The 56,232-nt window shown below is 70.3% G+C and carries 54 protein-coding genes, 1 tRNA gene, 1 other RNA gene and 2 pseudogenes (1 of these 58 only partly in view); 21 read left to right on the top strand and 37 right to left on the bottom strand.

Features of this window, described 5'->3' with window-relative positions; translation table 11 throughout:
- A protein-coding gene (locus ACIBEF_RS16305; RefSeq protein WP_396794099.1) for an SDR family oxidoreductase crosses the window boundary here: on the bottom strand, positions 1-65 show its 5' end (the start). It extends 772 nt beyond the left edge of the window; 65 of the gene's 837 nt are visible here — the first part of the coding sequence; its start codon is at positions 63-65; its stop codon lies off the left edge, out of view.
- Positions 66-182: 117 nt separating this feature from the next.
- Here ACIBEF_RS16305 and ACIBEF_RS16300 point away from each other — a divergent pair, with 117 nt between their 5' ends.
- On the top strand, positions 183-785 hold the full coding sequence (locus ACIBEF_RS16300) for a TetR/AcrR family transcriptional regulator (protein WP_396794097.1): 603 nt from the start codon (positions 183-185) through the stop codon (positions 783-785).
- On the opposite strand, the gene ACIBEF_RS16295 is transcribed toward ACIBEF_RS16300, so the two are convergent.
- Positions 786-1,685: a class I SAM-dependent methyltransferase gene (locus tag ACIBEF_RS16295; RefSeq protein WP_396794096.1), complete on the bottom strand. Its 900-nt coding sequence runs from the start codon at positions 1,683-1,685 to the stop codon at positions 786-788. It lies immediately after the preceding gene.
- A gap of 174 nt (positions 1,686-1,859) precedes the next feature.
- Between ACIBEF_RS16295 and ACIBEF_RS16290 the strand changes: the two genes are divergently transcribed.
- The 3 genes from ACIBEF_RS16290 (at position 1,860) to ACIBEF_RS16280 (ending at position 5,475) form a co-directional block, all read left to right on the top strand.
- Positions 1,860-2,087, top strand: a complete 228-nt coding sequence (locus tag ACIBEF_RS16290) for a hypothetical protein (RefSeq protein ID WP_396794095.1) — start codon at positions 1,860-1,862, stop codon at positions 2,085-2,087.
- A 47-nt stretch (positions 2,088-2,134) separates the two neighbouring features.
- Entirely contained in the window at positions 2,135-2,506 is a 372-nt protein-coding gene (locus ACIBEF_RS16285; protein ID WP_396794094.1) for a hypothetical protein, read from the top strand.
- 173 nt (positions 2,507-2,679) lie between these two features.
- The gene (locus ACIBEF_RS16280; protein ID WP_396794093.1) at positions 2,680-5,475 is read left to right on the top strand and encodes a TIM-barrel domain-containing protein; all 2,796 of its coding nucleotides are present in this window, start codon (positions 2,680-2,682) and stop codon (positions 5,473-5,475) included.
- A gap of 61 nt (positions 5,476-5,536) precedes the next feature.
- Here the strand turns inward: ACIBEF_RS16280 and ACIBEF_RS16275 are convergent, their stop codons facing one another.
- On the bottom strand, positions 5,537-5,791 hold the full coding sequence (locus tag ACIBEF_RS16275; RefSeq protein WP_396794092.1) for a hypothetical protein: 255 nt from the start codon (positions 5,789-5,791) through the stop codon (positions 5,537-5,539).
- The gene (locus tag ACIBEF_RS16270) at positions 5,788-6,060 is read right to left on the bottom strand and encodes a hypothetical protein (RefSeq protein WP_396794091.1); all 273 of its coding nucleotides are present in this window, start codon (positions 6,058-6,060) and stop codon (positions 5,788-5,790) included. The genes ACIBEF_RS16275 and ACIBEF_RS16270 overlap by 4 nt, the downstream gene beginning before the upstream one ends.
- A 241-nt stretch (positions 6,061-6,301) precedes the next feature.
- On the opposite strand from ACIBEF_RS16270, the gene ACIBEF_RS16265 reads away from it, so the two are divergent.
- Positions 6,302-7,108 carry a Scr1 family TA system antitoxin-like transcriptional regulator gene (locus ACIBEF_RS16265; protein WP_396794090.1) on the top strand — a complete coding sequence of 269 codons (807 nt, stop codon included), beginning with the start codon at positions 6,302-6,304 and terminating at the stop codon, positions 7,106-7,108.
- Complete coding sequence (locus ACIBEF_RS16260) at positions 7,095-7,286, top strand: DUF397 domain-containing protein (protein WP_396794089.1); 192 nt, start codon at positions 7,095-7,097, stop codon at positions 7,284-7,286. The genes ACIBEF_RS16265 and ACIBEF_RS16260 overlap by 14 nt, the downstream gene beginning before the upstream one ends.
- Positions 7,287-7,617: 331 nt before the next feature.
- On the opposite strand, the gene ACIBEF_RS16255 is transcribed toward ACIBEF_RS16260, so the two are convergent.
- From ACIBEF_RS16255 to ACIBEF_RS16245, 3 genes are all read right to left on the bottom strand, one after another.
- On the bottom strand, positions 7,618-8,850 hold the full coding sequence (locus ACIBEF_RS16255; protein WP_396794088.1) for a hypothetical protein: 1,233 nt from the start codon (positions 8,848-8,850) through the stop codon (positions 7,618-7,620).
- Positions 8,851-9,556: 706 nt separating this feature from the next.
- Positions 9,557-10,477 carry a DUF5677 domain-containing protein gene (locus ACIBEF_RS16250; protein ID WP_396794087.1) on the bottom strand — a complete coding sequence of 307 codons (921 nt, stop codon included), beginning with the start codon at positions 10,475-10,477 and terminating at the stop codon, positions 9,557-9,559.
- A 255-nt stretch (positions 10,478-10,732) separates the two neighbouring features.
- On the bottom strand, positions 10,733-11,104 hold the full coding sequence (locus ACIBEF_RS16245) for a hypothetical protein (protein ID WP_396794086.1): 372 nt from the start codon (positions 11,102-11,104) through the stop codon (positions 10,733-10,735).
- A gap of 246 nt (positions 11,105-11,350) precedes the next feature.
- On the opposite strand from ACIBEF_RS16245, the gene ACIBEF_RS16240 reads away from it, so the two are divergent.
- Entirely contained in the window at positions 11,351-11,698 is a 348-nt protein-coding gene (locus ACIBEF_RS16240; RefSeq protein ID WP_396794085.1) for an immunity 8 family protein, read from the top strand.
- A gap of 186 nt (positions 11,699-11,884) precedes the next feature.
- Here the strand turns inward: ACIBEF_RS16240 and ACIBEF_RS16235 are convergent, their stop codons facing one another.
- Together ACIBEF_RS16235 and rnpB are read right to left on the bottom strand one after the other, a co-directional pair.
- The gene (locus tag ACIBEF_RS16235) at positions 11,885-12,271 is read right to left on the bottom strand and encodes a hypothetical protein (protein WP_396794084.1); all 387 of its coding nucleotides are present in this window, start codon (positions 12,269-12,271) and stop codon (positions 11,885-11,887) included.
- Positions 12,272-12,491: 220 nt separating this feature from the next.
- Positions 12,492-12,907, bottom strand: an RNA gene (gene rnpB / locus ACIBEF_RS16230) — RNase P RNA component class A.
- Positions 12,908-13,034: 127 nt separating this feature from the next.
- Between rnpB and ACIBEF_RS16225 the strand changes: the two genes are divergently transcribed.
- Entirely contained in the window at positions 13,035-13,796 is a 762-nt protein-coding gene (locus tag ACIBEF_RS16225; protein ID WP_396794083.1) for a sulfite exporter TauE/SafE family protein, read from the top strand.
- A 148-nt stretch (positions 13,797-13,944) separates the two neighbouring features.
- Here ACIBEF_RS16225 and ACIBEF_RS16220 read toward each other — a convergent pair whose 3' ends face one another.
- A complete protein-coding gene (locus ACIBEF_RS16220) occupies positions 13,945-15,168 on the bottom strand; it encodes an MFS transporter (protein WP_396794082.1) in 1,224 nt (407 codons plus the stop codon).
- Between the two features lie 54 nt (positions 15,169-15,222).
- On the opposite strand from ACIBEF_RS16220, the gene ACIBEF_RS16215 reads away from it, so the two are divergent.
- On the top strand, positions 15,223-15,684 hold the full coding sequence (locus ACIBEF_RS16215) for a MarR family winged helix-turn-helix transcriptional regulator (protein ID WP_396794081.1): 462 nt from the start codon (positions 15,223-15,225) through the stop codon (positions 15,682-15,684).
- 239 nt (positions 15,685-15,923) lie between these two features.
- On the opposite strand, the gene ACIBEF_RS16210 is transcribed toward ACIBEF_RS16215, so the two are convergent.
- Entirely contained in the window at positions 15,924-16,814 is an 891-nt protein-coding gene (locus ACIBEF_RS16210) for an NmrA/HSCARG family protein (RefSeq protein WP_396794080.1), read from the bottom strand.
- A gap of 86 nt (positions 16,815-16,900) precedes the next feature.
- Between ACIBEF_RS16210 and ACIBEF_RS16205 the strand changes: the two genes are divergently transcribed.
- Positions 16,901-17,446: a TetR/AcrR family transcriptional regulator gene (locus ACIBEF_RS16205; RefSeq protein ID WP_396794079.1), complete on the top strand. Its 546-nt coding sequence runs from the start codon at positions 16,901-16,903 to the stop codon at positions 17,444-17,446.
- A gap of 154 nt (positions 17,447-17,600) precedes the next feature.
- On the opposite strand, the gene mctP is transcribed toward ACIBEF_RS16205, so the two are convergent.
- The 7 genes from mctP to ACIBEF_RS16170 all read right to left on the bottom strand — a co-directional run bounded on the left by mctP (position 17,601) and on the right by ACIBEF_RS16170 (position 24,325).
- A complete protein-coding gene (gene mctP, locus ACIBEF_RS16200) occupies positions 17,601-19,250 on the bottom strand; it encodes a monocarboxylate uptake permease MctP (RefSeq protein ID WP_396794078.1) in 1,650 nt (549 codons plus the stop codon).
- Positions 19,250-19,492 carry a DUF3311 domain-containing protein gene (locus ACIBEF_RS16195; RefSeq protein ID WP_091409411.1) on the bottom strand — a complete coding sequence of 81 codons (243 nt, stop codon included), beginning with the start codon at positions 19,490-19,492 and terminating at the stop codon, positions 19,250-19,252. Before ACIBEF_RS16195 ends, mctP begins: the two co-directional genes overlap by 1 nt.
- 153 nt (positions 19,493-19,645) lie before the next feature.
- On the bottom strand, positions 19,646-20,821 hold the full coding sequence (locus ACIBEF_RS16190) for a bifunctional RNase H/acid phosphatase (protein WP_396794077.1): 1,176 nt from the start codon (positions 20,819-20,821) through the stop codon (positions 19,646-19,648).
- Positions 20,822-20,824: 3 nt separating this feature from the next.
- Positions 20,825-21,562 carry a zinc ribbon domain-containing protein gene (locus ACIBEF_RS16185; protein ID WP_396794076.1) on the bottom strand — a complete coding sequence of 246 codons (738 nt, stop codon included), beginning with the start codon at positions 21,560-21,562 and terminating at the stop codon, positions 20,825-20,827.
- Positions 21,552-22,388 carry a Nif3-like dinuclear metal center hexameric protein gene (locus ACIBEF_RS16180; RefSeq protein WP_396794167.1) on the bottom strand — a complete coding sequence of 279 codons (837 nt, stop codon included), beginning with the start codon at positions 22,386-22,388 and terminating at the stop codon, positions 21,552-21,554. Before ACIBEF_RS16180 ends, ACIBEF_RS16185 begins: the two co-directional genes overlap by 11 nt.
- A gap of 118 nt (positions 22,389-22,506) precedes the next feature.
- Positions 22,507-23,079, bottom strand: a complete 573-nt coding sequence (locus ACIBEF_RS16175) for a flavoprotein (RefSeq protein WP_238690551.1) — start codon at positions 23,077-23,079, stop codon at positions 22,507-22,509.
- A gap of 16 nt (positions 23,080-23,095) precedes the next feature.
- Positions 23,096-24,325 carry a helix-turn-helix domain-containing protein gene (locus ACIBEF_RS16170; RefSeq protein WP_396794075.1) on the bottom strand — a complete coding sequence of 410 codons (1,230 nt, stop codon included), beginning with the start codon at positions 24,323-24,325 and terminating at the stop codon, positions 23,096-23,098.
- Positions 24,326-24,573: 248 nt separating this feature from the next.
- Here ACIBEF_RS16170 and ACIBEF_RS16165 point away from each other — a divergent pair, with 248 nt between their 5' ends.
- Complete coding sequence (locus ACIBEF_RS16165; RefSeq protein ID WP_396794165.1) at positions 24,574-25,245, top strand: bifunctional DNA primase/polymerase; 672 nt, start codon at positions 24,574-24,576, stop codon at positions 25,243-25,245.
- A 428-nt stretch (positions 25,246-25,673) separates the two neighbouring features.
- Here ACIBEF_RS16165 and ACIBEF_RS16160 read toward each other — a convergent pair whose 3' ends face one another.
- Genes ACIBEF_RS16160 through ACIBEF_RS16140 form a run of 5 tightly spaced genes read right to left on the bottom strand, consistent with a single transcriptional unit; the run spans position 25,674 to position 31,936 of the window.
- Positions 25,674-26,396 (bottom strand): FAD:protein FMN transferase, encoded by a 723-nt coding sequence (locus tag ACIBEF_RS16160; protein ID WP_396794163.1) that lies wholly within the window; start codon positions 26,394-26,396, stop codon positions 25,674-25,676.
- 49 nt (positions 26,397-26,445) lie between these two features.
- Positions 26,446-27,036 (bottom strand): FMN-binding protein, encoded by a 591-nt coding sequence (locus ACIBEF_RS16155; protein ID WP_396794074.1) that lies wholly within the window; start codon positions 27,034-27,036, stop codon positions 26,446-26,448.
- A 12-nt stretch (positions 27,037-27,048) separates the two neighbouring features.
- Positions 27,049-28,467 carry a ferric reductase-like transmembrane domain-containing protein gene (locus ACIBEF_RS16150; protein WP_396794072.1) on the bottom strand — a complete coding sequence of 473 codons (1,419 nt, stop codon included), beginning with the start codon at positions 28,465-28,467 and terminating at the stop codon, positions 27,049-27,051.
- The gene (locus tag ACIBEF_RS16145; protein WP_396794071.1) at positions 28,464-29,846 is read right to left on the bottom strand and encodes a DUF1501 domain-containing protein; all 1,383 of its coding nucleotides are present in this window, start codon (positions 29,844-29,846) and stop codon (positions 28,464-28,466) included. Before ACIBEF_RS16145 ends, ACIBEF_RS16150 begins: the two co-directional genes overlap by 4 nt.
- 8 nt (positions 29,847-29,854) lie before the next feature.
- Complete coding sequence (locus tag ACIBEF_RS16140) at positions 29,855-31,936, bottom strand: DUF1800 family protein (protein ID WP_396794070.1); 2,082 nt, start codon at positions 31,934-31,936, stop codon at positions 29,855-29,857.
- A gap of 431 nt (positions 31,937-32,367) precedes the next feature.
- On the opposite strand from ACIBEF_RS16140, the gene ACIBEF_RS16135 reads away from it, so the two are divergent.
- Positions 32,368-32,625: a DUF3040 domain-containing protein gene (locus ACIBEF_RS16135; protein ID WP_355008840.1), complete on the top strand. Its 258-nt coding sequence runs from the start codon at positions 32,368-32,370 to the stop codon at positions 32,623-32,625.
- A 46-nt stretch (positions 32,626-32,671) separates the two neighbouring features.
- Here the strand turns inward: ACIBEF_RS16135 and ACIBEF_RS16130 are convergent, their stop codons facing one another.
- Both ACIBEF_RS16130 and ACIBEF_RS16125 read right to left on the bottom strand, forming a co-directional pair.
- Positions 32,672-33,574, bottom strand: coding sequence for an SWIM zinc finger family protein (locus tag ACIBEF_RS16130; RefSeq protein ID WP_396794069.1), 903 nt, complete (start codon positions 33,572-33,574; stop codon positions 32,672-32,674).
- Between the two features lie 76 nt (positions 33,575-33,650).
- Positions 33,651-37,001, bottom strand: a complete 3,351-nt coding sequence (locus tag ACIBEF_RS16125) for an SNF2-related protein (RefSeq protein ID WP_396794068.1) — start codon at positions 36,999-37,001, stop codon at positions 33,651-33,653.
- 243 nt (positions 37,002-37,244) lie between these two features.
- Here ACIBEF_RS16125 and ACIBEF_RS16120 point away from each other — a divergent pair, with 243 nt between their 5' ends.
- Positions 37,245-38,117, top strand: coding sequence for a carbohydrate kinase family protein (locus ACIBEF_RS16120; protein ID WP_396794066.1), 873 nt, complete (start codon positions 37,245-37,247; stop codon positions 38,115-38,117).
- A gap of 29 nt (positions 38,118-38,146) precedes the next feature.
- On the opposite strand, the pseudogene ACIBEF_RS16115 reads toward ACIBEF_RS16120, so the two are convergent.
- Positions 38,147-38,443, bottom strand: a pseudogene (locus ACIBEF_RS16115) (DUF664 domain-containing protein); the annotation flags it as partial.
- A 63-nt stretch (positions 38,444-38,506) separates the two neighbouring features.
- Between ACIBEF_RS16115 and ACIBEF_RS16110 the strand changes: the two are divergent.
- Positions 38,507-38,713: a hypothetical protein gene (locus ACIBEF_RS16110; RefSeq protein ID WP_355008835.1), complete on the top strand. Its 207-nt coding sequence runs from the start codon at positions 38,507-38,509 to the stop codon at positions 38,711-38,713.
- A gap of 12 nt (positions 38,714-38,725) precedes the next feature.
- On the opposite strand, the gene ACIBEF_RS16105 is transcribed toward ACIBEF_RS16110, so the two are convergent.
- The gene (locus tag ACIBEF_RS16105; RefSeq protein WP_396794065.1) at positions 38,726-39,868 is read right to left on the bottom strand and encodes a polysaccharide pyruvyl transferase family protein; all 1,143 of its coding nucleotides are present in this window, start codon (positions 39,866-39,868) and stop codon (positions 38,726-38,728) included.
- A gap of 90 nt (positions 39,869-39,958) precedes the next feature.
- Positions 39,959-40,438, bottom strand: a complete 480-nt coding sequence (locus ACIBEF_RS16100) for a GNAT family N-acetyltransferase (RefSeq protein ID WP_396794064.1) — start codon at positions 40,436-40,438, stop codon at positions 39,959-39,961.
- A gap of 31 nt (positions 40,439-40,469) precedes the next feature.
- Between ACIBEF_RS16100 and ACIBEF_RS16095 the strand changes: the two genes are divergently transcribed.
- Complete coding sequence (locus ACIBEF_RS16095) at positions 40,470-40,835, top strand: hypothetical protein (RefSeq protein WP_396794063.1); 366 nt, start codon at positions 40,470-40,472, stop codon at positions 40,833-40,835.
- Between the two features lie 6 nt (positions 40,836-40,841).
- On the opposite strand, the gene ACIBEF_RS16090 is transcribed toward ACIBEF_RS16095, so the two are convergent.
- From ACIBEF_RS16090 to ACIBEF_RS16065, 6 genes are all read right to left on the bottom strand, one after another.
- Entirely contained in the window at positions 40,842-41,462 is a 621-nt protein-coding gene (locus ACIBEF_RS16090; protein WP_396794062.1) for an HAD-IA family hydrolase, read from the bottom strand.
- 252 nt (positions 41,463-41,714) lie between these two features.
- Positions 41,715-41,789 (bottom strand) — tRNA-Val (locus ACIBEF_RS16085).
- Between the two features lie 76 nt (positions 41,790-41,865).
- A complete protein-coding gene (locus ACIBEF_RS16080; protein ID WP_387354464.1) occupies positions 41,866-42,330 on the bottom strand; it encodes a peroxiredoxin in 465 nt (154 codons plus the stop codon).
- 105 nt (positions 42,331-42,435) lie between these two features.
- A complete protein-coding gene (locus ACIBEF_RS16075; RefSeq protein ID WP_030330240.1) occupies positions 42,436-42,873 on the bottom strand; it encodes a DUF3052 domain-containing protein in 438 nt (145 codons plus the stop codon).
- A gap of 112 nt (positions 42,874-42,985) precedes the next feature.
- Entirely contained in the window at positions 42,986-45,556 is a 2,571-nt protein-coding gene (locus tag ACIBEF_RS16070) for a thiamine pyrophosphate-dependent enzyme (protein ID WP_396794061.1), read from the bottom strand.
- Between the two features lie 51 nt (positions 45,557-45,607).
- A complete protein-coding gene (locus ACIBEF_RS16065; protein ID WP_355008892.1) occupies positions 45,608-46,012 on the bottom strand; it encodes a MarR family winged helix-turn-helix transcriptional regulator in 405 nt (134 codons plus the stop codon).
- Positions 46,013-46,294: 282 nt separating this feature from the next.
- On the opposite strand from ACIBEF_RS16065, the gene ACIBEF_RS16060 reads away from it, so the two are divergent.
- Positions 46,295-46,819: a hypothetical protein gene (locus ACIBEF_RS16060; protein WP_396794060.1), complete on the top strand. Its 525-nt coding sequence runs from the start codon at positions 46,295-46,297 to the stop codon at positions 46,817-46,819.
- 136 nt (positions 46,820-46,955) lie between these two features.
- On the opposite strand, the gene ACIBEF_RS16055 is transcribed toward ACIBEF_RS16060, so the two are convergent.
- Both ACIBEF_RS16055 and ACIBEF_RS16050 read right to left on the bottom strand, forming a co-directional pair.
- A complete protein-coding gene (locus tag ACIBEF_RS16055) occupies positions 46,956-47,360 on the bottom strand; it encodes a YjbQ family protein (protein WP_396794059.1) in 405 nt (134 codons plus the stop codon).
- 26 nt (positions 47,361-47,386) lie between these two features.
- Entirely contained in the window at positions 47,387-47,860 is a 474-nt protein-coding gene (locus ACIBEF_RS16050) for a hypothetical protein (RefSeq protein ID WP_396794058.1), read from the bottom strand.
- A gap of 178 nt (positions 47,861-48,038) precedes the next feature.
- Between ACIBEF_RS16050 and aceE the strand changes: the two genes are divergently transcribed.
- The gene (aceE, locus tag ACIBEF_RS16045) at positions 48,039-50,777 is read left to right on the top strand and encodes a pyruvate dehydrogenase (acetyl-transferring), homodimeric type (protein WP_396794057.1); all 2,739 of its coding nucleotides are present in this window, start codon (positions 48,039-48,041) and stop codon (positions 50,775-50,777) included.
- 166 nt (positions 50,778-50,943) lie between these two features.
- On the opposite strand, the gene ACIBEF_RS16040 is transcribed toward aceE, so the two are convergent.
- Positions 50,944-51,390 (bottom strand): SRPBCC domain-containing protein, encoded by a 447-nt coding sequence (locus tag ACIBEF_RS16040; RefSeq protein WP_210783445.1) that lies wholly within the window; start codon positions 51,388-51,390, stop codon positions 50,944-50,946.
- Positions 51,391-51,578: 188 nt separating this feature from the next.
- On the opposite strand from ACIBEF_RS16040, the pseudogene ACIBEF_RS16035 reads away from it, so the two are divergent.
- From ACIBEF_RS16035 to ACIBEF_RS16020, 4 genes and pseudogenes are all read left to right on the top strand, one after another.
- Positions 51,579-52,932, top strand: a pseudogene (locus ACIBEF_RS16035) (GH1 family beta-glucosidase).
- Positions 52,929-54,206: an MFS transporter gene (locus tag ACIBEF_RS16030; protein WP_396794055.1), complete on the top strand. Its 1,278-nt coding sequence runs from the start codon at positions 52,929-52,931 to the stop codon at positions 54,204-54,206. Before ACIBEF_RS16035 ends, ACIBEF_RS16030 begins: the two are co-directional and overlap by 4 nt.
- A gap of 54 nt (positions 54,207-54,260) precedes the next feature.
- Complete coding sequence (gene gltX, locus ACIBEF_RS16025) at positions 54,261-55,670, top strand: glutamate--tRNA ligase (RefSeq protein WP_396794054.1); 1,410 nt, start codon at positions 54,261-54,263, stop codon at positions 55,668-55,670.
- A gap of 223 nt (positions 55,671-55,893) precedes the next feature.
- A partial coding sequence (locus ACIBEF_RS16020) for an IS110 family transposase (protein WP_396794053.1) occupies positions 55,894-56,232 on the top strand: 339 nt, incomplete at its 3' end.

Raw genomic sequence — 56,232 nt, 5'->3', positions numbered from 1 at the left:
AGCGCGGCGTCGGCGAAGGCGCGGCCCAGGCCGCGACTGGCACCGGTGATGAACCAGGTACGCATGCGCTTCTCCCCCTTTCAAGACGAGACGGTTCGTCTCGCATGGGCTGAGGCTAGGCGCGTGACACCACCGCCGTCAAGACGAGACGGTTCGTCTCGTGGAGTGATATCGTCCGGCCCATGACGCCCAACACGGCCCGCCGGCGGGAGACCTCCCGCCGCGCCATCCTCACCGCGGCCTTCGACCTGCTCCAGGAGACGGGGTACGCGAAGCTCAGCATCGAGGGCATCGCCGCGCGGGCCGGCGTCGGCAAACAGACCATCTACCGCTGGTGGCCGTCGAAGGGCGCTGTCATCTTCGACGCCTTCCTCATGCTCAGCGAGGCCACCGAGGGTGGGCCACCGACGCTGCCGGACACCGGCGACCTGGCGGCGGACCTGACAGTGGTGCTGCGCGCCACGGTCGAGGAGATGAACGACCCCCGCTACGAGCAACCGATGCGCGCGCTGGCCACCGAGATCGCGCTCGACCCCGAGCTGGCCGCCGCGTACGCCGAACGGTTGGACGGGCCGCTGAAGGAGGCCAAACGGCAACGCCTGCGCAGCGCCCAACAGGCCGGTCAGATCGCCGACGACGTCGACCTCGACGTGGCGGTCGACATCATCTGGGGGCCCGTGCTCACCCGCTGGCTGCACCGCAGCGGGCCGCTCACCGTCGAGTACGCCGACCTCGTCGTCAGCACCGCCCTCAACGGACTGCGCCCCCGCCGATCCGGCGAGTGATCAGCTCTGCCGCGCCGTGCAGATCACGTAGCCCTTGGGGTCGCGCCACGGCCCTACCTCGGAGGCGAACCAGGCGCGTACCTTCTCGTCGATGGCTCGCGTCAACTCCGGGCGCAGGGCCGAGTCGGGCTCGACGCCATAGAACGACAGATTGGCCGCCGCGAACGCGATGACCGGCTCCGGGCGGTCGAAAACGAGAGCGTTGTCGTATCGGTGTATCGCGACCGCGCCGAAAACCGACTCCATCATCTCGGGCAGATTGTCGCCGTGGACCCGCGAGGTGGGCAGGAACGGGATGTCGATCCCCGCCGACGAAACCACCTCGGCGACGAGCGCTGACACACGAGGTGTCGAGCCGGGACGGTTGACGACGGCCGCGAAGACGCCCTCCGACCTGAGCACCCGCTGGCACTCAGCCAACGCCCGCCGCACATCCGGAACGTGATAGAGCATGTGGCGCGCGGTGACGACATCGAAGACCCCCGTGCCGTACGGCAGGTCCATCGCGTTGCCGAGTTGCGCCGACACGCCTGCCACGTCATGGAGCGCGTGCACAGCCGCTGGTGAAAGGTCCAGCCCCACGAGCCGGCCGCGATGGCCCCGCTCTGCGAGGTTGCGGAGAAAGGCCCCGGTGCCGCAGCCGACATCGAGCAGATCCGCGTCCCTGGACAGCGACACCGCCTGCCGGACCGCGCCTTCGATGTCGTCCGGGACTTCGGTGTAGCGCTGATGTGTCTCGATCCGTGTGGTCAGCGGCTCCAGTGAGAGGTATTCCTGCACATCGGAGATGGACGGCTTCACGTCGTGCCCCCTTTCCTCGGCGATGACCTGGTTCGGCTCTTCAGCAGTAGTACCCGGTTGCACCATCAACCTCAACGGACCGCGTCCCCGCCGATCCATCCAGTGACGATCGGTGGGACGGCTTTGCGCTGCCACAGCGGGGTGCGGCAACATCAGGCGCCGTGACGGCAAAGTCGGCCCTTCCCCAGCCGTCGGACACCCCGATTTCAGGAAAGCCGAGTGGCAGGGCGAATCTGGGTTGCGTCAGAACCTCTAGCGACCAAGCATCGCCGTGTGGATGCCGTGGTGCAGTGGGTTCGCCGTCACCGCCGGCCGCCTGCGGTGCGCCTCGCCGAGGGCGAATGGCTGCGTTGGCAGATCAACTACCGGTTCGTCGGGCTGAGTGGTGGTGCGTGGCTGTACCGCTTGGACACGCTCAACCTGGCCCATGGCGCGGTTCCGGCCGACACCTTCCTCGGCGAACCGACCCGGTTCATCGACGAACGCGCGCACATCTGGTAGCTGCCACCGTCGGGTCCTAGACCTCATGCCCGCCGTACCATCCAGCGATGATTTCGGAGACCTTCGATGCGCGCGGCGGGCTCACCTACGTTGACCGCCTCGACTTCACCCGGGGCGACACGCCCAGGGCTGTCCGACGAATGGTCTGGCCGACGGTGCGGCTGCACGCCGACGACAGCACGGTGACCTTCACGTCGCGTACCGGGTCGGACACCCTGGAGCACTTCTCCGTCGCCGCGGTGGCGCACCATCCGTTTCACCGGCGGTTCCCGCTGCCGGCGACCGCCGTCGCCTTCGAGGTCGAGGAGCGCGACCAGGTCCTGCTCTTCTGGACCCCCCGCGTCGGCGCGGTCCTGCGGGCACTCGAGAAGCTGGGCTGGGACGCCGAACAGCCCGAGCCCTGGACTCCGTACGCCTGAACTGGTGGTCGCGCGGGTCTTCGTCACCGTGCGCAGCGGACGCCTGCCGGATGAGTACGGCCGGTGAGGAAAGAGAGAAGGGACACCCTCCGAGGCCCGTTGACATGCGTTTCGAGCGAGTGACAGCGTTGTCATCGACTCATTTCCTCCATATGAGACACGAGGAGCGCATCTTGCTCTATCGGAACTCACACCGTCGCCGCGCGACAGCAGCCGCCGCAGCCGGAATCCTCATCACGGGGCTGGCGCTCGCCCCGTCCGCGCCGGCCCAGGCGAGCCGGCACCGGGCCCAGGACGACGCCGTACGCTCGGGTGACGCCCGTTTCGAGGTGCTGTCCCCGACGCTGATCCGCACCGAGTACCAGAAGGACGGCAGGTTCACCGACGCCGCCACCTTCAACGCCGTCGGGCGCGATGATTTCCCCCGGACGCGTTTCACGAAGCGCGTCGACCACGGTTGGCTCACCATCGACACCGGCGCGATGACATTGCGGTACCGGGTCGGCTCGGGCGCGTTCACCGCCGACAACCTGACCGTGCAGCTCAAGGCCGGCAAGCAGACCGTGCAGGGCCAGCCGTGGTCCGGCCACACCGCCCCGGCCTGCGCGTTCGGCGCGCTCTGCGAGGCCGAGTCGCTACAGCTCAACGGCCCCGGCGTGGCCACCGACCACCAGGGGCACACGGGGCGCGGCTTCGCGGCCGGTTTCGCCGCGGCCGGCGACTCGATCACCTTCGCGCTCGACGCCCCGGCGGCCGGCACGAAGCAGCTCACCGTCCGCTACGCCAACAGCACCGGCGGCGACGGCCAGAACGTGGACCGCACCCTGACTGTTCGAGTCGACGGCGACGCCGGCCACACGCTGACGCTGCCGCCCACCGCCAACTGGGACACCTGGGGCCTGGCCAACGTGCCGGTCGACCTCACCGCCGGGCGGCACGAGATCAGCGTCGTGCGGGGTCCCGACGACTCCGGCAACGTGAACGTCGACAGCCTCGCGGTGGTCAACCCCGGTGATGCGTTCCCGGCACCGACCCCGCCACAGCCACAGCCCCTGCGGTTCGGCACGCTCGGAGAGGCCGAGACCGGCGCGCTGACCGGCGGCGCGAGGCCCGCGAACGACCACAACGGCGCATCCGGTACGGGATTCCTGGCCGGCCTGGAGAGCACCACGTCGGCCGCCGCGCTCACCGTGACGGATGTTCCGTCCGCCGGTGACTACCAGATGCAGATCCGCTACGCCAACGGTCAGGCCGGCACCCAACCGAGCCAGACGCGCACCATGTCGGTCACCGCGGGAACGGCGGCACCGGTCACGGCGACCCTTCCGCCGACCAGCGGGTGGGACTACTGGAACACCGTCTCCGTGCCGGTCCACCTCGACCGGGGCACCAACACCGTGACGCTCGGCTGCCCCACGGACGCCAGCTGCAACGTCAACGTCGACACGGTCGCCGTCGCCAGCAAGGGCTCCCCACTGCTCGCCCCGCACGCACCGCTCGGCGGCTACCGCCGGGGCCTGGACGGCGTGACCGGCTCCGCGCTCACCGCCCCGGGCCTGCTCTACCAGGACGGCTGGTACCTGCTCGACGACTCGGCCTCGGCCCTGAGCACCACCAAGCCCCGGCCGGCGCCCGAGCAGGACGGCTACGTCTTCGCGTACGGGCAGGACTTCACCCGTGGACTGAAGGACCTGTCGACCCTGACCGGGCCCACGAAACTGCTGCCCAAGTGGGCGTACGGGGTGTGGTACTCCGAGTACTACGACCGCACCGCCGCCGAATTCCAGGAGCTGGTGGCCCGGGCGAAGGCCGAAGGCGTACCCCTGGATGTTCTTGTTCTCGACACGGACGTCAAGGCGCCGGACAAGTGGAACGGCTGGAGCATCGACCCCACCCGGATCCCCGACCCGAAGGCGTTCTTCGACTGGGCGAAGAAGCAGGGCCTGCACACCGGCATCAACATCCACCCCAGCATCCTCGGCTCGGACCCGAAGTTCGCGCAGGCGCAGGCCACCGCGAAGGGCAAGCTCCAGCGCGTCGGCTGCAACGGAGGCCCCGACTGCTACACGTTCGACTTCGGCGACCCGGACCAGCTCACTGCGTACATGCAGCTTCACGACGGAATGATTCCGAAGGGCAGCAAGGGCCCGGACCTGTGGTGGCTGGACTGGTGCTGCGACAACACGACGTCGTCGCTCGCCGGCGTGACCGGTGACGCGTGGATCAACCAGCAGTACGCCGACAAGACCGGCTTCGCCTTCTCCCGGGCGTACGGCTCGTTGCAGGCCGGCGGCTACAGCAGCCCGACCCCGGTGTCGACCGGCCCGTGGGCCGACAAGCGCACCACCCTGCACTTCACCGGCGACACCACCTCCGACTGGTCAACGCTTCAGATGGAGGTCGGCTACACGCCGGGCGAGTCGGCCGCAACCGGGCTCGCCGCGGTCAGCCACGACATCGGCGGGCACACCGGCGGCCTCCAGGAGCCGGGCACCGAACCGGGCAGCACCAAGCTGCCCGACGACCTCTACGCCCGGTGGGTCCAGTTCGGCACGTTCCAGCCCATCGACCGGCTGCACTCCAACCACAGCGACCGGCTGCCCTGGCAGTACGGCCCGGAAGCCAACACGTCGGCCAAGAAGTTCCTCAACCTGCGTAAGGAACTGCAGCCGTACACGTACGCCTCCGCCAAGGAGGCCACCCGCACGGGTACGCCCATCGTCCGCTCGATGTACCTCGCGTACCCGAACGAACAGGCCGCGTACGCCACCGCCGGGTCCCAGTACCTCTACGGCCCGGACTACCTGGTGGCACCCGTGACGACGCCCGGCACCACCGCCACCACGTCGGTGTGGTTCCCGCCGGGCAACAACTGGACCGACATCTTCACCGGGAAGACGTACCGGGGCGGCACCACGCAGAACATCACCACCACGCTGGACACCATGCCGGTGTTCAAGAAGCACTGACGTTCCAGCGATCCGAACGCCGGCCGGGTGGGGGCAACCCACCCGGCCGGCGTCCTCTGGTTCACCGTCGGTGGGACCGATGGGCCCGCGACAACCAGCCGAGGAACCTGGCGTGCAGCGCGGCCAGGTCCGGGCGCAACCCCAGGCCGTACATGTCGTCGGCTGCCTCCTGCATCGACGCGGCCAGGTAGAACGCCAGCGCGATGGAATGACCGTAGAACTCGGTCACGAGCGCGAGCTGAGCCGGGCCACACGGCCAGGGCGCGGCGCAGTTGCGGCACAGCCAGGCTGGGCGCATCGGCAGGTGCGGAGTCATCCGACCCGCACCGGACGTCGCGGACGCCTGGTCGGCAGGGCCTGCATCCGCACGCCTGCGCGCCGCACGTACAACTCGCGGTGCGCGACCGCGTCGCCCGCCGCGTTCAGCTGGTAACCCTCAATCCAGACCCAACCGTGGTACGTGTGCCGCTCGGGCAACTCGCGAATGACGCGCACGAAGATCGGGCGCAGAAACTGCACGCTCGCCGCGGTGGTCAGGTGGATGACGTCGCCGCCTTTCATCTTCTCGGGCTTGTCGTCGGGCACGGTCTTCCCCTTGGTGCCGTTGGGAAGGGGCCGCTCCCGTGAGTGCTCGCCCGCCGGGAGCGGCCCCGCTGCGAACGCGACCACCGGATCTCGTGGGCCTGCCAGCCGCGCCGCCTGGTGACACTCTGCTGTGGAGACCACTACGCTCGGAAGGTGCTTCCGGCGTCCGGGGTGACCTGGCCCAACAGGGCCCCGACGTGTGGCACCTCGGGTAGTCGATCTTTGAGTTGAGGGGCGTTGAATGGCTGACGTACCAGGTCCGTTATCAGCGTTCATCGTTGGCGAGATCCGCCGGGCCCGAGGGGCTTCCGGCATGACGCAAGAGTCGTTCGGCCGCGCTGCTGGCTTCAGCGCCTCACACGTCAGCGCCGTGGAGAGCGGCACGAGAGCGCTGACAATCGACTTCATCAAGGGTGCTGACCGGGCGCTGAACAACGGCGGACTCTTCGAGCGCCTGGCGACGAAGTTCGGCGCACCGTCATGGTTCCTGCCCTGGCTGGACGCTGAGCGCCAAGCGACACAGCTCCGCTACTTCGAGCCCAACCTCATCCCCGGCCTGCTCCAGGTGGAGCACTACGCCCGCACCGTCCTGCGAACAGTCGAAAGCCTCACCGACGACGAGGTTGAACAGCGGGTGCAGGCGCGCATGAACCGGCAGGCGATCTTTACCGGCGAGCGGCGGCCACAGTTCGTCGCCGTACTGGACGAAGCCGCGATCCGGCGCACGGGCGATGGGCTGGGCGGCATCATGGCCCAGCAGGTTGCTCACCTGGTCGCGATGGCCGAGCTTCCGCACGTTCACGTCCACGTCATTCCGATCGGCAGCGGCCTGCACATCGGACTGTCCGGACCGTTCGCCCTGGCCCGGTCCAGCGAGGGCGTGTGGGTTGGCCACCTCGAAAACCAGCTTGGCGGGGACGTCATCGACAAGGACGATGAGGTAGCTACGCTTCAGGCAAGGTGGGAGAGCGTCCGAAACGAGGCTCTACCGCGCCGGCAGTCCATCGACCTGCTGAAGGAAGTTGAGAGCCATCATGGACCTCAGTAACGCCCGGTGGCGCAAGTCCACCCGCAGCGGCGCGAGCGGTGGCAACTGCGTCGAGGTGGCAAGCGACTTGCCCGGTGTCGTGGCCGTGCGCGATTCGAAGGACGCCGCCGGACCGGCATTGACCTTCGCCCCCGCCGCCTGGGCCGCGTTCGTCGCCCAGATCGCCGAGCGGCCGTAGTCGACGAAACACCGCGCGCTTCGCGCGATGGGTGAGGAAGCCCGGCCTGCGCTAAGCGACCCGGACGCCTCCGGCACCGGGAGTAAACCACCCGCCAGCCGCCGGGACACCTACCCGCCTCGTCGGACAGGCGAGGCGGCAGCCGATCCAGCCCGACCCGCGGCGGCGGCCCCGGTCGCGGAGACGTCGTTAAGGGTGTTACGGCACAACGCCACGACTCGGCTCTCGCACAGCCGTACCCCCACGATGATTTCGGATGCCTCTGTTACGCGAGGTGGCGCCGCTAGGCCGTGTTTCACACGGCATTCGCGCTGGCCCAGCGACCAAGGAGTTACTTTTGGGAGGTGCGAGTAATGGGCGGCGGATACCACGTCTCGCAGACGAACGGCGAAGGCGAAAGAGATGGCGTTGCTTCCACTTCTATCTGTCGCGTGACTTTGAAGTTGGGTGGAATGCTGGGACCCGTGCAGGCTTGACGCGCATCTTCGGCCCCTTGACGACTTTTGTTACCAATCCACACGGTACCTAGGATGCCAGCCAGTGCCGCAACTACTAGAAGTGCGAGTATTGCCGGGCCGGGCAGGCCATTTCGGGTTACAAATACTTGCTGGGCACCAGAGGGATTTTCCGCGTCCGCGAGCGAGTTGACGACGGACAGGTTATTGGCCAGTTCTCTGCCCGCTTGACGGTATTCCTCTGGGTTGGGCATGTTTCCCAGTACCGCCTCAAGGCTTGTTGCGGCACCTGCCATCCGATGAATGTCTACCCGTTCCGAGAAACTTGAAAAAGCGGTGGAGGCGTCTGATAGTACGTGTGCAGGCATCCGCTCGACGAACATACCAAGGCTATTCGCCGCGCTACCGAAGCTTGGGTGCGCGTCGACGAAGAGTCCGAGCGCCCGAGCGGACCTGTCGAAGCTAGGTAAAGCGTCGGCGAAGTTCGCTAGCAGCATTGCGGAGCGATGGAACTCGGAATCAGGTGTCGGGATATGCGCCACAGCACTGCGCAGCATCTCGGCGGCGTCATGGGTAAGACGTCCCGCCTTTTCGAGTTGGTTGACGGTCTCACTTAGCTCGGCTGTGGCCTCCTTGAAGGAAGACAGCAGCTTTTGCGGCAACTCCTTTGCGGAGAACTCGGCTCGATTCAAGTCTGCTAATGTTTCGGTATCAAATTCACGCTCACGCTCACTCTTCCACTTCTGTAACACGTCCGGCGGATAGCGATCGCGCGTCTGGCGGCCATCGATTATCTTGTGATGCCTGCCGCAGAGCAGTAGTAAATTGGCGAACACCTCGCGGTTCGTCAAGGCCCCTTGGCCACGAGGGCCAGACGTTGACGCGCCGATGATGTGAGCGATCTCCCCAACGAAGACGGCTTCCTCGCCATCCAGCACGATGACCGGCTCTGCGCATCCCGGCGCGTAGCAGCGACCACGGCTCAGCACATAGAGGGCGCGCCTGACCCGCTCTTGGATGCTCCCGCGTTGGTTCGCCATAGTGGCGAGGCTAGATGTTGGGTCTGACAGCCTCACGTCGATCTTGCCTGCTTGCTCGTACGAAGCCAACCGGCGATTGAAGACGTTTGCCGAAGCCAGGACGAGGCTGTCTAGTCCCACGTGCTACCGGCCTGTGGAACCGGCCTGTCTACTCCGTTGTGATCCGTCTGCCGGACTGCCGGCCGTTCGAAGTTTCTGTACGTCTTCAAGGCGGCCCTGAACGGGCCGCACGCGCCGTTCGCCTGGGCGCGCGTCCGTCGCTCCGCTAGCGCTTCGACTCCGGCCACGCAACACGCCCGGCGGCTGGCGCGGAGGGCGGGTAGCCCTGTGGGCCGCCGGATGACGCAGGCCCTTTCAAGTGGGGTGGTGGGGCCGGCAGCCGGCCGAGCCGCGCGGCGAGCACCGCGCGGCGTCGGAGAGCGCACGCCGGGTCCGTCAGCGGCTGCCGGTCGGTGGCAGGGTGGCGGTTACTGCGCCTCCGGCGGGGGCGCTCCGGCTCCAGGATGGCCGGGGGTCCGTCGGCGGCCTGCGGTCCGTGGGTGGTGGCGGTGGGAGCCATCCCGCCCACCGTTGACCCGGGCAAGCCGAGCAGACCACCGCCCGACCCACCAGCGTCTGACCGTGATCAAGGCCGTCTTGGCGTGGCGGGACGGGCGGCAGCCCGCTCCCCTAAAGGCGGGTCGACGGCAGACGGGATGGCACGAGGATCTTCGTTTTCACGCGCTTGACGTGTGGGGATCATATGACTTCTTGGCGGGAGAATATCTCCGGCCCGCTATTCCTTCCGACTTCCGCGCTCGGGGTTCCTCCAGGCCAGTTCCCTCTTGGTGATAATCCCCGGGCTTTCATTCTCGGCGAAGGGAATGATGAGCAGCGCAAGCCAGATATTGATCGCCTCGCTCACATCCTCGAAGGGTCCCGGATGGTGACTCTGAATGAGTTGCCAGTGCTCGAAATAGAGATAGGATCCATGGATCATCGCGAGGTGGCGGTAGTAGCTCTCCATGTGGCCATTAGTGATGCTGAAATTGCCCCCAGGAGTCCCCCAAACCATGCGATACATGTGGTGAGGATTAGCGTGAACGGACGACGATGAAGCGTGGTAGAAAAACTCATAAATCGCTAAAGAGTCGGCCTGCTCGGCCATCCGCTTAACCGAAGGGGATTCCCGGCCTTTCCAGCCCAGCAGCTGGCCGAGGTCCTTCAACTTCTCTCCGAGGTTTTTGACTTGCGCCTTATAAAATTCGATCCGCTTTTCAGAAGCTTCCGTGCGATTCCGACCATATGCTGCCCGAAGGGCAGGGAAGAATGATTCTTGTGCAGCTTCGCCCCGAAATATCTCTTGGAGGGTCTTCAGCATTAAAAACTGGTCTGCGTCGGACTTGCTGAGCGTGTTGATCCAGCGACCAAATATCAAGTCCTCGCACATGGGCCGCAAAAGTGCTGTGGCTGAGTACGATTGACCCTCCGCGCACAGCTTCATGATTGAGCTGAGTGCTTCCGTCTGCCTCCTTGCAATGCAGAGGTTTAGGAGGTCTCGGTCGGGTGGCTCGACCTGAGTTACGGACTCCGCGAGGAGCTCGATGCGTGGATCTATAAGCTTTCTGACTTCGTTGACTGCGGATTCCACCATGAAAAGTGGGTCGCCGCTTTCGAGGAGATCCTTGACTCTTTGCTCTACATTGTTGGCGTTCACCGATCTAGTCTAGGGACGAAACCCCGGTCGGAGAAGGTGCCAGATTCATCGCAAGAGAAGGGACAGGGATGGCCGGCGGCTCGTAGCTCTTAGTTCCGCTTCAACGTCTGACAACCTGAGCTGGGTGACCAACTGGGTGACGATGGGCACCGAGCAACGCCGGACGGCCATGGACTGCGGTGGACCGTTCGGACAGCCCAAACCTGCTGCTGGCGCAGCTCATCGAGGGCTGGTAGTTCCTTCGGGACGAAGAGGTCAGTCCTGGCCCGTCATCTCGTTGGAGTGCCTGAAGCGCTGGTCAATCCCGATGCAGGCAACAACGGCAGACAGGTCGTCGGTGAAGAAGAGTTGGAAATGGCGGTCCGGGTCTGTGACCTTGACCCAGCCCAGGCGCACAGGCTGATCCGTCGCGTCATGCAGGCGTTCGACGCCTTGACGGAAGCTGAGCGTGGCGATCCCACGCTGTCGGCAGTGCCGCTCCCGGCGGTCGTAGATGCGGGCGTAGTGGCTTGCCGGCAGGGCACCATCCGTGATGGTGAAGTCCGCACCACGATCGAGCGCGTTTCGGCACATCGCGTCGGCGCTGCCCTTGCCCGTCAACAGAGCGATCAGTCGATGCCGTTCCACGCGGACGACAGTAGCTGGGCCACGCCGAGCGACGCCCATTGTCTCGTTCGGCCAGCGTCGTGTCCGATCCGTGCCCGACGCAGCGGTCAACACGGGGCCACAGAGGCACGGACCTGGCCGGTGATCAACGCTTGGTAGCGATGTCCCAGGTGACGCGACTACCCGACGTGCAGATCAACACGATTCCCAAGCTGATCGTCTCGTTGGTCAGCACGAGGACGGCGTTTGGGCCGCTAGGGTCCGGGCATGCGCGTTGTTGTTCACTCGGTCAGGTTCCCCGACCTTGAGCAAGGCCCTCCCGAGGACCCCGCCGTCACCATGCAGCTTGTGGAAATTTACGCAGGCCCGAGCGATGGTCCGGGTGAGGAGCGGTTCCAGGCAACGGTGTGCACTCCGGCTGCTCTGTCACGGATGCTCGCTGATCAGGACGTCATCGTTGGAAGACACTGGCTCTTTGTCGATCACTTCCACGCTGGCCGCGTCGAGCAGTTCCTCCGCAAGCTGATCCGGAACATCGAGGGTGCCAGCTGGAGCGAGGTCGCGTCGAAGGTGGGACGCCTGGCGCAGCATGAGTTCGAGGACTACGGCTCGTGAGTGACTAACTGGGTGACGATCGGCCCGGACGCCGATGGACGAGCGTGGACTCCGGAGGAGCACAGGGGGCACAAGACGCCGTGAAACGTGGTGAAGCACCAGCAACCATGGCAGCCCGGGACGCCTTCTGAGCAGGTGTCGGCCAGCGTCGCTGCTGGTAGCGCGGCAGCGGCCCTTAGTTCCGCTTCAACTCAACGCGAAGTCCTTGATGCCGGTGGCGATGGCCGAGACGGTCCCGACCAGACCCGTCACGGTCGCCAACCTGGAAGCTGGGGTCGCCCAGGTCCCGCGACTGAACTCGGCCCATCGGCGATTCCAAAAGAGCAGCTTGAACTTCTGCCATCTGTGCTCGCGTAGGTGGCACCCGAGCAGCAGTCCGTAGGAGTTGTTGCGGCAGAAGGCTCCCCGCTTGCGGGTACCGGCACCACACCACGCGGGTGCCTGAAGCAGCGACCATATGACCACTCCGGCGGACAAGAAGTAGAGGAGCTCAGGGCCGGCGTTGCCGGACCACCAGACGGCGATCAACGCCAAGAGAACGAGCAGCCCCCAGTACCGCCGAAGGATCTTCATGCAGGATCTGTAGTTGATCGATGACGAGCAGTAAATAGCTTTGACGGATGTTGGTCGTTGAGTGGCCATCCGGCGGATATGGCTGCTCTTGGGCCGTCCCTGGGCCGTCTGGGCCGTCACCGGGCCGTCAAACGCTGACCAGAGACAACCACCGACGACCACCAGCGCCCGAAAAACTGCAGGTCAGCCACCATGTCGGGGCGGCTGGCCTGGTGGGCGACGGACGAGTCGACCTGTACGCCGGATTCTGTGCGCGGCGCGTACCCCGAGGGGTTTGCGCCGGCGGCGGCCATCCATCTCGGCCTGCCGTTGCCGGCAGGCTCCAGCGGCCTACCCGCAGACATCGGGCGGGCAGCCCTCAAGCGTCTGCGCCGGGTCGTCATCTTGCGGTGACGGCCCTTGCTTGGCCTTGCTCCGGGCGGGGTTTACCGAGCCACCCCGGTCGCCCGGGGTGCTGGTGGGCTCTTACCCCACCGTTTCACCCTTACCGTCCCCGTTGGGGTCGGCGGTCTGTTTTCTGTGGCACTGTCCCGCGGGTCGCCCCGGGTTGCCGTTAACAACCACCCTGCCCTGTGGAGTCCGGACGTTCCTCGGCGGCGGGCCGAAGCCCGCCGACGCGGCCGCCCGGTCGACTCGTCCGTCGCGCTCTCATCCTAACGACGAGCGTGGTGCCGGTATTGCCGCCCCACCTGGGCAAGATCGTGCAGCTCACCCGCGATCCCGCGAAGCCAGCTCAGAAGGCGACGGCTAGCCTCGTGGGGCTATGGATCTCTCCCACGCCGCGCTGCTGCTCGCCGCCGGTCTCGCCGCTGGCACTGTCAACGCGGTGGCCGGTGGCGGTTCGCTGATCACCTTTCCGGCGATGATCGCGATCGGATTGCCGCCGGTGCCGGCGAACGTCAGCAACTCCGTCGCGGTCTTCCCCGGCTACCTGGCCAGTGTGGCGGGCAGTCGGCAGGATCTGCCGCGTCCCCGTGCGCTGGCCACGCTCGTTCCTACCACCATCGTGGGCACGATTGTCGGGGCGTTGCTGCTGTTGGCCACTCCGGCCCGCGCGTTCGAGCTGGTCGTACCCTTCCTGGTTCTCGGCGCGACAGCGGTCCTGGCCTTCCAGGACCCGCTGCGCCGGCTGGTCGGTCACCCCCGGGACCTGTCGCCACGCCGGCGGACGGTCGCGGTGCAGACGATGGTCGCGCTCGGCGCGGTGTACGGCGGGTACTTCGGTGCGGCGCTCGGGGTGATGCTGGTGGCCGGGCTGGCCCTGGTGCTGGACGCGACCCTGGCCCGGGTGAGCGCCATCAAGAATCTGCTCTCCGCGGTGGTGGGGTTGACGACGCTCGTGGTGTTCGCAGTGTTCGGCCCGTTGAACTGGGCGGCGGTCGCGGTGGTCGCGCCCGCCACCCTCCTTGGGGGGTACGCGGGCGCGCGGCTCGTCCGCCGGCTGCCGCCGGTGGTGCTCAAGACGGTGATCGTGGTGTTCGGTACGACGATCGGCCTCTACCTGCTCTGGCGCGCCCTGCACTGAGCGGCGTCACAGCCAAGATCCGCGCAACGTCGGGGATGTTGCTGCCTCAGCGAGCCCGGAGGCAGCAGTTTCCCTGAAACTGAGCGGATCTTGGCGCCGGCTCGCCGCGAGGCGGCAGGGGCACGCGGGCGGGGCGGGACGAGCCCGGTCAGTAGGTCTCGCCGACGGGCTCGTGTTCGGTGTCGGCGGCGGCGCGGTTCCAGCGGGACCAGAGGACCCGCTCGCCGTAGCCGGCGGCCATCACGTGCGCGAAGGCCAGGTAGACGAGCACGCCGACGGCGAGCACCCCGAAGCCGACCCAGAACGGCAGCGCCAGCGACTGCTCGGCGAGCTTGCCGGAGATGATCGGTGCCGGCGCGGCGGCGCCCCAGCGGACCAGGTTGAACGCGCCGGTGGCGACGCGCCGGTCGCTGGAGCCGAGGCCGAGCGCCAGGTCGGTGAGGTTGGCGTTGGCCAGGCCCATGCAGAGCCCGGCGAGCACCAGCACCACGAGCGCCTCGGCGGTGCTGGTGGAGGTGGCGAAGAGGACCATGCAGACCAGCAGCCCGGCGATGGCCACGCCGACGGTCTGTACCGCGCCGATGCGGTGGGCCAGCCGGTGACCGATCACCATGATGCCGGCGGCCAGGCCGAGACCCCAGCCGGTGAAGGCGAGCCCCAGCGGGATGACGTCCAGGCCGAGGAAGAGCGGCGTGTAGCCGAGCACCACGAAGAACACGAAGTTGTACGCGGCGGTGACCACGCACAGGGCGATGAACGCCGGGCGGCGGTAGGTGGCGAAGATCTGGCCGACGCGTACCGGGGCCTGCCGGTTGGTGGGCTCGCGGAGTTTGCGGGAGGCCACGCCGAGGGCGAGGACCATGAAGACGCCGCAGACGAAGAACGGCAGCCGCCAACTGACCTCGCCGAGCAGGCCGCCGATCAGCGGTCCGACGGCGAAGCCGAGGCCGAGGGCGGTCTCGAAGAGGCCCACCACCCATTCCCTGTCGACGGCCAGGTTGACGAGCACCACCATGGCGGTGGCGAAGAACATCGCGTTGCCCAGCCCCCAGACGCCTCGCAGCACGGAGAGCTGGACGATGTTGTCGCTGAACGAGGCGAGGATCGCGGCGAGGCCGACCACGGAGACGCCGGTGATGAGCACCGGTTTGAAGCCGAACCGGCCGCTGGCCAGCGTCGCCGGGATCATGCCAAGGGCCATGACCGCGATGTACGCGGTGAACAGCAGCTCGACCTGCCAGGCGGTGACGCCGATCGCCTCGCCGATGGCGGGCAGGATCGGGTCGACGACGGCGATGCCGGCGATGGCGAGGAAGGCCACCAGCGTGGTGGCGTAGATGGCACTGCGGTTCGGTTCGGAACGCCGATCCACTCCGACTCCTCAGATAGCTGTATCGTACAGGTATTTATTCTGTATGATACAGCTATGAGCGACGACAGTGACGAGAGCACCCTCGGCCAGATCGAGACCGAGGTGGCCCTGCTGATGCGCTTCGGCGAGGCCACCCGGCGGGCCACCGGCACCGCCGAGCACCGGGTGCTGGACCGCGCGGCGTACGTCATCCTGCGCCACCTGGCCGACGCCGGCCCGCAGAACGTCTCGGCGCTCGCCGCCCGGCTCAACCTGGACGGCTCGACAGTCACCCGGCAGGTGTCCGCGCTTCAGCGCGACGGCCTGATCACCCGTACCCCGGACCCGTCCGACGGGCGCGGCACTGTCATCTCCCCCACCTCGACCGGTCTGCAACGGATGGCCGCCGTCCAGGCCGCCCGCACCCGGCTCTACGGGGACATGCTTGCCGACTGGACCACCGATGACCGGGAGACCCTGGCACGGCTGCTGGGCCGCCTCAACCAGGCCCTGATAAACCGCAACCGCCCCCGCTGAGCGCGTGGCGGTCTCGTCGTCTGGCTCACCGCGCCATCCGGCCGCGCGAGAAGCTCTTCTACAACCAAGATCGCGCAAGATCCTGGTTGTAGTGGCCTGCCGTGCGGCCTGACACCACTACAACAAGGATCGAGCACGATCGTGCGGTGAATCCGCCGAACCGGCCCGGCGGCGTAGAACCCGCACCCCGCCCGGCGGCGTGAACGCACACCCGGCGCGGGTCCGCGACCGACCGGTTCTCAGGAGAACGTTCGCCGCGCCCACGTGCGGAAGTCGGTGGTGGGCAGGCCGAGGGCGCGGGCCATCTCCGGACGAGCGGGGCTTCCGATCTCGTTGATCCGCTCGACCGCGTTGACCATGGCGGGCAGCAGCCCGCGCTCGACGGCCTCCTGCGGGGTGAGTACGGGAGCGGTGATGGCCCGGCCGGTGACCTCACTCAGGATGGCCGCGACCTCGGTCATGGTGAGCAGGTCGCCGGCGAGTTCGACGTCCTGGCCGTCGAGCTTCCCCGGGTCGGTGAACGCGATCGCCGCGGCCTCGCCGATGTCGTCGACGGCGATCCACGGCATCCGCGTGTCAGCGGCGAAGCCGGTGATGATCGTGCCGCTGGACCAGTCGCCGAAGAGGTAGGACCAGCCGACGAGGTTCTCCATGAAGGTCGAGGGCTTCAGGACGGTCCAGTGCGCGAAGCCACCGGAGCGCACCATCTCGTCGATGGCCGCCTTGCTCTCCCAGTAGTGCCTGTCCCACCGGCCCTCGGCCCATCCGGGCTGGTTGCGGTGGAAGTCGCCGGCACCCGAGACGCTGCTGTGCACGACGTGCGACACACCGGCCCGGCGCGCCGCCTCGACGACGTTGCGGCCGCGGGTCACCTCGGCGTCGCCGTGCATGTTCGTCACGTCGGGATACGGGATGGAGAAGAGGCCATCCATGCCGTCGGCCGCGGCGAACAGCGACTCCGAGTCGTCCAGGTCGCCGGTGACCAGCTCGGCACCCTGATCCCGCAGAGCCTGGGCGCTGTCGGCGCCGGGATCACGGACCAGGGCACGGACCGGGACGCCCTTGTCGAGCAGCGCTCGGGCCGTGGCCCCGCCCTGCTTACCGGTCGCGCCGATGACGAGAACAGCCACGATGCCTCCTGAGAAACAAATGGGGTGGTCCCCCACTTCCAGTCGGCTACGATACGGGGGACCACCCCACTTCTGCAAGGCGGGCCATGAGAGCTGACGCGCAGCGCAACTACGACCTCGTCGTCACGGCGGCCTCCGAGGCGATCGCCCGCGACGGCGCGTACGCCTCACTGGAGGAGATCGCGCGGTCCGCCGGGGTCGGTTCGGCGACCCTGCACCGGCACTTCCCCACCCGGTGGTCGCTGCTCCAGGCTGTCTTCCGCGGGTGCGTCCGCAACCTGGCAGCGCGTGCCGGAGATCTGCTCGCCGCGCCGGACGCCCTCGACGGGCTGACAACCTGGCTGCACGAGGTCACCGCGTACGCCACGACAACCCGCGGCCTCGCGGAATCTCTCCTGAACGAGCCCCCCGAGGAGACGGAGGCCTGCGGCGCGATGCTCGTCGCCGCCGGTGAACCACTGCTACGCCGAGCCGTCGACGAGGGTTCGGTACGCCCCGACATCACCATGGCCGACCTGATGATCCTCGCCAACGGCATCTCACTCGCGGCGCAACCGATGGGCGCGCCCAAGGCGGAACAACTGCTGACCCTCGCCCTCAGGGGAATCGGGTCAGCGGACCGGCGCGAGTAGTTCCACAAGGGCTCGTGAGGCTCACGCATCGTCGATCATGGAGTTGTGGTGGGGGACGACTGCCGTGAACAGTCATCAACCAGGCACCACAACTCCATGATCGACGCGGAAGGGCCGGGCGCGGAAGGGCCGGGGCGCAGGGCCCAGCCCGGGCTTAGGCGACCGGTTCGCGGGCCGAGTCGGCGTCGCGTTCGGGGCCCGGGGTGACGCGGGGGTCGCCCTCGTCGGCGAAGTAGTCGTCCGGCTCGGTGCCGTCGACTCCTTCCTCGACCTTCGCGGCCCGCAGTGCCAGCGTCACCAGCGCCGCCACGGCCAGGTTGACGGCCACCGCCACGATGCCGACGTAGATCGTCTTGGTGGTGTCGAACCCGAACTCCGACAGCGGGAACGCGGAGCCGCCGAAGTGCTTCCGGGTGGGGCTGGCCACCTGGTAGAGCATCCACATGCCCAGCCCCATGCCGGCCACCCAGCCGACGATCAGGCCGGTGCGGTGGAACCAACGGGTGTAGAGGCCCAGCGCCACCGCCGGCAGCGTCTGCAGGATGATCACGCCACCGATCAGCTGGAGGTCGATGGAGAACTGCGGGTCGAGGAAGACGATGCAGGCCACCGCGCCGACCTTCACCACCAGCGAGGTGATCTTCGAGACGTTCGCCTCCTGGGCCGGGGAGGCGTCCCGCTTCAGGTACTCCTTGTAGATGTTGCGGGTGAACAGGTTCGCCGCCGCGATCGACATGATCGCTGCGGGCACCAGCGCGCCGATGCCGATCGCCGCGTACGCGACACCGGCGAACCAGTCCGGGAACTGCTGGTCGAACAGCAACGGCACGACGGTGTTGCTGTCGACAGTGCCTTCCTTGGCGCCGGGCAGCGGCTTCACGCCGGCCGCGATGGCCATGTAGCCGAGCAGCGCGATCAACCCGAGCAGCAGGCTGTACGCGGGCAGCGCCGACATGTTGCGCTTGATCACGTCGCGGTTCCGGCTGGCCAGCACACCGGTGATGCTGTGCGGGTAGAGGAAGAGCGCCAACGCCGAGCCCAACGCCAACGTCACGTACTGAAGCTGGTTGTTGCCGTTGAGCAGGATGCCGTCGTTCGGGTTGGGCGAGGCGTCGAACTTCGCGTCAGCGGCGGCGAAGATGTCACCCCAGCCACCCAGCTTGTACGGCAGGTAGATGACCGCCACCAGGATCACGATGTAGATCAGGCTGTCCTTGACGAACGCGATCAACGCGGGCGCGCGCAACCCCGACTGGTACGTGTAGGCGGCCAGGATGGCGAACGCGATGATGATCGGCAGGTGTCGGGCCAGCGCGTTGTCGCCGGTGACGCCCATCGTCTTGAGGACCGCCTCGATGCCGATCAGCTGCAGCGCGATGTACGGCATGGTGGCCACGATGCCGGTGATCGCGATCAGCAGCGCCAGCACCGGCGAGTCGAACCGGTTGCGGACGAAGTCGGCCGGCGTGACGAACCCGTGCCGGTGCGACACCGACCAGAGCCGCACCAGCACCAGGAAGACCAGCGGGTAGATGACGATGGTGTACGGCACGGCGAAGAACCCGGCCGCGCCGGCACCGAACATCAACGCCGGCACCGCCACGAAGGTGTACGCGGTGTAGAGGTCACCGCCGACCAGGAACCAGGTGATCCAGCCGCCGAAGCTGCGTCCGCCCAGCCCCCACTCGTCCAGGTGCGCCATGTCCTTCGGTGCCCGCCACCGGGCCGCCACGAAGCCCATCACGCTGACCAGGAGGAACAGCAGGGAGAAGACGATGATCTCGGTGAGATGGTCGCGCCACATCAGCGGCCTCCCCGCTTCTTCGTCATCTGGTAGACCAACGTGGTGGTGCCGACGCCGAGCAGGATGAAGGCCAGTTGCAGCCAGTAGAAGCGCGGGAAGCCGAAGACCCGGGGCGAGTCGCCATTGAAGAACGCCGGGATCAGCGGCACCACGATGGGGATGAAGAGCAACCAGTTCCAGGGGCTGTGGTCCTTTGCCCTGGTCGGCGCCGTGGGCGGCGCCTCCGGTTCGGGTGCAGCCATCTGACACACCTCCGGGGAGTCGTGGCTTTCGATGCAACGGCCGGAGGCTACGACTCTGTGATGGGCGTCACGTGACCCGTTGGGAAGGTGCTGCGCCGAACGGCTGGTGACCTGCGCCGAACGGCGCGGGTCACCAGCCGAAGGGTGATCGGCTCAGAGGGCCGCGAGGTGGGCGGTGTCGTTGACAGTGCGCACCGCGACGCCGCCGTCCGGCCACATGTCGAACACCGAGATGCCGGCCGCGTCCAGGAAGAGCCGGTGCAGGAAGCCGTCGCCGGCCGCGAGGGCGTCACGCAACACCAGCTTGATCGGCGAGACGTGCGAGACGACCACCACCGTCTCACCGGGGTACGCGGTGAGCAGCCCCCTGATGACGCGGTGCGCGCGTTCGGCGACCTGGGTGAACGACTCGCCACCCGGCGGCGCGATCCGGGGTGAGGCGAGCCAGGCGTCCATCTCCCCCGGCCACTGCTGGCGCACCTCGGCGAAGGTTCGCCCCTCCCACTGGCCGAAGTCGCACTCGATCAGGTCGTCGTCGGTGCGGACCGGCACGTCACCGAGCGCCCCGGCGATCGACGCCGCGGTGGCCGTACACCGGGACAACGGGGAGCTGAGCACGGCCGCGACGGACGGGGCCAGCTCGGCCACCCGGGTGCCGGTGGCCTGCGCCTGGGCGCGGCCACGCTCGGAGAGCGGCACGTCGCCGCGCCCGGAGTAACGACCCTGCTCGGTGTACGGGGTCTCGCCGTGCCGGACCAGGATGAGCCGGGTGGCGGTGAAGCTCGGCCGTGGCTCCCAGGACGCCGGAGCGGTCGCCGGGTCGCTGCCGACGATCGGGGCGGCGGGCGTGGTCGAGGGCTGGCCGGTGGCCGCGATCGTCGCCGGACGGGCGGGGGCCGCGGTCGCCGACGGACGACCCGCGGCGGCGTCCATGGCGGCGTTGGCGAGGGCGTCGGCGTGCCGGTTCTGCTCGCGCGGAATCCAGCTGAACCGGACCGCGGTGAACCGGCCCACCAGCGCGGCGGCCTGGGCGGCGAGGGGCCGCAGGCCGGGGTGCTTGATCTGCCACCGGCCACACATCTGCTCGACCACCAGCTTGGAGTCCATCCGGACGTCCACCTCGGCGGCGCCCAGCTCGGCGGCGGCGGTCAACCCGGCGATCAGGCCCTGGTACTCGGCGACGTTGTTGGTGGCCGTACCGAGCGACTCGGAACGCTCGGCGAGCACCTCGCCGGTCTCCGGGTCACGGACCACAGCGCCGTAGCCGGCGGGGCCGGGGTTGCCCCGGGATCCACCGTCGGCCTCGATGGAGACGACGCGCGGCGCCACGACCTACAGGCCCGACTCGTTGGTACGGACCATGATCCGCCGGCAGTCCTCGCAGCGGACCACGTCGTCGGGGGCGGCCTTGCGGATGCGGGCCAGGTCGGCACCGGACAGCTCCAGACGACACCCGCCGCAGCGGCCCGCGGTGAGCAGGGCGGCACCCAGCCCGGTGTCCTCGCGGATCTTGTCGTAGAGGTTGACCAGCTCGCTCGGGAGGTCGGCGGCGAGCGGCTGACGCGCACCCCGCTTGAACTCCTCCTCCTTGGCGATCTCGGCCAGCGCCTCGTCGCGGCGCTGCTCGGTCGCCGCCCGCTTGTCCCGGGTCTCGGCGAGCCGCTGCTCCACGCCGTCCAGTAAGCCCTGCGCGGTCTCCCGCTGCTCCATCAGCTCCAGCTCGGCGTCCTCCAGGTCGCCCTGGCGGCGCTTGAGCGACACCAGCTCGTGCTGGAGCGCCTCCAGCTCGCGGGCCGGGCCGGTGCCGGCGGCCAGCCGGTTCTCGTCCTTCTCCTTGCGGGCCCGGACCTGCTCGACGTCCTTCTCCAACCGGGCGATGTCCCGGTCCAGGTCGTCCACCGCCACCTGGGCGCGAACCCGCTCGTCCTCCATCGACGACAGCTCCCGGGCCAGCGACTCCAGCTCGGCCCGCTCGGCAAGCGTCCGCCTGCGGTGGGCGAGCTGGGCGAGGTTGGTGTCGATCGCCTGGAGGTCGAGCAGGCGGCGCTGCACCTGAGGGTCAGCCTTCACGGTCGGGCTCCTTGTCGTCCACAACGGGTGCGGCGGCGTGCACGGTCCACGGGTCGGTGTCCAGGTCGGACACCAGCGTCTCGACGTCCAGCGCCTCCCGGAGGAAGGCGGCCAGGTTGTCCAGCCACGGTCGTTCGGTCGCCCAGTGGGCGGCGTCGATCAGGGCGGGACCATCGGCGGCGAGGTGCTCGCCGGCCGGGTGGTGCCGCAGGTCGGCGGTGAGGAACGCGTCCACCCCGGCGGCGGTCGCGGCGCCGAGGAAGCTGTCCCCCGACCCGCCGCTGACGGCGAGGGTACGAACCATACGCCCGGGATCCCCCGCCGCGCGAACTCCCCAGGACGTGACGGGGAGCACCGCCGCCGCGTGCCGGGTCAGCTCGGCGAGGGTCATCGGCTCGGGCAGTTCGCCGATCCGGCCGAAACCCCTGTCGTCGCCGTGGGCGGGCGAGCCGGGCGCGGGTCGTTGGAGTGGGCGCAGACCGGTGAGCCCGAAGCGGGCGGCGAGGGCGTCGGAGACGCCCGGGGAGGCCACGTCGGCGTTGGTGTGCGCCGCGTACAGCGCCGTCCCGGCCCGGATCAACCGGTGGATGATCCGTCCCTTGAACGTGGTCGCGGCGACCGACGACACCCCGCGCAGCAGCAGCGGGTGATGCGCGACGATCATGTCCGCTTCGGCGGCCAGGGCCTCGTCGACGGTCTCGGGCACCACGTCGACCACGCAGAGCACCCGGCGGACCGGAGCGGCCGGCTCACCGAGCACCAGGCCCACCCGGTCCCACTCCTCCGCCCAGACCGGCGGAAAGCGCCGTTCCAGCGCGGCCACCACGTCGCTGACTGTGGGGGCGGATCCGCTTGTGCTCACGGCGGGCCAGCTTACCGGCGTCGGGGCCGCCGGGCGGTGACACCCGGCCCGGCCGCGTCGGGTGGAAGATCTGCCGGACGCGCTACGCGGCGCTCCAGGAGACGGTCTGCAACGCGGCCAAGGGCATCGCCCAGGGGAAGGCGTGCAGGTGCTGCTCCCCCGTTCCGGGCGGGTGCAGGGCGATCACATCGTCACCGAAGAGCACCGTGACGCCCCACTCGGCCAACCGGGCCACCCCGGCACGAAACGCCGGGTGGCAGGCCATCGCCGCGTTGGTGTACGGCACCGCCACGATGGGGACGCCCTTGCCCTGCGCCTCGACCAGCAGCCCGAGCGCCAGCGTGTCGGTGATCCCGGCGGCCCACTTGTTGACCGTGTTGACGGTGGCCGGGCAGACGATCATGGCGTCGGCGGGCGGCAGCACGTCCGGGTCGCCGGGGTTCTTGTAGTGCGTCCGCACCGGGTGGCCGGTCTGCCGAATCAGCGCCGACTGGTCGACGAACTTCGCGCCGTCCGGCGTGGTGACCACGCAGACGTCCCAACCGTCCTGTTGGGCGAGGTCGACCAGACGACCGACGTGCCGGGCCAGCGGCGAGCCGCAGGCGATGACGTAGAGCACCTCACGGTGCCCGCTGTTGTGCGCTGCACCGGCCATCAGACCGGCTCCGCGCTCATACCCCTACTCCCATGTGCTCAGCCAACTCCGCTACCGGAGAAGGCGGCGCACCACGTGTGCGACGGAGGATGTCGGACATCACCTCGTGCGCGATCGGCCGGCAGCGGATCTCCGACGGGGCGAGCCGATCACCGAGCAGCAGCATCTCGCCGGCGTTCGCCACGTCACCTATCTGGGCGTAGCCGCGGGCGATGTCGAGCAGGTGGTGGGTGCGGCGCTCGGGCAGCAGCGCGTTGAAGGAGGGCTCCGCGATGCGCAGCTGGTGCACCTCCACGGCGCGCCCCCCGTCGCCCAGCTCCACGGCGGCGGCGGCCCGGTGCAGTTCGACATTGGTCGGGCCGAACGACGTCCAGTAGTGGTTGTAATCGCCGCCGAGCAGGGTGGCGGCCTCCTGCGCGCAGTTGATCAGGTCGTCGACGCTGGCCGAGTCACCGATGCGGGACGCGGCCATCGCGCCCTGGAGCAGCAGCATCCCGTAGACGGAGAGGCGGGCCGGGGAGACCGCGTTGCTTCCACCTGGCGCCAACCGGTTGGCGATCTGGACGTTCAACTCCAGCGCGGGACGGGCCCGCCCCATCGCGACCAGGGCGTTGCACACCCGGGTCGTGGCGATCCCGGCGAGCAGCGGGTCGTCGGCCCGTTGGGCCACCGCCATCGACCGGTCGGCGGCCAACCAGGCGAGCTCGCACTCGCCGAGCTTGCGCAGCACCGAGGAGGCGATCTGGTAGACCTGCCCGAGCAGGTGGGCCGCCTCGGCGGCCTGCTCACCGCCGTAGGCGGCGTCGGCCGCCTGGGCGTCGCGCAGCAGCTTCGGCAGCGCCCGGGTGAGCATCCCGTAGCGGCCGTACTGGTAGGTGAGCCAGGCGTGGTTGACGGCCTTGCGCATGTCGTCCATCGGCGGCGGGTACGGCGCCGCGTCGAAGTACGCGCTCATCGAGTCGTAGCGTTCCAGCGCCGCCCGGATCTCCTGCACCTCGACCTGGTCGATGCAGTTGAGGGCGTCGGCGCGCCGCTCCGGGTCCTTGCCCATCAGGAGCTGCACGTCCATCTGCAGGATGTCGGCGATCTCGTAGAGGACGGAGAACTTGTCCAACCGGCGGACACCGCGTTCGACCTTGTCCACCCAGCTCTTGGACTTGCCCAGCCGGTCCGCGAAGACCTGCTGCGACATCTTGCGCCGCCCCCGCCAGTAGGCAACTCGCCGTCCTATGGGTAGCTCGTCCATCTCCCCATCCTCCCCTGCCACCGACGACCAATCGAGTCGGGGCGATGTCCGCGGGTGCGGCGACTGCCGTTCATGTTCAGGTTTTGGCTGGTCGCACAGGATGTACGTCAGCCGGACAGGTAGTCCTCGTACTTTTCGTGCAAGTTGCACGAGCCGTTCGTCAACCTCAACGATCGTGGGTTACGGCAGTGACGGTGCTCGACATGCGACCTGGCGAACGCCGGGCCCGACGAGAGGAGTTGGCACACATGTGGGGGAATGTCGTACCGCGCGTTGCCGAACTGTCGCCGCTGGAACGGGTCCGGCTGCGCCGGGTCGCCATCCGGTACGCGGTACACGGCTGGGAGGTCACACCGGGGGCCTGTCTGGCCCGCAGCCGCTTCGTCTGCGGCCGGGCCGGCTGCCCCACAGTGGGCTGCCACCCCGCCCTGGAGAACTGGGAACTGGCCGCCAGCGCCGACCCGGCCCGGGTGGCGACCTGGTGGCGGAGCCGACCGCACGGGGTGCTGCTGCCCACCGGCCGGGCCTTCGACGTGCTGGAGGTGCCCGCCCACCTCGGCCGGCACGTGCTCGACGCCGTCCAGGTCCACCCGGCCGGCACCGGCGTACGCGGACCGGTGCTGGTCACTCCCACCGGGCGGTGGATGTTCCTGGTCCGCCCCGGCGACCCGCTCAGGCCGGAGCTGGAGCACTGCTTCCACGTGGTTCGGCACGGGCCGGGCTCGTGGATCCCCGCGCCGCCGACCCGGCTGCCGGAGGGCACGGTCCGCTGGGCGGTCGCCCCGGAGCAGGCGCGCTGGCAGCTTCCGGATTCGTACCTCGTGCAGAACACGTTGATCGGGGCGCTGCGCGCCGCCGGGGTGACACTCGCCCCCGACCTGCTCCCCGGTCACCTGCCGCTGCCCCGACGCGGCATGTGAAACCGGCCCGGTCGAGGATTCGATCCGGTGCCCGACAGCGTCGCCGAGGCGTCGGTCCTCGTTGACAGGGGGACGGTGCGAACGCGCGCCACGAACGGGGGAACGATGTCCACAAACGACAGAGCGCCTCACCCCGGCGGCACCGAGCCGCCCCGGCGCAGCCACCCGGGGCGCCGCTGGGCCGGCACCCGACCGTCCGGGTCCCGCCCCGGCCGCCCACGCCCCACCGGCTCCCGCCCAGCCGGCACCCACCGCCCCCTCCGCTAACCCGACCCCGCAACCCCCCACCCCAACCCCGCCCGCCCCGCTCCCCGCGAAGCTCTCCGCGATCTTGCACTTTCTGTCCCGGCAATCTCCACACACAGGGACAGAACACCAACCGAAAGTGCAAGATCGCGGGCGTGAGAGGGGGGTGAGGGCGTGGGGGGCTAGTCGGTTAGGGGGAGGTTGGGCGAGTGGTATTCGCGGGCGTTGTCGGTGATCGCCGCGTGGGTGTGGTGGTCCAGGCGGGCCAGCCAGTTGAGGCCGGGGGTGCCCATGGCCAGGGCGGCGGTGGCGTACGCGTCGGCCACCCCGAGGTCGGTGCCGACCACCGTCACCGAGCGCAGCCCACTGGCCGGTGCGCCCCGGCGCGGGTCCAGCACGTGCCGGCCGCGTTCGTACACGCCGGACGTGGCCACCGCCAGGTCGGTCCCGCTGAGCACCAGGCAGGCCGCCATCGCGTCCCACGGGTGCCGGATACCGATGCGCCACGGCTGCCCGGACGGCGACAGACCCCGCACCCGTACGTCGCCGCCGGCGTTCACGCAGTGGTTGACGGCACCGGCGGCGACGAGGCGGTCCGAGGCGACCTGGGCGGCCCAACCCTTGACGAAGCCGGACGGGTCCAGCCGACCGGTGGCGTACGCGTCGAAGAACCCGTCGGTGGCACCCCACAGGTCGGCGCAGGTCTCCAGCACGTACCGCAGGTCCGCAGACGCCTCGGAGAGCAGCACCTCACCACGGTCGAAGCGACAGACTTCGCTGTCCGGCTGGTAGGTGCTGAACCGCCCGTCCACCTCGTGCATCCAGGCGAAGACCTCGTCGGCCAGCTCACGCAACGTCGCCGGTGGCAGATCATCGGCGAGGTCCAGGGTGATCGTCGTACCCATGATCTGTTCGACCCGGCACAGCCCGGGTCGGCTCAGCGTGGCCCGCACGTCAGAATGCCTGCTCGATCGCGGACCGCAGCGACTGCTTGTAGGAGTTGCTGGTCTCGGTGGCGCCGGAGACGGTGTTGAGGTTCGCGTTCTGCTTCTGCACCACCTGGCCGCCGCTGCCGTCGTAGGAGCTGCGGACGTCGCCGCTGTGGATGTCGGATTCACCCCCGCTGGGCAGCGACACCGCGACGGCGTCGACGATCCGGTTACCGGAGACGACGATCTGCACCCGTACATAGCCGTATTCGTTCTTGACCTCGTCCCCCAGGACCCGGCGGGTGGTCGACTGGGGTGCCTTGGTAGTGGTCCGCGGAGCGCTGGGGGCCTTCGTCGTCTTGGTGCCCGACGACGGGCGGGCGGTGGTCTTGCCGGGTTTGGGTGATACCGGCGCGTCGGCGGTCTTCGACGGGGTAGGCGCATCGCCCGGCGCGGCCGGGTCGACGCTCGGCTCGACATCCTGCGGGGTGGGGTTGACCGGCTGGGCGGTCGGCAGGTTCTGGGCGACCTGGCTGGTGCCTGGCGAGCCCTTGAACACCACAAGCGCGGTGGTGCTGGCGGCCAGGCCGGTGATCGCGAGGAGCGCGCGACGCATGGGATGCCCTTCCTACAGCTCGAACGTGGCGAGGTGGATCTGCCGTCGGGGCACGCCGGCCCGCCGCAGCGCCCGCACCGACTGTTCCACCAGACCGGGCGGCCCGCACAGGTAGACGTCGCGCCGGGCCACGTCGGGCACCAGTTGCCGCAGCCCGTCCGGGCTCATGAGCTGGCGGGGGCCGGGGTCGTCGCGGGAGCCGATGACGTACCAGACGGAGGTGTCGCGTTCCTGGGCCAGCCAGTCCAACTCGCGGCTGAGCAGCACGTCGGCCGGTGTGCGGGCCCGGTAGATGAGCGCCGCGCCCGGCGGCAGTTCCTCCAGCATGGCCCGGATCGGCGTGATGCCGCTGCCACCGGCGATCAGCAGCGCCCGTTCCCGGAGCCGGTGCGCGGCGGTGAAGGTTCCCGACGGGCCTTCGGCCCAGACCCGGGTGCCCGGTTCCAGGTCGCGCAGGTCGGCGGTGTGGGTGCCGACCACCTTGACGGTGACGCGCAGCCAGCGGCCGTTGGCGGCGGCGGAGACGGAGAACGGGTGCGACTGCCACCAGCAGCCCCGGGTGAGGAACCGCCAGCGGAAGTGTTGGCCGCCGAGCATCGCCAGCCGGTCGAGCCGCTCCCCGGTGAGGTAGATGGAGATGGTGTCGGGGCTCTCGGCGACCACGTCGGCGACCCGCAGCTTGTAGCGCAGGTTGAACGCCAGCGGTGTGATCACGCGGCCCCAGAGCAGCGCGGCGACCACCAGCAGGTAGAGCGCGATCCAGCCGGTGCGCACCGGGCCGGGCCGGTACAGCTGCGCGCCGTGGGTGAACTGGTGGCCGAAGCCGAGCAGCAGGATCAGGTAGCTGGACAGGTGCAGCAGATGCCACATCTCGTAGGGCAACGCCCGCCGGATCGCCCGGATGCTGCTGAACCCGACGAGCATCATGATGCCGGTGGCGACGAACGCCGAGACCATGTCCTCGTAGTCGCCGAGCAACGTGCCGACCTCGGCGAGGATCGACTGATTACGCAGGTCGGCGTAGCCGACCAGGATCAGCGACATGTGCGCCAGCACGGTGACCAGCAGGGTGGCGCCGATGTCCCGGTGCCAGCGGGCCATGTGCTCGCCGCCGATCCACCGTTCCAGCACCGGCAGTCGGCTCATCATCAGCACCTGCACCAGCAGCAGGTAGCCGGCGACCAGGCCGGTGATCCGGCCGGCGGAGGTGACGGTGGCCGCTGTGGTCCGCAGCGATCCGGCCGGGGTGCCCAGCCACCAGGGCACCACGCTGGCGAGCAGGCCGACCAGGAGCAGCACGCCGAGCAGCCGTCGGCCGCCGGGCCCGCGCCGGGCCGGGATCTGCGGGGGTACGGGTGCAGCCGACCGGCCGCCGTGCCGGGACGAGGTCCCGGTACGACGGCCGGCGGCGTGGGTGTGCGGGTACGTCACGCGTACAGCTTCATCGGGGCGTACTTCTGGCGGGGGAAGACCTTGTCGACCTCCGCGTTGGTGAGCCCGAACCGGCCCTGCGCCACCGCGCCGTAGACGTTGAACATGTTGTTGTACTCCGGCACGTCACCGGAGTCCAGCTTGTCCAGACCGTTCCAGGTGCCGAGCAGCGAACCGGCCAGCTTCTTGCCGGACAGCAGGGTGACCACGCCGCCGTGCCCGTGGTCGGTGCCGTTGTTGTTGGAGCCGACCCGACGGCCGAACTCGCTGGACACCATGATCGTCACGTCGGCGGCCTTCGGGCCGAGGTCGGTGAAGAAGGCGGCCATGGCGCTGGCCAGCTCGTTGAGCCGGCGGTGTAGCTGGCCGCCCTCGCGGGTGCCCTGGTTCTCGTGGGTGTCGTAGCCACCCATGCCGACGGTGGCGACCCGGACGTTGGCACCGCCCTTGATCAGCTGGGCGAGTTGCTGGAACGCGTTGCCGACGCCCTCGTACTTGACGCCCTCGGCGGGCTGGTACGGCTTGGCGGCGAGCTTCTGGGCGGTGGCCAGCGCGCCCATGCCCTCCTGCACGGCTTCCTCGACCGGGTGGTTGATCCCGGTGAAGAGCCCCTTGATGGCCTTCTCGGTGGCGGCCCGGAACCGCTCGTCACCGTTGAGCCGCAGGGAGCCGACGTTGTTCAAGGAGAGCGCGCCGTTGTTGCCGACCAGCGAGCGGGGCAGCGTGCTGCCGATGCCGACGCTGCGGAACGCGGTGCCCTTGCCCAGGTTGTCGACCAGACCGTCGAGCCAACCCCGACCGCCGGTCTCGTTGGGCAGCCCGCCCAGGTTGCAGGCGTCGGCGGCCTGGAAGTGGCTGCGGGACAGCCGCTCGTCGGAGACCGCCGGGATGAAGCCCAGCTGACCGGCCGTGAGCCACTTCTCCAGCGGCTTGAACGCGCTGGTCAGCTTGAAGCCGCGGCCCAGGGCCAGCGAGTCGTTGCCGAGCAGCAGGTCGGGCCGGGCCTTGTTGAGCACCGCGTCGTTGTCCGGCGCGATCAGGCTCAGGCCGTCCAGCCCGCCGTAGAGGAAGACGTGGATCAGGGTGCCGGTCTTGGTCGCCGCGAACGACGCCGAGGTGGTGACGAACTGGGCGGTGGCCAGCGCGGTGGCGGTGGCCGCGGCACCGGCGACGAAGGTCCGCCGGGTCACGCCGCGACCGTCCTGCTGGGCCTCCTCCAGGTTCTCCAGGGTGCGGTACCTGTCGAACTCGGCGGCGTTCTCGGCGGCGACGATGTCCGCCTCGGCGCGCAGCAGAGCCTCGGCCGGGTTGTCGGCCAGCCGGCGCACGTCGGGGCATTCGGGGTGCAGGGGGAAAGAGTTGTACACAGTCTTCTCCATCGGGTGCCTCACCGGAGGTGGTGCTGGGGGGAAGCGAGGATCGCCCGCGCGACGGCGGTGATGGCCCCGTTGAACGTGGCGTCGACCTTGGTGGTCGCCGCCACACCGGCCACGCCGAGGATGAGGTTCTTCTCCCGCGTGCTCAACTTCTGGCCTACCAGCCGCTGGGAGAGCGCGTCCACGTACGCCCCGGCCGTTGCCGGTGGCTTGGCGACGAGCTTCTCCGGCGCCGTGTACGTGAAGGTGGTGCGGTAGCCGGCGAGGATCTCGCCCGCCTCGTTCCAGCCGTTGACCATCGTGCCGGCCGAGGTCCAGGCGACGTAGACGTCCGGGTAGCCGTCCGGGGTCGGGTGACCCATCGGGGACTGGCCCAGCTCGCGCATCTTGTCGTGGATCTGGCGCAGCCCCCGGGCGTACGCGGTGCGCTTGCTGTCGCCGTTGTCGTGCTTCGGCGACGCGTCCGGCGAGACGCCCAGGGTGCGGTACGTGGCGACCAGGTACTCCATCGGCCGGCGCACCTTCTGGCCCACCCCGGCCCAGAACTCCGAGGAGCAGAACAGCGTCATCAGGACCGGCTTGATCATGCCCTTGTTCGTGGTGTACGTCTTGGCCAGCCGGTCCACCAGGGACTTCGGCGGGGTGTCCGAGACGAACCGGGTGGCCAGGCTCTGCGCCACGTACTTCGCCGTCGACGGGTGCGTCGCGATGTAGGTGATGTACGCGTCGATCGCCGCTTCGGCCTTCTTCGGGTCGGCCGAGTTGTTCGCGTGGGTGAAACCGAGGATCTTCACCTTGCCGACGTAGTGCTGCTCGGGGCGGAAGACGTACTTGCCCTTGTCGTCCACACCGCGGCCGGTCTGCAACATGGCGGCCTGCCGGACGTCGGGCTCCTTGTAGCCGCCGTCGACGCCGACCGAGTAGAGCTCGAGGTTCTCCCGGGCGAGGTTCTCGTTGATCGCGTCCTTGCGGGAGTCCTTCTGGTTCAGGTAGATCAGCAGCGCCGGGTGCTTGTTCGCGGCGACCAGCATCTCCGGGTAGCTGCCCAGCGCGTGCTTGCGCACGACGTCCTGGTCGAACGAGTTGCGGTACACCTCGCCGCCGTCGAAGTCGGCGGCGACGTGCAGGAAGTCGTTCCAGAAGTCGACCATCACCTCGAACAGCTGGCGCTTGGACCAGATCTGCCGGGCGATGGTGGCGTCGACCATCTCCCGCTCAGGCTGGGCGTCCTGCTCGTTGAGCTTGTCCCGCTGGTCGCGCAGCTGCTGCACGGAGAGCTTCTGGGTCGGCAGCTCGGCGAGCTTCAGCTCGCCCTTGCTCGGCTCCAACTTGCCCGGGTCCAGCTGGGCGCGGATCCAGGCATCCATGCCCTCGCGCTTGATGTCGGCGACCACCGCGGGCGTCACGCCGAAGGTAGCGCGCCGGGCCAGGTGCAGGATCGGGTCCTTGGCCAGCACCGTCTTCACTGTCACAGTGGTCGCCGCCGCGGCGGCGGCCGGGCCGGAGAAGGTCCGCCCGCCGGCCGGCGCGTTCTTCTTCAGCGCCTCACCGGCCCGGGAGCCCATGTAGCTCTCGTTCTGCTCGGTGTAGGTCCGCACGGTGCTGGGCTGCTGGCCGCTGGGCCGCGCCGCGGTGCCGTCGGTGACCGTGCTGCCGGTCGCGTCGCCGGCCACCGCGTCGTCGCCGAAGAGGCCACGGATCTGCGGGGTCATGGCGAGCGCCGCGCCACCGGCGACGACGGCGGCGGTGCCGCCGAGGGCCACCATCGCCTTACGTCGGCCGACCTTGCGATCCGGCTCGTTGTCATCGTCGAGGGTGGGCAGTCCGGTGCCGGCCGGTCGCGCCGGGGCCGGACGGCCAAGGCCCTCCGGGCCGACCCACTGCGGACCGCGCGGAGCGGGCGCGGGCTGCCCGGCGTACTGCTCACGCGGGTCGGCCTGCGCGGCGTAGCCGCCCTGGTAGGGGTGGGGCGAGTCGTAGCCGTAGGGCGCTGGCGGGTGGGGGTCGCCGTAGCCGTCAGCGCTGGGGTGCTGATGTCCGTCCCAACCGCGGTCGTCCCGCGGTCGACGTGGTGGCACATTCTGGTCGGCCATGTACCAATCCCGATTTCTGATGAGCGCCGGAAGCTGCTACCGGGCAGGTGCGGCAGGTGCGGCGACTGTTGCCTGAGGGGGTTGCTACGGCAAGGTAACCAAGGCCCCAGGGGCCTTCAAGGTGGCCGGAACCCACTCGGGAGGGCACTTAAGACAGCCCTCAGCGCGACCTCGGCGGCGGGCGGAGGAACGGACCCGCCGGCAGACCTTCCCAGCAGGGCGTACGCGCGCCAGCCGAGCACGGATCGGACCTCGCCGCCGTACGCGACGGTTTCGGCGTCGTTCACCACCAAAGGCAAACTTAAGGTTCAGGTAAGCCGGACGTGAAGCGCGCTCGCGTGGAGGAAAAGTAGCAGCAGCGGGCGAGCGTGAGCCACCACCGCAGCGGGTATGCCGCCGAACCGCTGAACGCGTGAGGGGAAGGCAGCGCCATGCTCAGCAAAGAGGATCAGCGCAGATTCGACCAGATCACCCGTCAGCTCCGGGAAAGTGACCCGGCCTTCTTTAAGCGGCTGGACCACCGGGCCCGAGCCCGCAGGGGCCGCTACCTGATGTTGTTGACCATCGTGCTGTGGGCGTCGCTGCCGGCGATAGCCGTGTTCGCCGGTCGACTCACCGGTGCGATCTGCGCGGTGGTGCTGGTGGCCAACGCCGCCATCATGTGGCGGTTTCGCCGCCGCTGGACGTGACTGTTGAACCGCTCGACGGGACGGCTCAACCGGTGGACGTGACAGCTCATCTGTCGGCCGGGCCGAACGCCCGGTACGCGCGGCGCAACCGTTCGAGCAGTCCCGGCCCACCGATGGCCGGGGCCGGTGCGCCGAGCTGTCGCAGCAGCAGGTCGGTGCCGGTCACCAGTCGGGGCGGCCGATCCGGCAGCGGCACCGGCGCTGACCAGAACCGGTCCGCCGTTTCCGCCAACGGCGTCACCGACAGCCCGGCGAGCGCCCGGGCAGCACCGACCGGCGCAACGACGTCCACACGCGACCCCGCACCGTCCGGTTCGGACGGTGGGTCGAGCGGTGGGGGCGGTGGGGTGGCACCGGTGGTCGCGGTCCGCCGGGCCCGGAGTTCGTCGAGCAACTCCGCCCGGGACCGACCGCGCCAGTGCAGCAGTTCGAACGGGTCCGCGTCGAACGCCTCGGCCAGCAGGTAGAACGTCGCCGCGAGGTGCTTGCACGGCACCGCGAAGTCGGGGCAGTTGCAGCGCTGGGTCAGCTCGTCCACACCGGCTGGGAAGAGCGGCGCGCCAGCGGCGGAGAAGACCTCCTCCAACTCGTCGGGGAGGTCACCGGCGAGCAGCCGGGCGCTGAAGAACGCCTGCCCGGCCAGCTCGTCCTCGATACGGGACCAGAGCGCCGCCGGGAACGGCTCCAGCGCGATCGACACCTGGTACGGCTTCGGCCGGGAGCCCTGCACGACCGCGCTGACCCGCCCAGGTGCGATGTCGAGGGTGAGCACCTGACCGGCCCGCGCGTACGACCGGCCCCGGGTCAACCGGGTGCCGAGCGCGAACGACTCCAGCACCTCCAGGAAACGCCGCGACCACCAGGACCGGCCGATCGCGCCCCGGGCGCTGCGCGCCCGCAGGCCCCCGTCGACCCGACGGGGACGCCCGTAATCGGCGAAGTCGCTCACGTCGGCACTCCGCTGCGCTCCGTGCCGACGTGAGGCACAAAGCGGCTGTGCCTGATGGTTCGCTCGCTCCGCTCGCTCACTCGACCACCGCGCCGGCCTCCAGGGCGAACAGGTCCCGCAACTGGCCGGTGGACAGCTCGGTGATCCACTGCTCGCCGGTGCCGACCACCCGTTCGGCGAGGTTGCGCTTGTCGGCGATCATCGCGGCCACCTTCTCCTCGACGGTGCCGGCGCACACGAACTTGCGCACCTGCACCCGTCGGCGCTGCCCGATCCGGAACGCCCGGTCGGTGGCCTGGTCCTCGACCGCCGGGTTCCACCACCGGTCCACGTGCACCACATGGTTCGCGGCGGTGAGGGTCAGCCCGGTGCCGCCGGCCTTGAGGGAGAGGACGAACAGCGGCGGACCCTCCGCGGACTGGAAACGCTGCACCAAGGCGTCCCGCTCGGCCTTGCCGAGGCCACCGTGCAGGAACAGCACCTCCCGGCCGAACCGCGCCGACAGGTGACCCCGCAACATCGCACCGAACTCGGCGTACTGGGTGAACAGCAGTGCCCGCTCCCCCGCCGCCAGCACCTCCTCCAGGATCTCGGTGAGCCGAGCCAGCTTGCCGGAGCGGCCCTCCAGCGCCGAGCCGTCGCGCAGCAGTTGGGCGGGGTGGTTGCAGACCTGCTTGAGGCGGGTCATGGTGGCCAGCACCAGACCGCGTCGCTCGATGCCGTCGCTGGTCTCGATCCGGGCGAGCATGTCGTCGACCACCACCCGGTACAGCGCGGCCTGCTCCGCGGTGAGGTTGCACAGCACCTCCATCTCCAGCTTCTCCGGCAGGTCGGAGATGATGGACGAGTCGGTCTTGAGCCGGCGCAACACGAACGGGCCGGTGATCCGGCGGAGCCGCTCGGCCGCCTCGGCGTCGCCGTGTCGCTCGATCGGCTCGGCGAACCGCTTGCGGAACGTCGCGGCCGGCCCGAGCAGACCCGGGTTGGCGAACTGCATGATCGACCAGAGGTCGGCGAGGCGGTTCTCCACCGGCGTACCGGTCACCGCCACCCGCTGCCGGGCGGGCAGCGCGCGAACCGCCTCGGCCTGCCGGGTCGACGCGTTCTTGATCGCCTGCGCCTCGTCCACCACCACCCGGTGCCAGTCGATGCCGGCCAGGTCGGCGGCGTCACGGGCGGCCACCGAGTAGGTGGTGAGGACCAGGTCCGCGCCGTGCGCGGCCGCTGTGAACTCCGCCCCCCGCGCCCGCTCGGCACCATGGTGTACGTGCACCCGCAGCTCCGGGGTGAACCGGGCCGCCTCCCGCTGCCAGTTGCCGACCAGCGACATCGGACAGACCAACAGGGTTGGCCCGACCTCCGGTGGGTCCCCGGCGAGCAGCGCGAGCAGTTGCACCGTCTTGCCCAGCCCCATGTCATCGGCGAGCACACCGCCCAGACCGAGTGAGCGCAGGAAGGCAAGCCAGGCCAACCCCCGCTGCTGGTACGGCCGCAGCGTCCCCCGGAAGCCCGGCGGCGGGTCCAGCGGGGTGAGCCGCCCTTCGACCGCGCCGGCGAGCAGGTCGCCCAGCGCACCGTCGGCGGTCACCTCCAGCACCGGCAGCTCGCCGGTGGCCTCGCCGTCGGCCAGCCCGAGACGGAGCAGATCGGCGACGGTCAGCTCGCCCGCGGAGCGGAGCAGACGCAGCCCCGCCGCGAGCCGCCCCGGGTCCAGCTCCACCCACCGGCCGCGGAGCCGTACCAACGGGGTCTTCGTCTCGGCCAGCGCCGCCAACTCCTCGGCGGAGAGCGGCTGATCACCGAGCGCGATCTCCCAGCGGTAGTCGACCAGGGCGTCCAGACCGACACCGGCATCGGTACCACCCACAGTGCCCGGTGCGGTGCGGCTGCGCGCTCGCAACCGGGCGCCCAGTCGCGCCGACGGACGCTGCCACCAGGACGGCAGCAGCACCCCGAAACCGGCCGCGTGCAGCACCGGGGCGCCCGCGCTCAGGAATCGGTGCGCCCCCTCGACGTCGAGGTCCATCGCCTCCGGGGCGGCGGTACGCAGTGCGGCGTCCAGGTCCGGCCAGAGCCGACTGGCCCGGCCCAGCTCGGCGAGGAGCGTCTCCTGCGGGCTGGTCGTCCGGCCGACCAGGCCGCCGAGGGTCTGCGGCGCTCGCCAGATGTCCCCGGCGTCGACGTGCAGGCCGGGCTCGTCCGCGGCCTGCAACCCGAACTCCAACCGCCAGCGCCCGGCACCGATCGACCCGACCGACACCGGCGCGCTGTCGGCAGGCACCGCCACACCGGCGGCGGACACCGCCCGGGTGGCCAGGATCGGTTCGGTGACCTCGTCGGGGGCCGGTTCGACAAGGCGGAAACTGGCCCGCACCGGGCCGCCGGCGGCGTCGCGCTGCCAGGCGTCCAGTTCGGCGGAGAGGGTGGCCAGCCCGGCCGGGTCGATGGTGAAGTCCCGCTGCGGGCCGGCGAGCGCGGCCAGCCAGGCGGGCGCCGGACCCCCTGGGCGCAGCCCCCGGGCCAGCGTGGTGGTCGCCAGCGCAGCCCGCGCGGCGGCGTCGGTCAGCGCGTCCAGCGCATCCGCGACCAAAACGCCAGCGGTCAGCTCGGAGGCGGGCGGCGCGGCAGCGGGCGGCGCAGAGGCGGGCGGCGCGGCAGCGGGCGGCGCAGAGGCGGGCGGCGCGGCAGCGGGCGGCGCAGAGGCGGGCGGCGCGGCAGCGGGCGGCGCGAAGGCGGGCAGCTCGGCAGTGGACAGCTCGGAGGCGGGCGGCTCGGCAGTGGACAGCTCGGAGGCGGGCGGCAGGACGGTGGCTCGGGCGGCGGGTGGCAGGGCCAGCGCCAGCGAACGCGCCCAGGCGGCGTCGGTGCCAGTCAGCAGCGGACGCCACACCGCCTGCGCGGGAGCGCCGGACGCCACCGGCACGTCGGCGCCGGGCGTCCCGTCGGCCGTCGTCGTACGCACGCCGGGGAGGACGCGGCCACGGGTCACCAGGTCGGCGGCGAAGTCGGCCAGCTCGGCGAGGTGTCGCAGGGTGGCCCCGGCCACCGCCGGGATGTCGGCCAGGGCTTGCAGCAGCGACAGCGCGTCGTCCGGGGCGTACACCAGGGTGGGAACCCGCCACCCGGCGAGTGTGAGCCGACCGCGGGCCGCGGGTGCGACGGTGGTCCGGATCAGCTCGGGTGAGTCGGTCGGCGCGCCGGCCAGGGTGGGCAGGGTGAGCAGCGCCGTGCCGGGCCGGCTCGGTTCGGCGGCATCCGCGAGGACGACGGCCAGGTCGGAGTGCCCGGCGGCGAAGGGGTGCGGGCGTTCCCGGGCCGGCCGGCCCGAACGCGGAGCGGGGATCGGTGCGGCGCTGTCCTCGGCCCAGACGGCGAGGCCGCCGGTCGAACTGCCGCCGGGCAGCCACAGCCCGTGGATGACCAGCACCTGCTCCCCCTACTCGCCGCCCGCCCCCAGAATAGGGCGACCCACCTGGCCGCCGATCCGCACCCATCGCCGCACTCGCGCGATCTTGCATTTTGTGTCACCGTTCTGCGAACAATGCACCTTTTGTCCCCACCGAAAGTGCAAGATCGCGGAGGCGCGGGAGGGGTGCGGGGTGGGGGGTGCGGGGTGGGGTGGGGGGTGGGGTGTGGGGTGGGGTGTGGGGTGGGGGTTAGCGTCGGGGTTGTGGTCGATCTTTTGGTTCTTGGCGGGCTCGGGGTGGATGTGCGGGTTCGGGTGCCCGCGCTGCCGCTCCCCGCTGCCGACTCCCACACCGTCGAGCCGATCGAGCTGCGGATCGGCAACACCGGCGCGGGGGTGGCGTTGGCCGCCCGGGCACTCGGCCTGCGCGTCCTGGTCGTCGACACCCTCGGCGCCGATCCGGCCGGTGAGCTGGTCCGGGCGGCGTTGACCCGGGCCGAGGTGCCGGCGCTGCTGGCCGAGCACCCGGGCGGCACCCGCCGGTCGGTGAACCTGGTGGACCCGGGCGGGCGGCGCACGTCGCTGTACGACCCGCGCCCATGGCAGGGTGATCCACCGTTTCCGGCCACCGAGGTGGCCGCACTGGTCCGGGACGCCCGGCACGTCCACCTCTCGATCATGGATTGGGTGGTGCCGTTGCTGTCCGCCGTGCGGGCCGCCGTTCCGGCGGGCGTGACGCTCTCCACCGACCTGCACGACTGGGACGGCGAGAACACCTACCACCAGCCGTTCGCGGAGGTCGCCGACCTGGTTCTGCTGAGCGGGGTGCGGTTGGGCGACCGGGCCGCGTCACTCGCCGGCACGCTGGCGCCCCGGACGATGGTGGTGACCCGCGGCGCGGACGGTGCCGAGCTGTACCCGGGCGACGGCACGGCGGTACCCGTGCCGCCCGCCGTCCCGGGAAGACCGGTGGTGGACAGCAACGGGGCGGGCGACGCCTTCGCGGCCGGCCTGATCGCCGGCCGGTTGCGCGGCGAGCCACTGACGCATGCCGCCCGGTACGCGGCGCGGGTTGCCGCAGCGGCCTGCACCCGTGACGGGATGGAGTACCCGCCGGGCCTGTTGCCCACCGGGTGACGGCCGACGGCGTGCTGGCGACCCGGGGCTCAGAGCGCGCCGGCCTCGCCGTCGGTCAACTCGCGCAGGATGTCGGCGTGGCCCGCGTGCCGGGCCGTCTCCTCGATCATGTGCACCAGAATCCAGCGCAGCGACACCTCACCGAGGTGCGGGTGCGGCACCACGTGGTCGAGGTCGATGCTCGCCGCGACAGCCCGGGAGCGGGCGCACGCCCGTTCGTACGCCTCGGTGAGACCCACGATGGTTTCCTGGTCGCCCAGCGTGAAGCTGGCGACCGCGTCCTCCTCGGAGGTCAGGTAGACGTCGCCGGGCTCGGGTGCCAACAGGGTCGGCCCCCGCTGCCCCCGCTATCCGCTGCGGGTCGGCGCTGGGCCGGGCAGGATGGGCGCATGGCTTCATCCGTGCAGATCCTTCTCGTCGGCGGCTCGGCGGACGGGCAGACCATCACCGTCGAACTGGACAGCAACGGCCGTCCGCCGCTGACCCACCATCACCTCGGCTCCGGCGGGCTGGCCGACGCGCAGATCTACGAGTTGGAGACCGCCCGCGAGGAGGCCCGCGAGTGGCGCTACCGGTGGACCGGCCCGGCGGTGTGACAGACAGCCAGCTCAGACCCGGGTGAGGGTCTGGCTGCGCAGGCTCTCCAGCACGCCGCGGGTGACCTCCGAGGTGCCCCGGGCCTGATCGCACACCTCCGCCACCCGCCGTGCGGTGGCCTCGGCGCGTTGCTCCCGCTCGTCCCAGAGCCGGTCCACCTCGGCCAGCAGCGGGCCCTCGACCTCCCGCTCCACGCCGCGTAGCGCCGGCACGCCGAGTCGTTGGGCCAGGTCGAAGACCTTGCCGGCGTACGGCAGGGGCAGGAACGGCGTACCGACCATCGCCGCGAAGATCAGGAAGTGCAGGCGCATGCCGACGGCCAGGTCGAAGTGGCGCATCAACCCCAGCACCTGCTGCGGTGAGTAGGTGCCGTGCAGGATCCGACCTCGGTCGGCGGCGACCATGTGCGACAGCACCCCGTGGGAGTGCCGGATGTCGTCGCGCTCCATCGGCACGAACAGCACGTACGCGTCGATCCGGTGCACCAGGAAGTCACCGATCTGGGCCAGCAGCCGGTGGTAGCCGTCCACGTCGAGGCGTTCGGCGGCCCGGCCCGGCTCCCGCACGCTTATCCCGACGAGGCGCTTGCCGACCGGCACACCCTCCTCGGCCAACAGGTGGGCCGGGAACTCCTCCGGTTGCAGGAGGAACGCCGGGTCCGCGGTGACCGTGATCGGGTTGAGCAGGCCGGCCTCCTCCAGCACCATCCGGGACTCCTGGTCCCGGACGGTCACCTGGGTGGCGCTGGAGAGCGTCTCCCGGACCATGCCGGTGTCCACCCCCTCGTTGAGCGGCCCGACCCCCACCGCGTACGTGATCAGCGGCAGGCCGCGTTCCTGGGCCACCCGGACCACCCGCAGGTAACGGCGGGCCTCACGGTCGTACAGGATGCCGCCACCGCCCAGGATGAGCAGGTCGAGCTGGGCCAGAACCAGGGCCGAGTCGGTACGGCTCACGCCCTCCCACGGCACCGCCTCGACATCGGGGTGGGCGGCCCGGGTGTGCGCCGGGTTCCGTGAGAAGACGATGATCCGGGCGTTCGGTTCCTGTGTACGCAGATCGGTGAGCAGGCCGGTGAGGATCGCCTCGTCGCCGAGGTTTCGCCCACCGTACGAGCCGAGCACACCGATGGTCAGTCCGGCGCCATGCGTCATCCGTCGCTCCTCCCCAGGTGCGGTCCGCGCCGGTTTCCCGCTGGGCAGGTGAACAGTCCTGCCGAAGGGACCCGTCCCCGGGCCGCCGGCTCAGCTCCCCGGGGTGAGGCGTTTCGCCATCTGCTGCGAGGTGACCTCGAAGCCCAGACTGCGGTAGAGGCCGATCGCCACGGAGTTCGTGCCGAAGACGTTCAGACCCAGTTCGGGCACACCGCGTTGAGTGAGTTCGGCCTCGATGAGCTGGATCATCCGCCGTGCGTACCCGCGTCCCCGGTGCTCCTCGTGCACCTCGATGTTGTGGATCCAGGCCTGGTCCGGGGCGGCGGCCGTCGGCAGGGTCACCCAGATCCAGCCGACCTCGGTGTCGCCGACCCGGCCCACCCGCAGCAGGGCCCCCTCGGTGGCCGCGCCCGCCGGCAGCGACTCCCGGATCTGGCTGACCGACCGATCGAGGGCCGCCTGCGGGGTCATCCCCCGGTGCGCCACCAGATCGTCGGCGTACCCCTGCTCCAGTGATTCGAGCAGGCGGGCCAGCTCCTCTGCCGTCATCGGCGTCAACGTCAACTCCACCGCGTCTCCCCTTCCTCGTCGCGAGCCGGTAGTGCAGCAGAACCGGCCCGGCCACGCCACCTGTTTCCCCGCCGGGGCGGACGTGCTCGCGTTCGCCTCCACCACCGACACGCAGGGCCTGGTGCTCGCCGAGGCCGAGGCCCACGGACTACCGGTGGCCATCGTGGACTGTCAGCTCGCAGGCGTTCGGGGCGTTGCTCACCCGGCTGCTGACCGAGCGGGAGTTGCGCGGGGCCGTGATCCGGAACGGCCGGACGGCGGCTTGGTCCGCGGAGCGCTACCTGGCCGAGTTGGTCACGCTGTACGCGTCGTCGCCCGCAGCGCCCTGCTCTTCGGCGTCACAGTGCTGCTGATCGCCGTGACCGCGGTTCACCTGAGGCAGCGGCGCGCTGCTTGACAGCGGTCAGGGCGTCGACTCCAGGTGGTGCGCCAGTTGGGCCAGGTCGCGCAGACGCAGGTCGCCGTCGAGGCCCTTCAGCGCGGCGGTCATCGCCCCGGCAGCCCGACCGGCCCGCAGGCCGACCTCGGCGTCCTCGACGACCAGACACCGCCCCACGGGTACGCCCAGCAGCGCCGCGCCCCGCAGGTAGCCCTCCGGGTCCGGCTTGCCGACGCTGACGTCCTCCACCGTGACGAGCACCGGCGCCTTGATGCCGGCGGCACCGAGCCGGGCCTCGGCGAGCCGCGCGTCGGCGCTGGTCACCACCGCCCAGGGCAACCCGAGCCGGGCCAGCGCGTTCAGCAGCTCGTGCGCCCCGGGGGTGGCCGTCACGTCGGACAGGTCGTCGTACTGCAACGCGAGCTGTCGTGCCGCGGCGGCGGCGACCGCGCTGTCGTCGAGCGTGGGCAGCAGCCGACGCACGGTCCGGTCGGCCGGGCTGCCGTGCGCGATCGTCAGTGCCGTGGCCGGGTCGACGGCGTACTCGGCCGCCCACCGCTCCCAGGCCCGCTCAACGGCGGCGTCGGAGTCGACCAGGGTGCCGTCCATGTCGAACAGCACCGCGCCAATGCCAGCCAGTTCCACCACCACGCTCCCCGGATCGCTCGCCCCACCCTCCCCCACCTCGCAAGATCCGCGCCTCCCCCACCTCGCAAGATCCGCGCAACTTCGGTGATCCTGCTGTCTCGTCACATGGTGAGGCAGCAGGATCCGTGAAGGTGCGCGGATCAGGGTGACCCACCGGGTCGGCGGGTCGTCGAGGATGCGGGTATCGGACCTGGCGGTCGGAGCGAGACCGTCCGATGGCCGGGCCCGCGCAGGCTGCGTCGTACTGCGTGGTGGGCGCGGCAGGTTTCGAACCTGCGACCCCCCGCTTGTAAGGCGGGTGCTCTCCCACTGAGCTACGCGCCCGGATCGCCCATGTGGCGGGCCGGTGGCTGGCAAGCTTACCTGCCCGCCACCGACCCGGGCGCACGGCGTGCCCCGGTCAGTTGGTCGCTTCGGCGATGGCCTTGCGCCAGCCCTGCTGGTCGCGGGCCTCGCCTGGGCCGTTCATCTCGGCGAAGCGGACCACTCCGGCCTTGTCGATGACGAAGGTGCCCCGGTTGGCGAAGCCGGCCACGTCGTTGAAGACCCCGTACGCCTGGGCGACGGCGCCGTGCGGCCAGAAGTCGGCGAGCATCGGGAACTGGTAGCCCTCACGGTCGGCCCAGATCTTGTGGCTGTAGGCCGAGTCGACGCTGACGGTCAGCACCTGGACGTCGTCGTTCACGTACTCGCCGAGGTTGTCGCGCACCTCGCTCAACTCGCCCTGGCAGGTGCCGGTGAAGGCCAGCGGGTAGAACACCAGCAGCACGGCGCGCCTGCCCCGGAAGTCCGAGAGGCGGACCTCCTGGTTGTTCTGGTCCTTGAGCACGAAGTCGGGTGCTTCGGCACCAACCTCTAGGGGCATGTGAACTCTCCTCGCTGCTCGGTCACGCCGGCGTCGGGGCGGGGGGACGGCACCAGCCTGCCACCCGACGGTGGGCGAACCGTCGGGCGAGCGGAGCGGCGCTGGCTACTTCTTGGCCTTGGCACCTCGACGCAGCACCAGACGCGCGCCGCTCCAGTCCCGGCCGGCGTTGACGGTCGAGGTCTGCTGAAGGCCGGCGGTGGGCGCGGACTCCGCGACCTCGCTCGGTTCGACGTGCCCCTCGCGCCCCGCCTTCGGGGTGAGCAGCCACACGACGCCGTTGTCGGCCAGCGGGCCGAGGGCATCGACGAGCAGCTCGAAAAGGTCACCGTCGCCGTCCCGGTACCAGACCAGCACCGCGTCGACCACCTCGTCGGTGTCCTCGTCGACCAGATCTCCACAGCGGTCGGTCAGGGCGTCTCGGAGATCCTGGTCGACGTCGTCGTCGTACCCCATCTCCATGACGACCATCCCCGGTTCGATCCCGAACCGGTCCGCCAGGCTGCGTACCCCGTCGGCGGCCTGACCAGCGGTCGCGCTCACTGTCGCGTGCCTCCTCATCTCGTCCCTGCTCGCGACGTCGGTGCGACGCCGTCAGGCAAAGTCCACACAGTTGTTGGGCTGCGCGCAAGTGGCGCACCGGGTGGAACGGAATTTACCGTGCCAGCAGCGTACGGGCACCGTCGGTAATGGCTTCAGCGGAGACCAGTACGTGGCGTGCTGCCGGACCTAATGGTACAAACGAGTCAACTCCCGCCACTCGACGCGCGGCACCGACATATCCGGCGTCGACCAGCGCGGCGATCACGCCCTCGCCGACCCCGCCGGAGCGACGCGTCTCGTCCACCACCAGCACCCGGCCGGTCGCCGAGGACTCCCGGATGATGTCGGACACCGGCAGCGGAGCCAGCCAGCGCAGATCCACCACGCGGGTGCCCACCCCCTCCTCGGCGAGGACGGCCGCGGCCCGCAGCGACATCCGCACCCCGTTACCGAAGGTGATGATGGTGAGGTCGTCCGCCGAGCCGACCGGGTAGACCCGGGCCCGCCCGATCGGCACGTGCCCGGCCACCCACCCGCCCGGCTCCGGATAGGCGGCCAGCCACTCACCGTCACCATCCGCGTACAGATCGCGGCTGTGGTAGAGCGCGATCGGTTCCAGGAACACGCAGACGCTGCCGTCCACCGCCGCGCTCGCCAGACAGGTCCGCAGCATGGGCGCGGCATCGTCCGGCCGCGCCGGCACCGCGACCACCAGACCGGGCACATCCCGGAGTACGGCCACCGAGTTGTCGTTGTGGAAGTGCCCGCCGAACCCCTCCTGGTACGCCAGGCCCGCCACCCGCACCACCATCGGGTTGCGGAACGCCCCCTGCGAGAAGAACCGCATGGTGGCCGCCTCGCCGCGCAACTGGTCCTCGGCGTTGTGCAGGTACGCCAGGTACTGGATCTCCGGCACCGGCAGCATCCCGGCCAGCCCGGCACCGAGGCCCAGCCCGAGCACCGACGTCTCGTCGAGCAGGGTGTCGAAGACCCGGGCCGCCCCGAACCGGTCGCGCAGCCCCTTCGTCACCCCGTACACGCCGCCCTTGGCGGCCACATCCTCACCGAAGAGCGCCATCTGCGGGTGGTCGAGCATCCCGTCGGCGAGCGCGGCGTTGATGCTCTGCGCCAGGGTCATCGGCCCGACCAGCTCCGGCGGCTTACCGCCGAACGCCTCCGCCCGAGCGCCCGCTCCCGGCCCACTGGCCCGCGCCGCGGCGTCGGCCACCGCCCGCGCCACCCGCACCGGACGACGGGGGGCCAGCGCCGACACCACCTCGGCCGCGGAGGCCAGCTTCGGCTCGCCCAGCACCTCCTCGGCCAGCCGGCGTACCTGCCAGCCGGTCTCGTCGTACCGGGCCAGCAGCTCGTCGCCGGTCGCCACGCCGGCGTCGACCAGCAGCCGCGCGGTGGCGGCCACCGGGTCCCGGTCCAGATCCTGGGCCAGCTCGGCCGGACCCCGGTACGCCGACTCCGCGTCCGCCCCGGCGTGCCCCATCAGCCGAACGGTGCGCAGGTGCAGCACTGCCGGCCGCCGGTTGCGGCGTACCCAGGCCGCGGCCTCCGCCGCCACCTCGTACGTCCGCACCGGGTCGGCCCCGTCCGCGCTGAAGTAGCGGATGCCCGGCTTGGCCCGCAGGGTCGCCTCGACCCAGCCCTCCGGCGAGCGGACGCTGATGCCCAGCCCGTTGTCCTCGCAGACGAAGAGCACCGGAATCCGCAGCCCCGCGTGGTCGTACCACCCGGCGGTGTTGAAGGCGGCGGTGGCGCTCGCGTGGTTGACCGAGGCGTCGCCGAAGGAGCAGACCACTATGGCGTCCGGTGGCCAGGGGGCGTGCGTGGCGCCCGCGCCGCTGCCGACCCGCATCCCGGCCCCGGTGCGCCGTCCGGCGCTGTCCAACCGGCGCAGCCGCTCCACTGCCAGTCCCATTCCGACAGCGCGGGGCAGGTGCGAGGCGATGGTCGAGGTGGTCGGCACGACGGCCAGGTCGGCCCGGCCGAACACCTTGTGCCGTCCCCCGGCGATGGGTTCGAGGCTGGACGCGACCATCCCGCGCAGCACGTCCCGGGCCGCGTCGGCGTACGCCGCGAACCCGTTGGCGGCCGGGGCCTGTTCGATCCCGGACGGCTCCGATTCGGACAGCCGCGGATCGGCGCCGGGGGCACGGGTCGGTGCGCCGTCGACGGTCGGCTGAGTGCCGGTCGACGGTTCGGAGTCCACCGTTTCCGCCGGGGCGGACCGCTCGGAGTCGACAGTTCGCGCCCGGCCGTCGGCCGGCGACTGGTCAGCGGCGGCCCGGGTAGCGTCCGGGTCCACGGGAGCCAGGGCTGGGTCGGCGGCGGCCTGGGCGGCGCGCAGGCAGTAGAAGGCACCCGAGCGGTAGTGCAGCAGCGCCGGATCGGTGGGACGCAGCGCGGCGGCGACCGCTGCGTTGCCCTCGTGCCCGGCGGAGCCGATCGTGTAGAAACCCTCCCCGAAGCTGCGCAACCAGCGGCCGGCCAGGTCGAGCTGCCGGCTGGTCACCTGCGCGTCGAACAGGTCCAGCACCTGCCCGCCGGTCAGCGGGGCGTCGTCGGTGACCGGGTCGGCGGGGTCACGCCGTCGCTCGGCGGCAGGCAGCGCCGCCAGCGTCTCCCGGAACCGGTCGTCGAGATCTTGCGGGGTGGTCACGTCGGACAGCATTACCGACGGAAGCTCCGCTCGCCCAGTGGGACACGGCCGGAAGGGTCACGCTCACTCCGACCCGCAGGGCTCCGGAAAGCCGCCGTCGGACACCTTCCAGACCAGGTCACGAAGGGTACGCAGCTCCTCGTCGCCCAGCCCGGACAGGAGTCGGGAGTCGGACATCACCTCGATCACCCGGGCCCGCACGACGCGGCCCTCCTCGGTGACCAGCAGCGTCTTCTGCCGCCGATCCGCCGGGTCGGTGCGACGCTCGACCAGCCCGGCCTGCTCCAGCTTGTCGACCAGCACCGTCACGTTCGACCGGTCACAACCCAACTGACCGGCGAGATCCCGGGCCGGCAGCGGATGATCAGGGTCCAGCTCCCGCAGCGCCCGGGCCGCCGCCGGTGTGAGCCCGACCTCGGCGAACGCGCTGCCCTGCCGGTGTCGTACCGCGTCGCTGACGTGGGCCATCCGGCGCAGCACGTCGGCGGCGAGACCAGCCCGATCCGCCGGCCCGCCCACCACGGAACCCACCTGCCCCGTCACGACCACATCGTACGCACCACGCCCGCCCAACCAGCCCTGCGATCAGGTCCGGGCACACCGACCGGACGGGCACGGCTCTGCCATTGCCCTGTCCGGGAGGCGTCAGGCAGGCTGTCGGTGCCCCCGTCGCCCTGCGCCGCCGGGCGATCGTCGTGACCCCGACGGCTAGCGACCGGCGACGGCCGGCGGCGAGCGCGAGGAGGCGCTGTGGCAGATGGAGCCTCTTTCGTCTCGGCGATCGCGGCGGCGCTCGCCGCAGTGCTCGCCGCGCTGAACATCTACTACTCGGGGCAGCGCGAGCGGGAGCGCTGGGCGAGAGACGTGCTGGTCGACGTGCTCGTGACCTTCCTGGATTCGAGCTTCGACTCGTCCCGGGCGGTCCGGGACCACCTTGAGGGAGTGGCCGCAGATGACGCCCCGGACTGGGTGGCACGGGTCGAGACCGCGCACCGGCAGAAAATGGCGGCTCTCACGAAGATCCGTCTCCTCGCACCCGGGCGAGCCGTGGACGCTGCCGTCGGCCTCCACGAAGCCGACTACCGCTTCGCCCGACTCGGGTCGGCGAACCCGATCCCGACCGCCGCCGAGATCAGCCTGGTCCACGAGGAGGTCTGGGCCGCGCGTCGGCAGTTCATCGCCGCCAGTCAGCGAACGGTCCGTCTGCGCTACCGGGACGCGCCGACCCGCAGCCTGACCGGTATGCGGAGCCAGGGCCTGTTCCGCAGGCGGTGAACCGCTCCGCCCGACGCTCCGCCCGACGCTCCGCCCCCTCCGCGCCGATCTTGCGGTTTCGGTTGTCCGAATGAGTGGGATGCCCCTTGTGTCGGGACAGCAAGTGCAAGATCGCCGAGATTGGGGCGGGGCGGGGTCAGGCGGGGAGGAAGGAGAAGCGGACCTGGCGGGTCGGGTTGTCGCCGTTGGTGTCGACGAGGCAGATCGACTGCCAGGTGCCGAGCGCCAGTCGACCGCCGAGCACCGGCAGCGTGGCGTACGGCGGGATGAACGCCGGCAGTACGTGGTCGCGGCCGTGGCCGGGCGAGCCGTGTCGGTGCCGCCAGCGGTCCTTGGTGGGGAGCAGGTCGTCGATGGCACTGAGCAGGTCGTCGTCGGACCCCGACCCGGTCTCGATGATCGCCAGGCCGGCGGTGGCGTGCGGCACGAAGACGTGCAGCAGGCCGTCGCCCTCGCCCGAGACGAACTGCTGGGCCTCCGCGGTGATGTCCCGGACGGTCGGCCGGGACCCGGTCTGGACGGTGATCACGTCGCTGCGCATACGTCGCATTCTGCCGCAGGGCGAGGTCAGGAGCTGCCGCCACCGCCGCCGGAGTCGCCGCCACCGGACCAGCCACCGCCGGAGTCACTGCCGGACCAGCCGCCGCCGGAGTCACCGCTGGACCAGCCCCAGCCGGACCAGCCTCCCCCGGAGTCGCCGCTGTCGGCCGACTCCGTACCGTCGGAGTTGTCGTGGTCGCCGTCGCGCTGGCGACCGACGTGTCCGCTCCCGGCGTCCCCGGCGGGCATCGGGTAGGAGCCGTACCCGCCGCCGTCCGAGTCCGGACGGCGACGACGACGACCATCCTGGCCGCTCGGACGGGCCGCGCGGACCGCCTCCCGCAGCAGGACCACGCCGAACACGACCAGCAGGGTGCCGAGGGCCATCAGTCCCACCGTGGGCCAGGAATTGCCGGAGGCGAGGGCCACCGCGCCGATGACCAGGCCTACCACCCCGAAAACGATGATGCTGGCGGCGACCGTGACAGAACGTCCGTTCATGGCACCGACGGTAGGAGCGGCGGTCAAACCGCTCAGGCTCCACCGCGTCGTCGCGCTAAGTTACCGGCGAGTACCTGTGTTCAGCATCGCGTCGGGGGGACCTAGACGTGACGAGGGGTGCCACCAGGGGGCAGGATGGCGCTAGAGACCTATCCCACACACAACCGAGGGAACGCCTGTGGCTACGGAACGCAAGCGCCCGGTGATCAGCGACGGCCTACCGAGCCAGCTTCCGGACATCGACCCTGAAGAGACAAGCGAATGGGTCGAGTCGCTTGACGGTGTCATCGACGAACGCGGCGCCAAACGCGCTCGCTACGTCATGCTGCGCCTGCTGGAGCGGGCCCGTGAGCGCCAGGTCGGGGTTCCGCCCCTGACCACCACCGATTACATCAACACCATCCCGTCGGAGCGCGAGCCCTGGTTCCCGGGTGACGAGCACGTCGAGCGGAGGATCCGGGCGTACGTCCGGTGGAACGCCGCCATGCTGGTGCACCGGGCTCAGCGCCCGGAGATCGGCGTCGGCGGGCACATCTCCACCTTCGCCAGCTCGGCGTCGCTCTACGAGGTGGGCTTCAACCACTTCTTCCGGGGCAAGAACCACCCGGGCGGTGGCGACCAGATCTTCTACCAGGGCCACGCGTCCCCCGGCATGTACGCGCGGGCGTTCCTGGAGGGGCGGCTCAGCGAGCACCAGCTCGACGGGTTCCGCCAGGAGCTGTCGCACCCCGGTGGTGGGCTGCCCTCGTACCCGCACCCTCGGCTGATGCAGGACTTCTGGGAGTTCCCCACCGTCTCGATGGGCCTCGGCGGTCTGAACGCGATCTACCAGGCCCGGTTCAACCGGTACCTGCAGCACCGCGGCATCAAGGACACCTCCCAGCAGCACGTCTGGGCGTTCCTCGGCGACGGCGAGATGGACGAGCCGGAGACGCTCGGCGCCATCGGCGTCGCCGCCCGCGAGGAGCTGGACAACCTCACCTTCGTGATCAACTGCAACCTGCAGCGGCTGGACGGCCCGGTCCGGGGCAACGGCAAGGTCATGCAGGAGCTGGAGGCGTTCTTCCGGGGTGCCGGCTGGAACGTGATCAAGGTCGTCTGGGGTCGTGAGTGGGACCCGCTGCTCGCCGCGGACACCGACGGCGCGTTGGTCAACCTGATGAACACCACGACCGACGGCGACTACCAGACCTACAAGGCGGAGTCCGGCGCGTACGTGCGGGAGCACTTCTTCGGCCGTGACGCACGGACCCGCAAGATGGTCGAGCCGCTCAGCGACGACGAGATCTGGAACCTCAAGCGAGGTGGGCACGACTACCGCAAGCTCTACGCGGCCTACAAGGCGGCCACCGAGCACACCGGACAGCCCACCGTCATCCTGGCGAAGACGATCAAGGGCTGGACCCTCGGCTCGCACTTCGAGGGCCGCAACGCGACCCACCAGATGAAGAAGCTGACGCTGGAGGATTTGAAGACCTTCCGCGACCGCCTCTACCTGGACATCCCGGACTCGGCGCTGGAGGACAACCCCTACCTGCCGCCGTACTTCCACCCGGGCGAGAAGTCCGAGGAACTGGCGTACCTCAAGGAGCGGCGCGAGCAGCTCGGCGGGTACCTGCCGTCCCGGCGGACCAGCACGAAGCGGCTGGCCATCCCGGGCCCGGAGCGGTTCGCCGACATCAAGCGGGGCTCGGGCAAGCAGAAGGTGGCCACCACGCAGGCCTTCGTCCGTCTGCTCAAGGACGTGATGAAGGACAAGGAGTTCGGCAAGCGTTGGGTGCCGATCATCCCGGACGAGGCCCGCACCTTCGGTCTCGACTCGATCTTCCCGACCGCGAAGATCTACTCGCCGCACGGCCAGCGCTACACCTCGGTCGACCGCGAGCTGTTCCTGTCGTACAAGGAGTCGACCTCCGGGCAGATCCTGCACGAGGGGATCAACGAGGCCGGTTCGGTGGCCTCGTTCACCGCGGCCGGCTCGGCGTACGCCACGCACGACGAGCCGATGATCCCGATGTACATCTTCTACTCGATGTTCGGGTTCCAGCGGACCGCCGACGGGCTGTGGGCAGCGGCCGACCAGATGGCCCGAGGCTTCCTGCTCGGCGCCACGGCGGGTCGGACCACGCTCAACGGTGAGGGCCTTCAGCACGAGGACGGGCACTCGCTGCTGATCGCCGCCACCAACCCGGCGGTGGTCGCGTACGACCCGGCGTTCGCGTACGAGATCGCGCACATCCTGGAGCAGGGTCTGCACCGGATGTACGGGGACGCGCAGGAGAACGTCTTCTACTACCTGACGGTCTACAACGAGCCGACGCTGCAGCCGGCCGAGCCCGCCGACGTGGACGTGGAGGGCCTGCTCAAGGGCATCTACCGCTACTCGGCGGCACCGCAGGTCGACGGCCCGAAGGCCAACCTGCTCGCCTCGGGCACCGGGATGCAGTGGGCGCTCAAGGCCCAGCAGCTGCTCGCCCAGGACTGGGGGGTGGGTGCCGACGTCTGGTCGGTGACCTCCTGGACCGAGCTGCGCCGCGACGCGGTGGAGACCGAGGAGTACAACCTGCTCAACCCGGGCGCCGAGGCGAAGGTTCCGTACATCCAGCAGAAGCTGGCCGAGGCGGACGGGCCGAAGGTCGCGGTCAGCGACTTCATGCGTGCGGTACCGGATCTGATCGCCCGCTGGGTACCCGGCGACTACACGTCGCTCGGCACCGACGGGTTCGGCATGTCGGACACCCGGCACGCGCTGCGCCGGCACTTCCACGTCGACGCGGAGTCGATCGTGGTGGCCACGCTGCGGCAGCTCGCCCGCAGCGGCGCGGTGGCGACCACGGTGCCGGCCGAGGCCGCCAAGAAGTACGCGATCGACGACGTCAACGCCGCCCCGGTCGGCGAGACCGGCGGCGACAGCTAAGACCCAGCACGACCACAGAAGGGCCCGGCGCATGAGCGCCGGGCCCTTCTGCGGCTACGGCCCAACCCAACTGCGGTCGGGGGGTACGGAGCGGCGGTGGCCCGGGGGCCCTGGCGGGGATCCGGACCACCGCCGTCGCGGGTGACGCCGGGAGGATGGGCGCTCGTCAGCCGACGGCGGCCAGGTCGGTGAGCCGGGCCAGCGAGTCCTCCAGGTCGGCGCCGACCCGACGCAGTCCGAGGCGCAGCATGGCCGCCTTGACCGGGCCGGCCGGCCAGCGGACCACGATGAGGCGCACGATCGTCCCGCCCTCCTCCTCGTCTCCGGTGAGCTGGACGTAGATCTCGGTGCGCGCCTCCGCCCGAGATCCAGCGCCCTTGGCCCGTTCCCGCCAGCCGATCAGCGTCGGCTCCTGGTAGGCGATCACCTCGGCCTCATGCGCCGAGCCGCGCCCAGCCTGGACGAGTTGTCGCCGTCCGAAGCCCTCTCCCGAGAGCACCTCGGCCGCTCGGACCCCGGCCAGCCAGGCCGGCAACTGCTCGGCCCGCTGCACGACATCCCAGACCACTTCAATTGGCGCCGCCACGTGCGCACTGCGTTCCACGAGGATCATTTCCGTCTTTCCTCCGGTGAGGACATCCCACGATATCGGCACTCTATGCGCTAAATCGGACTTACCCGGACGGGTTCGGAAAAAGACACGCCGATCAACCATTGCGGATTACGCCAGGGCAGCCTATGGCGCATTCATCGAGAGCGCTTTAAAGTCCCGAACACGTTTCACGTTGACCGGGAGGGCGCATGTCGACCGCACCGATGCCCCAGTTCCCCACCGGCTTCCGCTGGGGCGTCTCCACATCGGCCCACCAGATCGAGGGCGCCACCACCGCCGACGGTCGAGCTCCGTCCATCTGGGACACCTTCGCGCGCTCCCCCGGGCGGATCAGCGACGGCAGCAGCGGCGAGGTGGCCTGCGACCACTACCACCGACACACCGAGGACGTGGCGCTGCTGGCCGGCCTGGGCGTCTCCGCGTACCGGTTCTCCATCGCCTGGCCCCGGATCCAGCCCACCGGCGCCGGCCCGGCCAACCCGGCCGGCCGGCCTGGACTTCTACGACCGCCTGGTGGACGAGTTGCTGGCCGTCGGCGTCGACCCGGTGGCCACCCTCTACCACTGGGACCTGCCGCAACCCCTCGAAGACGCCGGCGGCTGGATGCACCGGGACACCGCCGCCCGCTTCGCCGAGTACGCCGAGAAGACCGCCACTCGCCTCGGCGACCGGGTCCGGCTCTGGATCACCCTCAACGAGCCGTTCATCCACATGAGCCTCGGCTACGGCATGGGTGTGCACGCCCCCGGCCGGATGCTGCTGTTCGACGCCTTCCCGGTCGCCCACCACCAACTGCTCGGGCACGGGCTCGCGGTCGCCGCGCTGCGGACCCACACCGCCAGCCCGGTGGCCATCGCCAACAACTACTCACCGGTGCGGGTGCTCGGCGACCGCGACGCCGACCGGGTCGCCGGGGCCGCGTACGAGGCGCTGCACAACCGGCTCTTCACCGACCCGCTGCTCGGCCGCGGCTACCCGGAGCTGCCCGGCCTGGACCCGAGCGTCATCCACCCCGGCGACCTCGACACGATCGCCGCGCCGATCGACGTGCTCGGGGTCAACTACTACAACCCCACCGGTGTACGGGCGGCCGAGGAGGGTTCACCCCTGCCGTTCGACCTCGTGCCGCTGGACGGCTACCCGCGTACCGCCTTCGACTGGCCGGTGGACCCCGACGGGCTACACGAGCTGCTCGGCTGGCTCCGCGACACCTACGGCGACGCGCTGCCGCCCATCGAGATCACCGAGGGCGGCTGCGCGTACGACGACGAGCCCGACGCCGACGGGCAGGTGGCCGACCCGGAACGGATCGCGTACCTCGACGGGCACCTGCGGGCGGTCCGGGCCGCCATCGACGACGGGGTGGACGTCCGCGGGTACTTCGTCTGGTCGCTGCTGGACAACTGGGAGTGGGCCGAGGGGTTCACCAAGCGCTTCGGTCTGGTGCACGTCGACTACCCCACCCAGACCCGTACGCCGAAGTCGTCGTACACCTGGTTGCGGGACGTGATCGCGGCCAGCCGGCCGGGGTCGACACGGTGACCACCCTCGACCCGACGCCGGCGTCGCTGCCGGCGGCGCTCGCCGAGCCGACGGTGCCGGTACGGCGCAGCTGGATCGGCTTGATCTTCGCGGCCAACCTCGGCGTGTGGATGGCGTTCTTCACGCCGATCCAGGTGCTGCTGCCGCAGCAGATCGAGCAGATCGCGCCCGGCGACAAGGAGAACATGCTGGCCGTGGTCACCGGCCTCGGCGCGTTGGCCGCGGTGCTGGCCAACCCCTTGGCGGGCGCGTTCTCCGACCGGACCTGCCTGCGCATCGCCGGCCGCGAGTTCGGCCGTCGGCACGTCTGGACGGCGGGCGGGGCCGTGCTCGGCGCGGCGGCCCTGGTGCTGCTGGCCCAGCAGCGGACCATCCTCGGCGTCGCCCTCGGCTGGGTCGCCGCGCAGGTCTGCTTCAACGCGATGCTCGCCAGCCTCAGCGCCGCCATCCCCGACCGGGTCCCGGTGCGGCAGCGCGGCGGCGTCTCGGGGTGGGTGGGCATCCCGCAGGCGCTCGGGTTGGTGCTCGGCGCGGTGCTGGTCACCGCAGTGGTCACCGGCAACGCCGCCGGCTACCTGGCCATCGCCGTGGCCGTCCTGCTGCTGTCGCTGCCGTTCGCGCTGCTCACCCCCGACGAACCGCTGCCGCGTACCCATCGGCCGGCGATCCGGACCCGGGCGCTGCTGGCCTCGATGTGGATCAGCCCCCGCCGGCACCCGGATTTCGCCTGGGCCTGGATCACCCGCTTCCTGGTCCAGTTGGGCAACGCCCTGGGCACCCTCTACCTGCTGTACTTCCTCAGCGACGGGGTGCGCCACCCCGACCCCGAGGGCGGCCTGCTGGTGCTGATCCTGCTCTACACGCTCGGGATGATGCTGACAGCCGTGGTCGCCGGCCGGCTGTCCGACCGTTCCGGCCGCCGCAAGATCTACGTGATCGTCTCCGGGCTGATCATGGCGGTGGCGGCGCTGCTGCTCGCGGTCGCGCCGGTCTGGCCGATGGCGATCGTCGCGGCGCTGCTGCTCGGCGCCGGCTACGGCGTCTACCTCTCGGTGGACGCCGCGCTGATCACCCAGGTCCTGCCCCGGGCCACCGACCGGGCCAAGGACCTGGGCGTCATCAACATCGCCAACTCGGCGCCGCAGGTGCTCGGCCCGGCGCTCTCCGCCCCGCTCGTGGTGTACCTGGGCGGCTATCCCACGCTCTATGCGGTCACCGCCGTGGTCACCCTGCTCGGCAGCGCGCTGGTCGTCAAGATCCGCTCGGTCCCCTGAGCCCTGGGGGGCCGGTGGCGGAATGCAGTCGCGGAGCGCCGTAGGCTGGGGGACGTGACAGTACGTGTGCGCTTCGCCCCTTCCCCGACCGGTATGTTCCACGTCGGCGGCGCCCGCTCGGCGCTGCAGAACTGGATCTACGCCAAGCAGCAGGGCGGCGTGTTCGTGCTGCGCATCGAGGACACCGACGCGGCGCGCAACAAGCCCGAGTGGACCGAGGGCATCCTCTCCGCGCTGGACTGGATCGGGATCTCCCGGGGCAGCTACGAGGGCCCGTACTTCCAGTCGGCCAACGCCGGGGAGCACCGGGCCGCCGCCGCGCGCCTGGACGAGTCGGGCCGCGCCTACTACTGCGACTGCACCCGCGAGGACGTGCAGGCCCGCACCGGCTCGCAGTACCAGGGCTACGACGGCTACCACCGCGACCGTGGCCTCGGCCCCGGCCCCGGGCACGCCCTGCGCTTCCGTACGCCCGACGAGGGCGCGACAGTGGTGGTCGACCTGATCCGCGGTGAGCCCACGTTCGAGAACAAGCTCATCGAGGACTTCGTCATCGCCCGGGGTGACGGCTCGCCGGTCTTCCTGCTGGCCAACGTCGTCGACGACATGACGATGGGGATCACCCACGTGATCCGGGCCGAGGAGCACCTGCCCAACACCCCCAAGCAGCAGCTGCTCTGGGAAGCCCTCGGGGTCAAGCCGCCGATCTGGGCGCACGTGCCGGTGGTGGTCAACGAGAAGCGGCAGAAGCTCTCCAAGCGCCGGGACAAGGTCGCCCTGGAGGCGTACCGCGACGAGGGTTACCTGGCCGGCGCGATGCGCAACTACCTCATGCTGCTCGGCTGGGCCCCCTCCGGCGACCGGGAGATCGTTCCCTGGTCGGTCATCGAGGACGAGTTCCGGCTGGACGAGGTCAACCTCTCCTCGGCGTTCTTCGACGAGAAGAAGCTGCGCGCGTTCAACGGCGAGTACATTCGTGCGCTGCCGGTGACCGAGTTCATCGACGCCTGCCAGCCGTGGCTGACCGGCACCGGGACCATCGCGCCGCCGCCGTGGCAGCCGGAGGAGTTCGACGCCGACGCGTTCGCCGCCGTGGCGCCGCTGGCCCAGACGCGGATCGCGGTGCTCAGCGAGATCGTGCCGAACGTCGACTTCCTCTTCCTGGCCTCACCGCTGATCGACGAGGCCGCCTGGACCAAGACGATGAAGGACGGTTCCGCCGAGCTGCTGGACGACGCCGTCGCGGCGTTCGAGGCGCTGGAGTCCTGGGACGCCGAGTCGTTGAAGTCGACGCTGGAGGCGGTCGGCGCCGAGCGGGGCCTCAAGCTCGGCAAGACGCAGGCCCCGGTCCGGGTCGCGGTCACCGGTCGCACCGTGGGTCTGCCGCTGTTCGAGTCGCTGGAGGTGCTCGGCCGCGAGCGCACCCTGACCCGAATCCGCGCCGCCCGCCTACGCCTGGTCTAACCCCCCCCCGTTACCTTTTTGATCGTCCCCAGCCGGGGACCCTCGGTCGCCCGGCCCGGTATGACTTCCTTCCCCTGTTGTTCGGATGATCCGGGGGGTGTTGTCGCCGGGTCGGGTGGCGTCGGTGGACCGCTGATAGGGACACGGCCGCCCTGGTTGGGGTAGGTCTCTTCGTAACGTGGCTGCCGGCAGTCCGACGCCTGGACTTGCGGCCGGGGCCACGATGCGATGCGTGGAGGCTGGTGCGGTGCGGGACGGATATGGCGTCTACCTCGGCTTGGACGTCGGTAAAGGTGATCACCATGCGGTCGGGTTGGCTCCGGACGGCAAACGGCTGCACGACGCGCCGTTGCCGAACACCGAGGCTCGGCTAAGGCAACTGTTCGACAAGCTGGCCCGTCACGGCACGGTATTGGTGGTGGTCGACCAGCCGGCCTCGATCGGCGCCCTGCCCGTTGCGGTGGCTCGGGCGTGTGGTCACCAGGTGGCCTATCTTCCCGGTCTGGCGATGCGGCGGATCGCCGATCTGCACCCGGGCACGGCGAAGACCGACGCTCGCGAC

It is taken from the genome of Micromonospora sp. NPDC050795, from assembly GCF_044456785.1.
Taxonomy (GTDB): Bacteria; Actinomycetota; Actinomycetes; order Mycobacteriales; family Micromonosporaceae; genus Micromonospora.
The sequence above is the reverse complement of the archived record's forward strand: the minus strand, read 5'-3'. Positions and strand labels throughout refer to the sequence as shown.

Bases quoted from the DNA above. Each gene is read 5' to 3' on its own strand.
- ACIBEF_RS16110 (WP_355008835.1), top strand. From the start codon at position 38,507: ATGGCTTCATCCGTGCAGATCCTTCTCGTCGGCGGCTCGGCGGACGGG.
- ACIBEF_RS16265 (WP_396794090.1), top strand. From the start codon at position 6,302: ATGGCTGACGTACCAGGTCCGTTATCAGCGTTCATCGTTGGCGAGATC.
- ACIBEF_RS16145 (WP_396794071.1), bottom strand. From the start codon at position 29,846: ATGGAGAAGACTGTGTACAACTCTTTCCCCCTGCACCCCGAATGCCCC.
- ACIBEF_RS16175 (WP_238690551.1), bottom strand. From the start codon at position 23,079: ATGGCCGGTGCAGCGCACAACAGCGGGCACCGTGAGGTGCTCTACGTC.
- ACIBEF_RS16135 (WP_355008840.1), top strand. From the start codon at position 32,368: ATGCTCAGCAAAGAGGATCAGCGCAGATTCGACCAGATCACCCGTCAG.
- ACIBEF_RS16240 (WP_396794085.1), top strand. From the start codon at position 11,351: ATGCGCGTTGTTGTTCACTCGGTCAGGTTCCCCGACCTTGAGCAAGGC.
- ACIBEF_RS16215 (WP_396794081.1), top strand. From the start codon at position 15,223: ATGAGCGACGACAGTGACGAGAGCACCCTCGGCCAGATCGAGACCGAG.
- ACIBEF_RS16160 (WP_396794163.1), bottom strand. From the start codon at position 26,396: ATGGGTACGACGATCACCCTGGACCTCGCCGATGATCTGCCACCGGCG.
- ACIBEF_RS16205 (WP_396794079.1), top strand. From the start codon at position 16,901: ATGAGAGCTGACGCGCAGCGCAACTACGACCTCGTCGTCACGGCGGCC.
- ACIBEF_RS16065 (WP_355008892.1), bottom strand. From the start codon at position 46,012: ATGGCCCACGTCAGCGACGCGGTACGACACCGGCAGGGCAGCGCGTTC.
- ACIBEF_RS16295 (WP_396794096.1), bottom strand. From the start codon at position 1,685: ATGGATCGGCGGGGACGCGGTCCGTTGAGGTTGATGGTGCAACCGGGT.
- ACIBEF_RS16275 (WP_396794092.1), bottom strand. From the start codon at position 5,791: ATGACTCCGCACCTGCCGATGCGCCCAGCCTGGCTGTGCCGCAACTGC.
- ACIBEF_RS16285 (WP_396794094.1), top strand. From the start codon at position 2,135: ATGATTTCGGAGACCTTCGATGCGCGCGGCGGGCTCACCTACGTTGAC.
- ACIBEF_RS16040 (WP_210783445.1), bottom strand. From the start codon at position 51,390: ATGATCCTCGTGGAACGCAGTGCGCACGTGGCGGCGCCAATTGAAGTG.
- ACIBEF_RS16050 (WP_396794058.1), bottom strand. From the start codon at position 47,860: ATGAACGGACGTTCTGTCACGGTCGCCGCCAGCATCATCGTTTTCGGG.
- ACIBEF_RS16055 (WP_396794059.1), bottom strand. From the start codon at position 47,360: ATGCGCAGCGACGTGATCACCGTCCAGACCGGGTCCCGGCCGACCGTC.
- ACIBEF_RS16170 (WP_396794075.1), bottom strand. From the start codon at position 24,325: ATGGACGAGCTACCCATAGGACGGCGAGTTGCCTACTGGCGGGGGCGG.
- ACIBEF_RS16195 (WP_091409411.1), bottom strand. From the start codon at position 19,492: ATGGCTGCACCCGAACCGGAGGCGCCGCCCACGGCGCCGACCAGGGCA.
- mctP (WP_396794078.1), bottom strand. From the start codon at position 19,250: ATGTGGCGCGACCATCTCACCGAGATCATCGTCTTCTCCCTGCTGTTC.
- ACIBEF_RS16235 (WP_396794084.1), bottom strand. From the start codon at position 12,271: ATGAAGATCCTTCGGCGGTACTGGGGGCTGCTCGTTCTCTTGGCGTTG.
- ACIBEF_RS16140 (WP_396794070.1), bottom strand. From the start codon at position 31,936: ATGGCCGACCAGAATGTGCCACCACGTCGACCGCGGGACGACCGCGGT.
- ACIBEF_RS16225 (WP_396794083.1), top strand. From the start codon at position 13,035: ATGGATCTCTCCCACGCCGCGCTGCTGCTCGCCGCCGGTCTCGCCGCT.
- ACIBEF_RS16105 (WP_396794065.1), bottom strand. From the start codon at position 39,868: ATGACGCATGGCGCCGGACTGACCATCGGTGTGCTCGGCTCGTACGGT.
- ACIBEF_RS16300 (WP_396794097.1), top strand. From the start codon at position 183: ATGACGCCCAACACGGCCCGCCGGCGGGAGACCTCCCGCCGCGCCATC.
- ACIBEF_RS16260 (WP_396794089.1), top strand. From the start codon at position 7,095: ATGGACCTCAGTAACGCCCGGTGGCGCAAGTCCACCCGCAGCGGCGCG.
- ACIBEF_RS16155 (WP_396794074.1), bottom strand. From the start codon at position 27,036: ATGCGTCGCGCGCTCCTCGCGATCACCGGCCTGGCCGCCAGCACCACC.
- ACIBEF_RS16070 (WP_396794061.1), bottom strand. From the start codon at position 45,556: ATGCTGTCCGACGTGACCACCCCGCAAGATCTCGACGACCGGTTCCGG.
- ACIBEF_RS16165 (WP_396794165.1), top strand. From the start codon at position 24,574: ATGTGGGGGAATGTCGTACCGCGCGTTGCCGAACTGTCGCCGCTGGAA.
- ACIBEF_RS16080 (WP_387354464.1), bottom strand. From the start codon at position 42,330: ATGCCCCTAGAGGTTGGTGCCGAAGCACCCGACTTCGTGCTCAAGGAC.